The sequence below is a fragment of the Mesorhizobium sp. M1050 genome (genome assembly GCF_040318715.1).
Taxonomy (GTDB): Bacteria; Pseudomonadota; Alphaproteobacteria; order Rhizobiales; family Rhizobiaceae; genus Mesorhizobium.
In genome coordinates this window covers 1-56,750 of record NZ_JAMYMV010000022.1, presented here as the reverse complement: position 1 = coordinate 56,750, position 56,750 = coordinate 1, and the positions used below count along the sequence as shown (strand labels likewise).

The 56,750-nt window shown below is 62.6% G+C and carries 52 protein-coding genes (1 of these 52 running past the window's edge); 33 read left to right on the top strand and 19 right to left on the bottom strand.

Features of this window, described 5'->3' with window-relative positions:
* From NKH57_RS14815 to htpX, 3 genes are all read right to left on the bottom strand, one after another.
* A protein-coding gene (locus tag NKH57_RS14815) for a heparinase II/III family protein (RefSeq protein WP_352945072.1) crosses the window boundary here: on the bottom strand, positions 1-1,314 show its 5' portion. It extends 411 nt beyond the left edge of the window; only the first 1,314 of its 1,725 coding nucleotides appear in the window; the start codon lies at positions 1,312-1,314; its stop codon lies beyond the left edge, outside the window.
* A gap of 147 nt (positions 1,315-1,461) precedes the next feature.
* Positions 1,462-2,850, bottom strand: a complete 1,389-nt coding sequence (locus NKH57_RS14810; RefSeq protein WP_352945070.1) for an RsmB/NOP family class I SAM-dependent RNA methyltransferase — start codon at positions 2,848-2,850, stop codon at positions 1,462-1,464.
* Positions 2,847-3,863 (bottom strand): zinc metalloprotease HtpX, encoded by a 1,017-nt coding sequence (gene htpX, locus NKH57_RS14805; RefSeq protein ID WP_352732033.1) that lies wholly within the window; start codon positions 3,861-3,863, stop codon positions 2,847-2,849. Before htpX ends, NKH57_RS14810 begins: the two co-directional genes overlap by 4 nt.
* 105 nt (positions 3,864-3,968) lie before the next feature.
* On the opposite strand from htpX, the gene NKH57_RS14800 reads away from it, so the two are divergent.
* A complete protein-coding gene (locus NKH57_RS14800) occupies positions 3,969-4,190 on the top strand; it encodes a DUF1674 domain-containing protein (RefSeq protein ID WP_023762523.1) in 222 nt (73 codons plus the stop codon).
* A 141-nt stretch (positions 4,191-4,331) separates the two neighbouring features.
* Here the strand turns inward: NKH57_RS14800 and NKH57_RS14795 are convergent, their stop codons facing one another.
* Both NKH57_RS14795 and NKH57_RS14790 read right to left on the bottom strand, forming a co-directional pair.
* Positions 4,332-4,997 (bottom strand): HAD-IA family hydrolase, encoded by a 666-nt coding sequence (locus NKH57_RS14795; RefSeq protein WP_352732031.1) that lies wholly within the window; start codon positions 4,995-4,997, stop codon positions 4,332-4,334.
* Between the two features lie 1,072 nt (positions 4,998-6,069).
* Positions 6,070-8,019 (bottom strand): coiled-coil domain-containing protein, encoded by a 1,950-nt coding sequence (locus NKH57_RS14790; protein WP_352945067.1) that lies wholly within the window; start codon positions 8,017-8,019, stop codon positions 6,070-6,072.
* A gap of 527 nt (positions 8,020-8,546) precedes the next feature.
* On the opposite strand from NKH57_RS14790, the gene NKH57_RS14785 reads away from it, so the two are divergent.
* The 3 genes from NKH57_RS14785 (at position 8,547) to NKH57_RS14775 (ending at position 12,843) form a co-directional block, all read left to right on the top strand.
* Complete coding sequence (locus NKH57_RS14785) at positions 8,547-9,416, top strand: transglutaminase-like domain-containing protein (protein ID WP_352945065.1); 870 nt, start codon at positions 8,547-8,549, stop codon at positions 9,414-9,416.
* Between the two features lie 324 nt (positions 9,417-9,740).
* The gene (locus NKH57_RS14780) at positions 9,741-11,219 is read left to right on the top strand and encodes a pilus assembly protein TadG-related protein (protein ID WP_352732025.1); all 1,479 of its coding nucleotides are present in this window, start codon (positions 9,741-9,743) and stop codon (positions 11,217-11,219) included.
* 355 nt (positions 11,220-11,574) lie between these two features.
* A complete protein-coding gene (locus NKH57_RS14775) occupies positions 11,575-12,843 on the top strand; it encodes a class I SAM-dependent methyltransferase (RefSeq protein WP_352945063.1) in 1,269 nt (422 codons plus the stop codon).
* Positions 12,844-12,924: 81 nt separating this feature from the next.
* On the opposite strand, the gene acs is transcribed toward NKH57_RS14775, so the two are convergent.
* Positions 12,925-14,880, bottom strand: coding sequence for an acetate--CoA ligase (gene acs / locus NKH57_RS14770; RefSeq protein WP_352945061.1), 1,956 nt, complete (start codon positions 14,878-14,880; stop codon positions 12,925-12,927).
* Positions 14,881-15,195: 315 nt separating this feature from the next.
* On the opposite strand from acs, the gene NKH57_RS14765 reads away from it, so the two are divergent.
* Positions 15,196-15,468: an usg protein gene (locus tag NKH57_RS14765; protein WP_352732019.1), complete on the top strand. Its 273-nt coding sequence runs from the start codon at positions 15,196-15,198 to the stop codon at positions 15,466-15,468.
* A gap of 34 nt (positions 15,469-15,502) precedes the next feature.
* On the opposite strand, the gene NKH57_RS14760 is transcribed toward NKH57_RS14765, so the two are convergent.
* Positions 15,503-16,537 (bottom strand): aldo/keto reductase, encoded by a 1,035-nt coding sequence (locus NKH57_RS14760; protein ID WP_352732017.1) that lies wholly within the window; start codon positions 16,535-16,537, stop codon positions 15,503-15,505.
* Positions 16,538-16,593: 56 nt separating this feature from the next.
* Entirely contained in the window at positions 16,594-17,775 is a 1,182-nt protein-coding gene (locus tag NKH57_RS14755; RefSeq protein ID WP_352945058.1) for an MFS transporter, read from the bottom strand.
* A 119-nt stretch (positions 17,776-17,894) separates the two neighbouring features.
* Here NKH57_RS14755 and NKH57_RS14750 point away from each other — a divergent pair, with 119 nt between their 5' ends.
* Positions 17,895-18,803 (top strand): LysR family transcriptional regulator, encoded by a 909-nt coding sequence (locus NKH57_RS14750; RefSeq protein WP_352945056.1) that lies wholly within the window; start codon positions 17,895-17,897, stop codon positions 18,801-18,803.
* Between the two features lie 48 nt (positions 18,804-18,851).
* Here the strand turns inward: NKH57_RS14750 and NKH57_RS14745 are convergent, their stop codons facing one another.
* The 4 genes from NKH57_RS14745 to NKH57_RS14730 all read right to left on the bottom strand — a co-directional run bounded on the left by NKH57_RS14745 (position 18,852) and on the right by NKH57_RS14730 (position 21,977).
* On the bottom strand, positions 18,852-19,901 hold the full coding sequence (locus NKH57_RS14745; RefSeq protein WP_352945095.1) for an aldo/keto reductase: 1,050 nt from the start codon (positions 19,899-19,901) through the stop codon (positions 18,852-18,854).
* Between the two features lie 668 nt (positions 19,902-20,569).
* On the bottom strand, positions 20,570-20,971 hold the full coding sequence (locus NKH57_RS14740; RefSeq protein WP_352945054.1) for a type II toxin-antitoxin system VapC family toxin: 402 nt from the start codon (positions 20,969-20,971) through the stop codon (positions 20,570-20,572).
* Positions 20,971-21,225 (bottom strand): type II toxin-antitoxin system Phd/YefM family antitoxin, encoded by a 255-nt coding sequence (locus NKH57_RS14735; protein ID WP_023762507.1) that lies wholly within the window; start codon positions 21,223-21,225, stop codon positions 20,971-20,973. Before NKH57_RS14735 ends, NKH57_RS14740 begins: the two co-directional genes overlap by 1 nt.
* Before the next feature lie 89 nt (positions 21,226-21,314).
* Positions 21,315-21,977, bottom strand: a complete 663-nt coding sequence (locus NKH57_RS14730) for a YggS family pyridoxal phosphate-dependent enzyme (protein ID WP_023762506.1) — start codon at positions 21,975-21,977, stop codon at positions 21,315-21,317.
* 155 nt (positions 21,978-22,132) lie between these two features.
* Here NKH57_RS14730 and leuS point away from each other — a divergent pair, with 155 nt between their 5' ends.
* From leuS to NKH57_RS14715, 3 genes are all read left to right on the top strand, one after another.
* Positions 22,133-24,757, top strand: a complete 2,625-nt coding sequence (gene leuS, locus NKH57_RS14725) for a leucine--tRNA ligase (RefSeq protein WP_352945051.1) — start codon at positions 22,133-22,135, stop codon at positions 24,755-24,757.
* On the top strand, positions 24,744-25,322 hold the full coding sequence (lptE, locus tag NKH57_RS14720) for an LPS assembly lipoprotein LptE (protein ID WP_352945049.1): 579 nt from the start codon (positions 24,744-24,746) through the stop codon (positions 25,320-25,322). Before leuS ends, lptE begins: the two co-directional genes overlap by 14 nt.
* Before the next feature lie 287 nt (positions 25,323-25,609).
* On the top strand, positions 25,610-28,288 hold the full coding sequence (locus NKH57_RS14715) for a DNA translocase FtsK (RefSeq protein ID WP_352945047.1): 2,679 nt from the start codon (positions 25,610-25,612) through the stop codon (positions 28,286-28,288).
* 76 nt (positions 28,289-28,364) lie between these two features.
* Here the strand turns inward: NKH57_RS14715 and fsa are convergent, their stop codons facing one another.
* Entirely contained in the window at positions 28,365-29,021 is a 657-nt protein-coding gene (fsa, locus tag NKH57_RS14710; RefSeq protein WP_023762502.1) for a fructose-6-phosphate aldolase, read from the bottom strand.
* A gap of 90 nt (positions 29,022-29,111) precedes the next feature.
* Here fsa and NKH57_RS14705 point away from each other — a divergent pair, with 90 nt between their 5' ends.
* Positions 29,112-31,295, top strand: a complete 2,184-nt coding sequence (locus tag NKH57_RS14705; protein WP_352945045.1) for a primosomal protein N' — start codon at positions 29,112-29,114, stop codon at positions 31,293-31,295.
* 6 nt (positions 31,296-31,301) lie between these two features.
* On the opposite strand, the gene NKH57_RS14700 is transcribed toward NKH57_RS14705, so the two are convergent.
* Together NKH57_RS14700 and NKH57_RS14695 are read right to left on the bottom strand one after the other, a co-directional pair.
* The gene (locus NKH57_RS14700; protein WP_023762500.1) at positions 31,302-31,757 is read right to left on the bottom strand and encodes a type II toxin-antitoxin system VapC family toxin; all 456 of its coding nucleotides are present in this window, start codon (positions 31,755-31,757) and stop codon (positions 31,302-31,304) included.
* The gene (locus NKH57_RS14695; RefSeq protein ID WP_023762499.1) at positions 31,754-31,987 is read right to left on the bottom strand and encodes a type II toxin-antitoxin system Phd/YefM family antitoxin; all 234 of its coding nucleotides are present in this window, start codon (positions 31,985-31,987) and stop codon (positions 31,754-31,756) included. The genes NKH57_RS14700 and NKH57_RS14695 overlap by 4 nt, the downstream gene beginning before the upstream one ends.
* A 74-nt stretch (positions 31,988-32,061) precedes the next feature.
* Between NKH57_RS14695 and NKH57_RS14690 the strand changes: the two genes are divergently transcribed.
* From NKH57_RS14690 to NKH57_RS14660, 7 genes are all read left to right on the top strand, one after another.
* Positions 32,062-32,757: an aspartate/glutamate racemase family protein gene (locus tag NKH57_RS14690; protein ID WP_023762498.1), complete on the top strand. Its 696-nt coding sequence runs from the start codon at positions 32,062-32,064 to the stop codon at positions 32,755-32,757.
* Between the two features lie 96 nt (positions 32,758-32,853).
* The gene (locus NKH57_RS14685) at positions 32,854-33,249 is read left to right on the top strand and encodes an AGROH133_08824 family phage infection protein (RefSeq protein ID WP_023762497.1); all 396 of its coding nucleotides are present in this window, start codon (positions 32,854-32,856) and stop codon (positions 33,247-33,249) included.
* A gap of 246 nt (positions 33,250-33,495) precedes the next feature.
* Positions 33,496-34,056: a F0F1 ATP synthase subunit delta gene (locus tag NKH57_RS14680; RefSeq protein WP_352945042.1), complete on the top strand. Its 561-nt coding sequence runs from the start codon at positions 33,496-33,498 to the stop codon at positions 34,054-34,056.
* Positions 34,056-35,585, top strand: coding sequence for a F0F1 ATP synthase subunit alpha (atpA, locus tag NKH57_RS14675; protein WP_023762495.1), 1,530 nt, complete (start codon positions 34,056-34,058; stop codon positions 35,583-35,585). The genes NKH57_RS14680 and atpA overlap by 1 nt, the downstream gene beginning before the upstream one ends.
* A gap of 46 nt (positions 35,586-35,631) precedes the next feature.
* Complete coding sequence (locus tag NKH57_RS14670) at positions 35,632-36,516, top strand: F0F1 ATP synthase subunit gamma (RefSeq protein WP_352945040.1); 885 nt, start codon at positions 35,632-35,634, stop codon at positions 36,514-36,516.
* 69 nt (positions 36,517-36,585) lie between these two features.
* Positions 36,586-38,142 (top strand): F0F1 ATP synthase subunit beta, encoded by a 1,557-nt coding sequence (gene atpD, locus NKH57_RS14665; protein WP_352945038.1) that lies wholly within the window; start codon positions 36,586-36,588, stop codon positions 38,140-38,142.
* A gap of 98 nt (positions 38,143-38,240) precedes the next feature.
* Positions 38,241-38,648 carry a F0F1 ATP synthase subunit epsilon gene (locus NKH57_RS14660; protein ID WP_352731983.1) on the top strand — a complete coding sequence of 136 codons (408 nt, stop codon included), beginning with the start codon at positions 38,241-38,243 and terminating at the stop codon, positions 38,646-38,648.
* A gap of 53 nt (positions 38,649-38,701) precedes the next feature.
* Here NKH57_RS14660 and NKH57_RS14655 read toward each other — a convergent pair whose 3' ends face one another.
* Positions 38,702-40,222 (bottom strand): mannitol dehydrogenase family protein, encoded by a 1,521-nt coding sequence (locus NKH57_RS14655; protein WP_352945036.1) that lies wholly within the window; start codon positions 40,220-40,222, stop codon positions 38,702-38,704.
* A gap of 144 nt (positions 40,223-40,366) precedes the next feature.
* Here NKH57_RS14655 and uxaC point away from each other — a divergent pair, with 144 nt between their 5' ends.
* The 8 genes from uxaC (at position 40,367) to NKH57_RS14615 (ending at position 47,484) form a co-directional block, all read left to right on the top strand.
* Positions 40,367-41,779 (top strand): glucuronate isomerase, encoded by a 1,413-nt coding sequence (gene uxaC / locus NKH57_RS14650; protein WP_502907295.1) that lies wholly within the window; start codon positions 40,367-40,369, stop codon positions 41,777-41,779.
* 33 nt (positions 41,780-41,812) lie between these two features.
* A complete protein-coding gene (locus NKH57_RS14645; RefSeq protein WP_352945034.1) occupies positions 41,813-42,790 on the top strand; it encodes a TRAP transporter substrate-binding protein in 978 nt (325 codons plus the stop codon).
* Positions 42,791-42,849: 59 nt separating this feature from the next.
* The gene (locus tag NKH57_RS14640; RefSeq protein ID WP_352945032.1) at positions 42,850-43,377 is read left to right on the top strand and encodes a TRAP transporter small permease; all 528 of its coding nucleotides are present in this window, start codon (positions 42,850-42,852) and stop codon (positions 43,375-43,377) included.
* Positions 43,377-44,657 carry a TRAP transporter large permease gene (locus NKH57_RS14635; protein ID WP_352945030.1) on the top strand — a complete coding sequence of 427 codons (1,281 nt, stop codon included), beginning with the start codon at positions 43,377-43,379 and terminating at the stop codon, positions 44,655-44,657. Before NKH57_RS14640 ends, NKH57_RS14635 begins: the two co-directional genes overlap by 1 nt.
* 68 nt (positions 44,658-44,725) lie before the next feature.
* The gene (locus NKH57_RS14630; RefSeq protein WP_023762486.1) at positions 44,726-45,502 is read left to right on the top strand and encodes a FadR/GntR family transcriptional regulator; all 777 of its coding nucleotides are present in this window, start codon (positions 44,726-44,728) and stop codon (positions 45,500-45,502) included.
* A gap of 21 nt (positions 45,503-45,523) precedes the next feature.
* A complete protein-coding gene (gene kduI / locus NKH57_RS14625; RefSeq protein WP_352832559.1) occupies positions 45,524-46,375 on the top strand; it encodes a 5-dehydro-4-deoxy-D-glucuronate isomerase in 852 nt (283 codons plus the stop codon).
* A complete protein-coding gene (gene kduD, locus NKH57_RS14620; RefSeq protein ID WP_352945027.1) occupies positions 46,372-47,136 on the top strand; it encodes a 2-dehydro-3-deoxy-D-gluconate 5-dehydrogenase KduD in 765 nt (254 codons plus the stop codon). The genes kduI and kduD overlap by 4 nt, the downstream gene beginning before the upstream one ends.
* A 12-nt stretch (positions 47,137-47,148) precedes the next feature.
* Complete coding sequence (locus NKH57_RS14615) at positions 47,149-47,484, top strand: cupin domain-containing protein (RefSeq protein WP_352731972.1); 336 nt, start codon at positions 47,149-47,151, stop codon at positions 47,482-47,484.
* A 174-nt stretch (positions 47,485-47,658) separates the two neighbouring features.
* On the opposite strand, the gene NKH57_RS14610 is transcribed toward NKH57_RS14615, so the two are convergent.
* The gene (locus tag NKH57_RS14610; RefSeq protein ID WP_352945025.1) at positions 47,659-49,080 is read right to left on the bottom strand and encodes a coniferyl aldehyde dehydrogenase; all 1,422 of its coding nucleotides are present in this window, start codon (positions 49,078-49,080) and stop codon (positions 47,659-47,661) included.
* A gap of 356 nt (positions 49,081-49,436) precedes the next feature.
* Between NKH57_RS14610 and NKH57_RS14605 the strand changes: the two genes are divergently transcribed.
* Together NKH57_RS14605 and recQ are read left to right on the top strand one after the other, a co-directional pair.
* On the top strand, positions 49,437-50,198 hold the full coding sequence (locus NKH57_RS14605; protein ID WP_352832605.1) for a sulfotransferase family protein: 762 nt from the start codon (positions 49,437-49,439) through the stop codon (positions 50,196-50,198).
* Positions 50,198-52,033 (top strand): DNA helicase RecQ, encoded by a 1,836-nt coding sequence (recQ, locus tag NKH57_RS14600; RefSeq protein WP_352832566.1) that lies wholly within the window; start codon positions 50,198-50,200, stop codon positions 52,031-52,033. The genes NKH57_RS14605 and recQ overlap by 1 nt, the downstream gene beginning before the upstream one ends.
* Positions 52,034-52,401: 368 nt before the next feature.
* Here the strand turns inward: recQ and NKH57_RS14595 are convergent, their stop codons facing one another.
* The gene (locus NKH57_RS14595; RefSeq protein WP_352487311.1) at positions 52,402-52,614 is read right to left on the bottom strand and encodes a hypothetical protein; all 213 of its coding nucleotides are present in this window, start codon (positions 52,612-52,614) and stop codon (positions 52,402-52,404) included.
* Between the two features lie 278 nt (positions 52,615-52,892).
* On the opposite strand from NKH57_RS14595, the gene NKH57_RS14590 reads away from it, so the two are divergent.
* The 6 genes from NKH57_RS14590 (at position 52,893) to NKH57_RS14565 (ending at position 55,868) form a co-directional block, all read left to right on the top strand.
* On the top strand, positions 52,893-53,216 hold the full coding sequence (locus tag NKH57_RS14590) for a hypothetical protein (protein WP_084025720.1): 324 nt from the start codon (positions 52,893-52,895) through the stop codon (positions 53,214-53,216).
* Positions 53,217-53,473: 257 nt separating this feature from the next.
* The gene (locus tag NKH57_RS14585; RefSeq protein WP_023758552.1) at positions 53,474-53,752 is read left to right on the top strand and encodes a hypothetical protein; all 279 of its coding nucleotides are present in this window, start codon (positions 53,474-53,476) and stop codon (positions 53,750-53,752) included.
* A complete protein-coding gene (locus tag NKH57_RS14580; RefSeq protein ID WP_352945022.1) occupies positions 53,712-54,038 on the top strand; it encodes an NAD/NADP octopine/nopaline dehydrogenase family protein in 327 nt (108 codons plus the stop codon). The genes NKH57_RS14585 and NKH57_RS14580 overlap by 41 nt, the downstream gene beginning before the upstream one ends.
* Positions 54,035-54,169 (top strand): hypothetical protein, encoded by a 135-nt coding sequence (locus tag NKH57_RS14575; RefSeq protein WP_280948946.1) that lies wholly within the window; start codon positions 54,035-54,037, stop codon positions 54,167-54,169. Before NKH57_RS14580 ends, NKH57_RS14575 begins: the two co-directional genes overlap by 4 nt.
* A 71-nt stretch (positions 54,170-54,240) precedes the next feature.
* Entirely contained in the window at positions 54,241-54,522 is a 282-nt protein-coding gene (locus NKH57_RS14570; RefSeq protein ID WP_023758556.1) for a metal-sensing transcriptional repressor, read from the top strand.
* Positions 54,523-54,530: 8 nt separating this feature from the next.
* On the top strand, positions 54,531-55,868 hold the full coding sequence (locus NKH57_RS14565; RefSeq protein ID WP_352945019.1) for a cation diffusion facilitator family transporter: 1,338 nt from the start codon (positions 54,531-54,533) through the stop codon (positions 55,866-55,868).
* Between the two features lie 43 nt (positions 55,869-55,911).
* Here NKH57_RS14565 and NKH57_RS14560 read toward each other — a convergent pair.
* The coding region (locus NKH57_RS14560) for a sulfite exporter TauE/SafE family protein (RefSeq protein ID WP_352945017.1) at positions 55,912-56,750 on the bottom strand (839 nt) is incomplete at its 5' end.

Below are 56,750 nucleotides of genomic sequence, written 5' to 3'. Positions count from 1 at the left end.
GATGAACCCCTGAACACCCTTCTGGTCAATGCGCTTGCATTGCACATGCTGGGGGCCGCCGATCAGCGGCGAACCGAGCAGGTCGTTGACACGCAGCGAATGGCTGAAGCGTGCCGACGAGGTATCGTTGATGGTGGCGGTCGAGTGCGCGGCGGTGGCGCGCGCCAGCGGCCGGAATTCAGCCGCACCATAGGTGTCGATGCCGGCATTGACGATATAGTGCTGGCGCCCGGACGACAGTTCGAAGGCGAGGCAGCTGGCATGTGCGGCGTTGGACACGTCGATCGGCGGCGGCAGGCCGGTGTCGGCGATGACCGTCACCCCGCCCATCGACAGGCGCTCATAACCGGAATGCGGCGCATGCAGCAACGGCGCGCCGGCGGTGTCGTCGTGGCGCAGGATGGTGGCGATGCGGTCGTGGATGGTGGCGCCCATGCCGTTGAAGCGGGCGAGGCTGCCGTCCTGATGGCGAAAGAAGCGCAGCGCCGGCAGCATGCGGTCGATGGCGCCGATCAGCGCCTGCGGCGGTGTTTCCGCCTGATTGGCATAGGTTTGCCGCAGCGGCAGAAGGTCGGCGAGGATTTCCAGGACGACCATTGGATTGCGCGAAATATGCCCGCCGTCGGCCAGGATCTGGCGGTCGAGTTCCGTGGCAAGATTGCGGGTCGCGCCGCGCAGCGCCGATGCCGGCGCCGGCAGGGACAAGGCCGCGAAAGCGAGCGCGATGCGGGCACGCAGCCTGTCCTTGCCGTCCGGCATCTCGCGCGCCATCGACCTGAGGTAGCGGATCTGGACGGCGAGCGATTTCAGGAAGGCGCGGTAAAAGGGGAACTCGGCCCCCTGCAACACGACCGAGGAGTGCTGCAGCCAGGCGATGATGCGCTTGGCGGCGGTGCCGGGCTCCCAGGCGACGCCGGAAATATGGCTGCCATGAATAACGATCCAGTCGGAAACCAGGGCGCGGGCGTTGGCGGCGGCAAGCTCGGTCCCGGCGGCGCGCATGTGGCGCAGCCAGCGAAACCCGTGCAGCGTTTTCTGCCAGCCATGATTGGGCACGTTGATCTGGAAAGGCGACTTGCCGCCGGTCTCGACCAGATGCCCCGACAGGGGATAGCGCCCATAGTAGATCTCAAGTGCGATCTGCGGGTCGGCGAGGCGCAGGTCCGGCGGTGCGATCAGCACACGTTCCGGCGTGCGGCCAAAATAGCGCCAGCGGTAGACCGGCCCGGCACGCAGGCGCCGGCGCGTTTTGCGCCAAAACTCCTTCGCGACAAGCGTCCACAGACGCGTCGTGCTGCTGGCAGCAAGTGCCAAAACCCCTCCTGATCGTCCAATACCCCGACGTCGAGTTTACATGATTGCAAGACTCGTGCGAAGGCGAATTCCACGGCACGATGCCGGTTCACCCGGTTTTGACCCCGATCGTCGCCAAAATGCCGGTAACTCCGGGCAGTTAGATGCTTAGCCGGCTCGGCGGATACGAGCCGCGAAGAAGCCGTCGAGACCGGAGATCCCGGGCGAACCAAGATCGAGGTCGGCGGGCGTGGTGCGCAGCGTGCCGTGCGGCGTCAGGAATGGATCGATGCCGGCGATTTCGCCTTGCTGCACCGGATCGTTGGCTATTCCAGCCGTGCCGGCCAGAAAGGCGCGATAGAGGTCCTCGCCTTCGAGCGGGTCGATCGAACAGTTCGAAAAGACTATCCTGCCGCCGGGTTTCACCAGCGTGACGGCGCGGGCGAGCAGCCTGCGTTGCAGGTCCGCGAGTTTTTCCACATCGGCGGCCGTCTTGGTCCATGGCACGTCGGGATGCCGCCGCACCGTACCGGTCGACGAGCAGGGCGCGTCGAGGAGAACGGCGTCGAACAATTCCTTCGGCTCGTATTTGAGCAGGTCGGCCTGGACGATCTCGGCGGACAGACCGAGACGGTCGAGGTTTTGCGTTAGCCGCACCAGCCGGTTCTTCGAGGTATCGACGGCGGTAACCTTGGCGCCGGCAAGAATGAGCTGTGCGGTCTTGCCGCCGGGGGCCGCGCAGAGATCGGCAACATGAAGCCCGCTGACATCGCCGAACAATCGGGCCGGCAGACTGGCCGCGGCGTCCTGGACCCACCAGGCCCCGTCGGCGAAACCGGGCAGTTCGGTGACGGGCCCGGCAAGCCTTTCCACCCGGACCGTGCCGGTCGGCAGGACGATGCCGCCGAGCTTTTCGGCCCAAAGCTTGGGATCCGCCTTGACCGAAAAGTCGACCGGCGCCTCGACGCGGTGGGCTGCCAGGATCTGTCGGGTCTTGTCATTGCCGTAAGTTGCCTTCAGCCGGTCGGAAAACCATTTGGGCGCTTCGTCGGTAGCGGCGAGAGCGGCAGGAAGTTCCGTTTCCTTGGCACGCGCCAACGTGCGCAGCACGCCGTTGACCAGGCCGGAGAAGCGCACCGTGCGCGGATCGGACTTGGCATGGGTCACGGCCAGGTCGACTGCGGCGCTGTCGGGAATGTCGAGGAACAGGATCTGTGCAGCCGCGACATGCAATATGTGCGACAGCGCGGTCGCGTTGGGTGGCAGCGGCTTCTCCAGGCGCCGCGCCAGCAGCCCTGATATGGTCATGCGATAGCGCAGTGCTGTAACCAGAATGGCGCGCACGAGGCCGCGGTCGCGTAGGTCTAGCGCCTTGTATTGCGGATGGCCGTTCTCGTGGTCGGTCAACCCGTCCAGAGGTGTCCTTGCGTCGATGACGGCGGCAAGCAGTCGTGCGGCGGCTTTGCGGGCGGCAAGGCCGGCAACGATGTCGCCGCCGCCTCTGTGTTCCTGGTCACCTGAAACCGTGCGTCGCGGCCCTCGGTCCGCCACGCTCACGACCACCGGCCCTTGGGCCCGGTCGGGTTGCGACCCCATGGGTTGGATTTCGGCTTGGCGGGTTCCGCCGGCTGTTCGGGCTGCGCGGCTTGTCCCCATGGGCCCGATGGCCGCTGTTCGTCGGCTCGCGGCGTCTGGGCCCGGCGAGGAACTTGAGTGCCGCCGCCTTGCATCTGCTGCGCCATCGCCTGGAGAGCAGAGATGCGGTTTTCTGTGTTCGGGTGGGTGGAAAACAGACTGTCCATATGCTCGCCGGAAAGAGGATTGATGATGAAGAGATGCGCGGTCGCCGGATTGCGCTCGGCATCGGGGTTGCGGATGCGTTCGGCGCCGCGGGCGATCTTGTCAAGGGCCGATGCTAGCCAGAGGGGGTGTCCACAGATTTCGGCACCGCGCCGGTCGGCCTCGTATTCGCGGGTCCGGCTGACCGCCATCTGCACGATCATCGCGGCAAAGGGTGCCACGATCATCGCCGCCAGCACGCCGACAAAGCCGAACGGGTTGTTGTTGTCGCGACTGCCGCCAAAAAAGAAGGCGAAATTGCCGAGCATCGAGATGGCGCCGGCGAAGGTGGCGACGATCGTCATGGTCAGCGTGTCGCGGTGCTGCACGTGGGCGAGTTCGTGCGCCATGACAGCCGCGACCTCTTCATGCGTCAAAGCCTGCAACAGACCTGTGGACGCAGCGACCGCCGCGTTCTGCGGATTGCGGCCGGTGGCGAAGGCGTTCGGCTGCGGATTGTCGATCAGGTAGGTCTTCGGCATCGGCAGGCCGGCCTGTTTGGCCAGCGACTGGACGATGGCGTAATATTCGGGGGCGGTCCTTTCGTCGACCTCGACGGCGCGGTTCATCGACAGCACCATCTTGTCGGCGTTCCAGTAGCTGAACAGATTGGTGCCGGCGGCGATCAGCAGCGCGATCATCATGCCGCCGGTTCCGCCGATCAAAAAGCCGACGCCCATGAACAGTGCCGTCATCGCGGCAAGAAGCATGGCGGTGCGAAGTGTGTTCATCGTCTGCTCCTGTCCAGATGGGAGCGAAAAAGGGTCGATCGTTGTAGGTTCATCGCTATATGATGGGAAACGCCTGGTCCTGTTTCAATCCACTGGAAATATCGCATGAACGACGAGCCCAGCAAAACCGATGTCGACCCCGGCGATGACGTCGCGCCAAAGGCACTGACGCCGGAAGCCAGACGTGCGCTCGCGGAAGCCGAAGCAAGACGTATAGAATATCTGGAGAAGGAAGCAGCGGCGCCGAAGGAAATCGGCGGCCGCGGCGGCAAGGAGCCCGGTCGCTATGGCGATTGGGAGGTAAAGGGCCTGACCAGCGACTTCTAAGGGTATGTTGATATTCAGGTGATGCCGGTCTGCAAACGGCGGTTCCCTGCGCTTCCGGTGCTCACGTACTTTAGGTACGCTCCGCTCCGGTTCTCGGAAACCACCGCTTTCGACTCGGCCTGACCTGAATCTCAACACACCCTAAGCGGCGCTGCGCTGCGGCTCGAGCGCGATCCAGCCATCTTCGTCCAAGGTGATGCCGATCATGTCGTAGCCGGCGATTGCGGCATGCTGCGTTTGCAACGGATGCTGGTGCGTGGCATTGATGACCATGACCGCGGCTCCTGCTGCCTCGGCGGCGGCGATGCCAGCCGGAGCATCCTCGAACACAAGGCAGTCGCGCGCGTCGAAGCCGAGCCGCTCCGCGCCAAGCCGGAAGCAATCGGGCGCCGGCTTGCCGCGGGAAACATCTTCCGCCGCGACGATGACGGCCGGGACAGGGATGCTGGCAGCCTTCATGCGCAACAGCGCCAACTCGCGTGGCGCGGAGGTCACGATCGCCCAGCGCTCGGGCGGCAGCGCATCGAGAAACGCCACGGCGCCGGCGATCTGGAGAATGCCATCCAGATCGGCCGCCTCGGCCTTCAGCAGCAGATCAGCCTCGTGCGCCGGGTCGACGCCTGGGAGTGCCAGGCCGGTGATGGTCTCGATCGCGCGCACGCCATGGATCGTCGGCAAGAAGGCGGCGACGTCCAGACCCTGGCGGCGTGCCCAATCGCTCCACACTCGCTCCGCAGAGGCGATGGAATTGATGAGCGTGCCATCCATATCGAAGAGGAAGGCCGCGAATTTTCTGCCTGCGAACATGGTATTCCTTGAGTCACCGGAGTGCTTGTGGCGGTCGCCGAACCTAACGTCGCAGCATCCTTATGGGAAGGCGCGAGGGTCACCTTTTCGATGGTCCCTCCGCAAAGTTGGAATAGCTAACTCCTCCAGGTCGGCTCAACATTGCGCAACCGGGACCTTGCTACGCCGGACTCCTCCCCTAATTGCCCCCCTGGGCGCATTACTCGCGAGTTTGCCTTTTGGGGGCAGCGGCGGTTGTGCCGTTCTGACTGCATGCCTCGGAACGGTCAGACCGACACACCTATGGAGGTCGTCTTGCGTCAATACCGTGGATACAGCTGGGCATTTCTCGCAGTCGTTTGCTCCATCGCGATAGCTGGCGCAGGCGCTGCAGCCGGCGACCAGAACGGCCGAGGGCAAGGCGCTGGCGGCCATCATGCTGACAATGGTGGAGGCACTGATGGCGGAAGCCATGGCGCTGGCAGCCATCGCAGCGAAGGCCGCAACGGCGGCCCGCAGAAAGGGCTTGGCGGCGACCCCAGCCCCAGCGGCAGTTCACCGCCGGACGACGGCGAGACCGGTACCACTACAACGACCGTAGGAGCGCCAACTACGGCCAGTATCGTCCCGTCCGCAGACCGCGGACAGCCGCTCGGCCTCCCGCCCACCCTGCAGCCTTCCAGCGACAGCAACAATTCATCAACGGTCAGTCCAATCGTAGCGCGGCCGGGCGTCCCGAATAAAGTCGTTCGCGCCTGCCATGATGCAATCGAGTCGGCCGCCGCTCCGTTCGGTGCGACCAGCGTGCGCGTCAGCAGCGCAGGTTTCATACATCGCCTGAGCCCAGATACGATCTCGGCTCCCATTGAGGTCAGCATCGACTATGTACGGCAAAGCAACGTAGAGACGCGGCGGGCGCCGATCAAATGCGAATTGAATGCGACAGGCAGCGTGATCGGACTGACATAGCGCATGGCACAGAACTCCTCGCCGACGGGAGCAGGACGAATTCGAAAGAGATGATTCATCCTGGCCTACGGCGTAGCTATGACCTTCGGGGCCTCAAAGAGGGATCGCGCAGTCGTTTTGGAAATCACTCCAACGTCGCTTGTCTCGGCCTGAGCGAATAGGGAAGTGTGATGGAACGCACGCTGGTCATCCGCGATGGATTGCGAACCTTGCTGCGTGCAGTCTTCTGGCTGACAGCCTTCACTTGGCCGGTCGCGGCTGCTGCGCGGGCAGAACGCGTCCTCAGCGGCGGCTCGATCTGCGCGCTGGGACGCTCAGTCCTGAGCCTGTCATTGTCGGCGCGTGCGGCGGCCAAGTCGCGGGCAAGAGTAGCAGCGGCTTCACGTTGCTTGTCCAGAGCCGTCTTCAAGTCGGCGACCCCTGCCACGAGTGCTCGGGCGGCGTCGCGCTCGCGGCGAACTCTGTCGAGATCCTCATGGATCGAAACTGCTGCAGCGCGTTCTCGGTCCAGAGCCCGTGCCGTCTCGGCTGCAGTCTGTTCAGCACGCTCTCTCGCTGTGACTGCACCGGTCCGTCCCTGCTCAGCCGCGTCCGCGCGCTTCACGAGCGCGGCATTGGACAGTTTGACTTTGGCGAGATCGCCACGAAGATCCGCAGACTTCCGGCGCTCCTCATCGAGCATTCCGCTCGCTTGCGCCAGCGAAACCTTGGCCTTGGCACGATCCTTGGCGGTCTCGATCTCGAGCTGTTCAATTTGCGCCCGCGCTCGCGATAAATCGCGCGCCAGCCGCTCCGATCGCTGACGCTCCAGATGAGCAGCGGGCATCTCCACAAAAACATAGTTGGCGGTCTCGCGCAGCAGCGTACGGGCATCTCCCGCAATGCGTCGAAATGCGTCAAGGGTTCGAGCTGCCGCGAGTTCGTTGCGCATTCGTTCCTCGCGTGCATTGTCGGCGGCTGCCATGGTCGCCCTCAGCGCGTCGATCTGCTTGCTCGAATCGAGGAGCGCTTGCTGCAGAGCGGCGCTCCTGGCGCGCTCGCCTTCCGCCGCCCGCTGCTCCTGGCCGGCCAATTCCCTCGCAGCGGCTGCCTGAGCACGAGCTGCCCCGATTTGCGCCCGAGTAGCCTTAAGATCGGAATTGAGCAATTCGACACTCGTGCGCCCGTCTCCCTGGGCTGGTCCATGCATGCCTAGCGCAGCACTCGCCGGAAGCTCGAAGGATCGCGAAGGTTCCGGATTGGCGTGGCCTTGCGCCGGCGAAATGGCGGGGGCTCTTTCGATCCAGTTTTGTCTCGTCATCGCATAGCCAAGCGGCACGGCCAGACAGATTGCGGCGCCCAAACGGAGTACAAGACCGATCGGCCTGATAACGCGAGAGGGTGAAGCCGTCGCGATGGCCGGGTCGGGATCCAGGCTGGATCGTCCCGTTTGAGCTGTGGTCTTCAAACCGCGATGCGCCGGATTGACCGACTGAGCAGCCTTGCGACGCAATTGGTCCCATGCGGACCCTGACCCACTGATTCGCTTCCCGCGTTCCGCGAAGGCTAATTGTGTCGGCGCACGGCTCAGAATCCACAACACCGGTTCGCTTAGAGCGGCAAAATTGACCGCCGCCTGCCTATAAACATAGTCAGCGATTTCTCTGATGGATGTCGCAAGTCGACCGGATTGCGGGGTTGCGGAGGCAAAAGCTCTGGTCTGGGCCATTGACGAGCGCGCGCAAGCTTCGGAACTTGCGTCGAAATGTTCGACCCGCACCCCGAACTGCTGGTAATTGGCATTCGAGGGCCGAACATTCGGGTGTGCCGTGTCTGAGAGAGCTGCAAGCTGAGAAGAAGGTACACGCTCGGTCGCAGGGTCGACCGGGCATTGCCAGTCCCAAGGAGCCTGCCCGGGAGGATAGGATATGCCTTCGCTTAGGTCGGCATCTGGTTTTAGGCGACGTCGCCTTTGCACTCCGATGACGATGCGCCGAAGCACAAGATAGATGCCTATTGACGCAAGTAATGCTATCGCGCCCAGTACGGCAATCTCTGCGTCGTCTGCGTAAATCTCAGCAAGATAATTTGGCATTGGCTTGCCCGTGCGGTCTTGCGTGTATTCTTAAGCTCGTGAAGCGGTGTTTTGGCCCTCACCTTGGCGCTGGCCAAGCCTTGGATCGCTCGCGAACTTGTCACTTGCCTCGAGGTCCCTCCAGCCCAGTGCCTCCGCATCCCAACGTCCCGAGAAATCTTGCGTACCGTTCCATCATTTCCGGCCGTGGCCGGTCCATCCTGAGCTTTAAGCTAGGTCACAGAACTCCACGGTCAACCGTCACCATATTCATAACAGCGGCACCCAGCCGCGCCATCGCCGGCACTTTGTTCTTCGTCACCTCGACCGCTGGCGCGGTCCCGTCGGGCGGACCTCATTCCAACGTTGGTCAGTAGGTCTAAGTCTTGGTCAGTAGGTTCGCCACCGATAGCCTACGAGGGAAATGGCTGGGCGAACCATTCGCGAGCTGGCTGTTTTGTTGAAAAGGCGACGTCCCAATGGGAACCACAGGCCGTTCCGTCGCGTTCCAACAAACTGCTTTCCGCGATAATCGAAGGGGGACTGCGATGCTGATCCGGCTCGGCTACGAAATCGCCATCGAATGTACTGCGGCCACCCCGGTGATTTCGCTGCTCGAGATCCACAAGGACAGGCAGGCCGACATCAAGCGGCAGACGCGGCTGCTGACATCGCCTGCCGTGTCGACCAGGCTCTATCACGATCCGTACGGCAATGGCTGCCGCCGCTTCACCGCGCCCGCTGGCGGCTTTCGCATCCTCTACGACGCGGTCATCGAGGACAGCGGCGAGACGGACGAGGTCAACACAGTGGCCAGGGAAGTGCCGGTGGCGGACCTGCCGGACGAGGTGCTCGGTTATCTCCTGGGCAGCCGCTATTGCGAGACAGATCATCTGAGTGACCTGGCTTGGCAGCTCTTCGGCGACATCCCGCCTGGTTGGGCGCGCGTGCAAGCCATCGTCGATTATGTCCACAACCGGTTGTCGTTCGGCTACGGCTATGCGCGCTCGACCCGCACCGCGGCCCAGGCGCATGAGGAGCGCGTCGGCGTCTGCCGCGACTACGCTCATCTGGCGATCACGCTGTGCCGCTGCATGAACATTCCGGCGCGCTATGTGAACGGCTATCTCGGCGACATCGGCGTGCCGATCGATCCGGCGCCGATGGATTTCTCGGCATGGCTGGAAGCGTTCCTCGACGGCAAGTGGTACACGTTCGATCCCCGCCACAACATGCCGAGGATCGGTCGCGTCGTTATCGCGCGCGGCCGCGACGCCACCGACGTGCCGCTGCTGCACAGCTTCGGCCCGCACCGGCTCAGCCTGTTCAAGGTGTGGACCTACGAACAGGAAGGCAATCTGTTCAACCCGCCCTATCGCGGCATCGACAGGACCGTCAGCGCGCAGATGCTGGCCTAGTCGCGAGGCGTCGGACCGACCATTTCGCATGCTGCGGTTTCGGAACAGCTGGTCCGCTTCGGCACAGAGGCCCTGTGCCGCAACAGGACGTCGTTGAGCCTTCTTCGATTGGCTCGTCTCGAGGATGGTAACCAGCTCGTAAACGCAGCCGCAGCGCGCGTTGTTCTGTTTACCAGTCATTCACCTTCGCAAAGGACGAAATCAAGCAAAAACAACGTCTTGCTGAAGGGTGGGCGTGCTTTCGGGGCCAAGCGGCGTCGTCCGGCGGGAATCCTGCATTGCCTTGTCTGCGGCGACGAGGCCGAGGCAAGCGGGGGCTGTAGGATGCGGAATTACGGGGGTCTTGTTCAAGCGGTCGGCGGGTTCGCCGGGGATCGCGGTGGAAATTTCGCAGTCCTGTTCGGCCTTAGCGCCTCGGTCTTGGCGCTGGCTGCGGGCTTTTCGGTCAACATCTCGCAGCTCTACAATGCCAAATCGAGCCTCCAAGGCGTGGTCGACGCCGCGGTGACATCGACGGCACGCGACCTGACCACTGGGGTCATCAAGGAAGCCGATGCCAACAATTCGGTGAAGGCTTTTCTCGACGCCAACGATAGCGCCGGAATTCTACAAGCTGGCCAGGTCGTCCTTGACCGGCTGATCGTCGACAAGACCGCCAAGACGGTCCAAGTGGATGCCCATGTCGATGTTGCCTTGTTCTTCCCGATTTTCGGCATGAGCGATACGAGACGCGTCGCCGCTTCCACGACGGCGCTCTATTCGGACAAGACCATCGAAGTGGCGATGATGCTCGACATAACAGGATCGATGGCGAAGCGGGGCAACGTCGACAAGATCGGCGATCTGAAAGCAGCTGCGAAAAACGCCGTCCAGACCATGCTCCGGAACCAGGATCCGAAGAACCCCCGCGTTCGCGTCGCGATTGTGCCGTACGCATCTGGCGTGAATGCCGGCAAGCTGGCTGAAAACGTCTATGCCGAGAAGCAAGGGAGTTCCGAGCTACCGCCGGTCGCCGGCGGTTCGCTTCTCGTCGCCAAGACTGGCAAAAACTTGCTGCCGTCCTTCAACGACTACATCTCCATTGTTGGCGCGGCGATGCCGCACCCGGATAATTGCGCCACGGAGCGCAAGGACAAAAACGGCGATGCGGATTTGAGCGCCGACGGCCCGGACACGGTTCGGGCAGACGGGAACGGCAAGAAATATTACGCCCTGGTCAACCGGGATGATCATCTCGGTGGCGGGGGAATGAACAGGTGCCCTGATGCGAAAGTGATCCCGCTGACCGCCGAGTCCAGCGCATTGCTGGATTCGATCGACGCCTTCCGGGCCGATGGTTACACGGCCGGCGCAATCGCCATTCAGTGGACCTATTATATGCTGTCGCCGCAATGGCGCACTGCGATCAACAATGCCGGTCTGGGCAAAGGCGCCTCGGATGCCGATCCGAAGAAGATCGCCAAGGTAGCGATCCTGATGACCGATGGCCAATTCAACACCGCCTTCGCCGGCGTCGGGAGCAGCTACAACAGCCAAGGCAGCCTTGCGCGCGGCAACGCCGAGACGCTGTGCGGCAACATGAAAAGCGACGGCATCGAGATTTTCACCATCGGCTTCGATCTGAACGACAAGGACATGTCGGCAACCGAGCGCGACCAGGCCAAGGCGGTGCTGAAGGACTGTTCATCGAAGGACGTCTCCGCCGCCAAGAGACATTTCTTCGAAGTTTCCACCGGAGCAGAATTGGACTCCGCCTTTCAGGAAATCATCCGCAACACCGAAAAGGTCATGTTGACCCAGTAATCCGCAAAAAGGAAAAGGCCGCCGCTTCTTGCGAAGCTGGCGGCCTTCCGTGTTTCCGTCCGTGGCGCGGCCCTATGGCGATGACACAGGTCACCCGCCGCGCATCTCGCGCCTTAACGGGAAGACTGCTTCCCGAAAGTGCAATCCGCTGAGGCCACGTTCTGGAAAACGAAATCACTCGACATCGGATCACCTCCTTTCGATTTGTTGAACACTCCGAGATGATGGGGTCTCATTTGGGAAATGGCAAGGCGTCGTGTTGAAAAAGGCGCCAGCGGGTTTTCCGCGGGATTGCGACCGACCGGTCTGACGGGCAAACTCAACCTGACCAAGCTAGAAGGGAGGGAGGATTGTCATGGAGGCAGCCGACAAGGCAGCTCGGATCGTTCGAACGATCATCGAGACGCTGAAGCCAGGCTTCGCGGTCAGATTGTGGACCGGCGAACGGATCGGCCCGGTCACCGGCCCGGTGCTCACCATCAACGACCAGGACATCGTCTGGCAGATGGTCCGCCACCCCACCTTCTCGACGCTGATCGAAATGTGGATATCCAAGACCGTCGACATCGAAGAGGGATCGCTGTTCGATTTCTACGCCTTGCCCTCGCAAGGCAAACTCAGGACGAAGTTGAAGACATTGCCGAAGCTGGCGATCCTGCGGGACCTGCCGGCAGTGCTGTTTTCAAGGAAACAGATGACGGCGCGGACCGATCTTTCAGGACGCAATCCCTTCGTCAGCGGTTCAAGCCAGGAAGCGATCCAGCATCACTATGACATTTCGAACGCTTTCTATCGGCTCTTCCTCGACGAGCGCATGGTCTACAGCTGCGGCTACTTCAAAGATTTCGCCAACAGCATCGATCAAGCGCAGATCGACAAGCTCGACCACATCTGTCGCAAGCTCCGGCTGAAGCCCGGAGAAAGACTGCTCGACATCGGCTGTGGCTGGGGAGCGATGCTCATCCATGCCGCGAAGAACTATGGCGTCATCGGCCATGGTGTCTCGCTGTCGGAGGCGCAGACCAGTCTTGCCCGTGAGCGCATCCGCGCCGAGGGGCTGGAGGACCGCATCACCATCGAGATAAAATCCTATACGGAACTCTCCGGCTCGTTCGACAAGATATCGTCAATCGGCATGTTCGAGCATCTCGGCCTTGCCAACCATGCCGCTTATTTCTCGACCGTTCATCGCCTGCTCAATCCGGGCGGCATCTACCTGCATCACGCCATCACCAGGCGCAGCAAGGGCGACATGAAAAAGACCCTGCGCAAGGGGCCGGAATACAAGGCCCTGATCAAATACATCTTCCCCGGCGGTGAACTCGACACAATCGGCATGACGCTCGGCAATCTCGAAGCGCATGGTTTTCTTGTCTACGATGTCGAGAACCTGCGCGAGCACTATGCCCGCTCCTGCAGGTTGTGGGCCGAGCGATTGCGTGCACGTTTCGCAGAGGCAATCGCCGAGGTGGGCGAGCCGAAGGCACGCCTGTGGCTGCTCTACCTGACCGGCTGTTCGATCACTTTCGAGCGCGCCTCGGCGCAGATTTTCCAGACCGTCGTGACCAAGCGCGCGCGTGGTCCAAGCGGGCTGCCGCCGACGCGGGCGGATTTGTACCGGTAGCTTACAGGACTCTCATCGTGTCGCCGACCTCGATGCTGGCCGGACGATCGACCGACCGTGCAAGTGCAGTCCTGGTTTGGATCAAGCCTTCTTGTTCTGCCGGTTGGCGATCAGATCGTCGACGACGGCCGGGTCGGCCAGCGTCGAGGTGTCGCCGAGTGCCGAAAAATCATCCTCGGCGATCTTGCGCAGGATGCGGCGCATGATCTTGCCCGAGCGCGTCTTGGGCAGGCCGGGCGCGAACTGGATCTTGTCGGGCGAAGCGATGGCACCGATCTCCTTGCGGACATGGGCGATGAGCTCCTTGCGCAATTCCTCGCTCGGCTGCTCGCCGGCCATCAGCGTGACGTAGCAATAAATGCCCTGGCCCTTGATGTCGTGCGGATAGCCAACGACGGCGGCTTCCGAAACCTTGTCGTGACTGACAAGCGCGGATTCGACTTCTGCCGTGCCCATGCGATGGCCGGAGACGTTGATGACGTCGTCGACGCGGCCGGTGATCCAATAATAGCCGTCGGCGTCGCGGCGGCAGCCGTCGCCGGTGAAGTACTTGCCCTTATAGGTCGAGAAATAGGTCTGGATGAAGCGGTCGTGATCGCCATAGACGGTGCGCATCTGGCCGGGCCAGGAATCGGTGATGCACAGATTGCCGTCGGCGGCACCCTCCAGCACCTTGCCTTCGCCGTCGAGCAGTTGCGGCTTGACGCCGAAGAACGGCCGCGTCGCCGAACCTGCCTTGAGATCGGTGGCGCCAGGCAGCGGCGTGATCAGGATGCCGCCGGTCTCGGTCTGCCACCAGGTGTCGACGATCGGCACCTTGCCGTTGCCGACGACGTTGAAATACCACTCCCAGGCTTCCGGGTTGATCGGCTCGCCGACCGAACCCAGCACGCGCAGCGATTTGCGCGACGTCTTGGTGACGTGCGCATCGCCGGCGCCCATCAGCGCGCGCAGCGCCGTCGGCGCGGTGTAGAAGATGTTGACCTTGTGCTTGTCGATGACGTCCCAGAAGCGCGACTGCGACGGATAGTTCGGCACGCCTTCGAACATCAGCGTGGTGGCGCCGTTGGCGAGCGGGCCGTAGACGATGTAGCTGTGGCCGGTCACCCAGCCGACATCGGCGGTGCACCAGTAGATATCGCCGTCATGGTAGTCGAAGACATATTGGTGCGTCATCGAGACGTAGACGAGGTAGCCGGCGGTGGTGTGCAGCACGCCCTTCGGCTTGCCGGTCGAGCCCGACGTGTAGAGGATGAACAGCGGATCCTCGGCCTTCATCTTCTCCGGCTTGCACTCAGGCCTGGCCGTCGCGACCTCGTCATGGTACCAGACGTCGCGTCCGGCCACCCAGCCGGTCTTGCCGCCGGTGCGGCGCACGACCACCACCTTTTCAACTTTCGTTCCGGCTTTCGCGGCGATGTCGATCGCCTTGTCGGTGTTGTCCTTCAACGGGATCGGCTTGCCGCCACGCAGGCCCTCATCCGCGGTGATGACGAAGGTCGACTTGCAATCGTCGATGCGCCCGGCCAGCGCATCCGGCGAAAAGCCGCCGAAGACGATCGAGTGGATGGCACCTAGCCGAGTGCAGGCCAGCATCGCATAGGCGGCTTCCGGGATCATCGGCATGTAGATGGTGACGCGGTCGCCCTTCTTGACGCCGTGCTTCCTCATCACATTGGCAAGCCGGCAGACATGCTCGTAGAGCTCGTTGTAGGTGATCTTCTTATCGTCGTAGGGATTGTCGCCTTCCCAGATGATGGCGGTCTGGTTGCCCCGCTTCTTCAGGTGCCGGTCGATGCAGTTGACCGAGACGTTGGTCATCCCGTCCTCGAACCATTTTATCGAGACCTTGCCATCGAAGGAGGTGTTCTTGACCTTGCTGTAGGGCTTGAACCAGTCGATGCGCTTGCCGTGCTTGCCCCAGAACTTGTCCGGGTTCTTGACGCTGTCGGCATACCATTTCAGGTAGGTGTCATTGTCGATCAGCGCGTTTTTCTTCCACGCCGGCTGGACGCGATGGACATGAACCTCGGACATTCCGGACTTCCCTCCCAAACCGATCCGCCGGCTTGAAACGCCGGCGGGATCGCAGCAAAGCTGCCGCGAATTCGGCGGCATTATTACCAGTTCGTCCGTCATCGCAATATTAGACGTTGGATTCGCGCGGCGGGATGCCGCAGGGGGCCTATCCAAGGCTGTCAGCACTCAGATCAGCTCGCTGCTAACTGCATGTTTTCGCGCGGAAAACCCGTTCTCGATCAGGAAAAATCAATAGACAGTTAAGCAACGGCGCGCACACTCTGACCTTGGGAGGAAAGGAGACTCAACCAGAGACCACCCAAGAGGACTGCCATGCGCGACCATTCCGAAATGGACCTGATGTTCAAAGGCTATGGCCTGACCACGGCCAAGATTCTCTATCATTTCCCCGACCATCCGCATCTGTTGCAGAGCTTCATCTGGCAGGATTACGATCTGGCGCCGAACTTTCCGGTGCTGATCAAGTTCATCGAATTCTGGAAGGCCAAGCTCGACGGGCCGCTGCATTCGATCAGCTACACACACCAGAAGCTGATCGCGCCGAATGAATGGCGCAAGGTGGACGGCGAGTTCGTCTTGCACTGAACGGCGGCAGGGCCGCCGTTCAGGGGTTGCCAACTCAAACCGCCGGCGGGTTCAGCCGGGCGAAGCCTTCCTGGCGGCGATAGGGGAAATACGGGTAAGGCGCGGTGACTTCGCTTGCCGCGTCGAGCTTTTTCATCTGCTCCGGCGTCAAATTCCAACCGACAGCGCCGAGGTTCTGGCGCAGCTGTTCCTCGTTGCGTGCGCCGATGATGACCGACGATACGGTCGGGCGCTGCAGCAGCCAGTTGATGGCGATCTGCGGCACGGTCTTGCCGGTTTCCCCGGCCACCGCGTCCAGCGCATCCATGACCCGGTAGAGATGCTCGTCCTCGACCGGCGGCCCGAAGCTTGCCGTGTCGTGCAGCCGGCTCTTTTCCGGCAACGCCTGACCACGGCGGATCTTGCCGGTCAGGCGACCCCAGCCGAGCGGGCTCCACACCAAAGCGCCGACGCCCTGGTCGAGGCCGAGCGGCATCAGCTCCCATTCATAGTCGCGGCCGACCAGCGAATAGTAGACCTGATGCGCGACATAGCGCGAGTAGCCGTGCTTGCCGGCTTCCCCCAGCGACTTCATCACTTGCCAGCCGGAAAAGTTGGAGACGCCGACATAACGCAGCTTGCCGGCGCGTACGAGATCGTCCAGCGTCGACAGCACCTCTTCGACCGGCGTGCCGGCATCGAAGGCGTGTAGCTGCAAAAGGTCGATGTAGTCGGTGCCGAGACGTTTCAACGCGGCGTCCACCGACTTGATTAGCCGCGAACGCGACGAGCCGTAATCGGCCGGCCCGTCGCCCATCGGCAGCGAGGTCTTGGTCGAGATCAGCACGGCATCGCGACGGCCTTCTATCGCTTCGCCAAGCACCTCTTCCGAGGCACCGTTCGAATAGACGTCGGCAGTGTCGAACAAAGTGACGCCGGCCTCCAGGCAGATGTCGATCAGCCGCCGCGCTTCCCTGGCGTCGCTGTTGCCCCAGGCGCCGAACAGTGGGCCGGAGCCGCCAAAGGTTCCCGCGCCAAACGAGAGTGCGGGCACTCTCAGGCCTGATGCACCGAGACGTCGATAGTCCATTTTCTTGCTCCTGGTGGTGTGGAAGAAGGGTGTCGAAATCAATCCGGTTCAGATATTCACGACCGGACGGAGGCAGGCGCGCCGAGCGCCTGGGGACGATCGAGACGCATCGCCAGTCCCGCCACGGCGAGTGCCGCGAGCGGCAGCAGGGCGGCGACCCAGGTGAGCGCACCAAGGCCGAGGCCATCGGTAATCACCGCGCCACCGAGCCAGGCACCTGCCGCGTTGCCGAGATTGAAGGCGGCGATGTTGAAGGACGAGGCAAGGCTCTGGCCGGCACCTTGCGCCTTGTCCAGCATCCACATCTGCAGCGGCGCCACGGTGCCGAAGGCGGCGGCACCGAGCAGGCCGACATAAATCACGGCCATCACCTGGCTGTGGATGGCGAAGGTCATGGTGGCGAGCACCACGGCCAGCACCACGAGACTGCCCAGCACTGCCGGCACCAGCCAGCGGTCGGCGACTTTGCCGCCGGCGAGATTGCCGGCGATGAGACCGCCACCGAAGACGAGCAGGATCGGCGATACCGCCGCTTCCTTGAAGCCGCTTATCTCGGTCAGCAACGGGGCGACGTAGGTGAAGACGGCGAAGACACCGGCATAGCCGAGCACGGTGGTGGCGAGGCCGAGCAGGACGGGCGTGCGGCGCAAGACGGCTAGATCGGCGCGCAGGTCGCTCTTTTCGGGCGCCGTCTGGCTGCGTGGCACCAGAGCCAGGATGACGGCGAAGGCCGCCAGGCCGACCACGGTCACCGCCCAGAAGGTCGACCTCCAGCCCAAGGCCTGGCCGAGCCAGGTGCCGAAGGGAACGCCGAGGATGTTGGCGATGGTCAGGCCGGTGAACATCAGCGCAATCGCCGAGGCCTTCCTGTTGGGTGCGACCAGTCCGGTGGCGACAACAGAGCCGACGCCGAAGAAGGTGCCATGGGCAAAGGCGGTGATGATGCGGGCGCCCATCAAGGTCCAGTAGCCTGGCGCCAGCGCACAGGCGAGATTGCCAAGCGTGAAGATCGCCATCAGCGCCAGAAGCACCGTCTTGCGCGGCCAGTTGCCGGTGGCGATGGTCAACAACGGCGCGCCGATGACGACGCCAAGCGCATAGCCGGAAATGAGCTGGCCGGCGGCCGAGATCGAGACGCCGAGATCCTTGCTGACATCGAGCAGCAGGCCCATGATGACGAATTCGGTGACACCGATGCCGAAGGCACCGGCGGCGAGGGCGTAGAGAGCAAGAGGCATGGCGGTTTCCACTTCGATGGCGAGGAGCGCCGTCCCGCGCTCCGACCTGCAAGATCGTGTCGCCATGCATTGTGAACCAGACTTGCGCTGGGCATATTTTCTGTGAAATAGATTCACAGATGGCTAGACCCGACATCAATCGCTCCGGCGAGATCGAAGTCTTCGTGCGTGTTGTCGAGGACGGTAGTTTTTCCGCCGCGGCACGCGCATTGCGGATGACGCCGTCGGCGGTCAGCAAGCTGATCGCGCGGCTGGAGGCGCGGCTCGGCGCGCGGCTGGTCAGCCGTTCGACGCGAAAACTGCAACTGACGCCGGAAGGCACCGCGTTCTACGAAAGCGGCCTGCGCATCCTCGCCGACATGGCGGCGGCCGAGCAGGAGGCCGCGGCGGGTGCGGCACCGCGCGGACGGCTGCGCGTCAACACCTACGTTCCCTTCGGAGTGCACCGGCTGATGCCGCTGCTGCCGCGCTTCCTCGAGCGCTATCCCGAGATTTCGGTCGATCTGGTGCTGAGCGACAGCGTCATCGACCTGATGGCGGAACGTGCTGACGTCGCCATTCGTGCCGGGCCGCTCAGCGAATCACGGCTGATGGCGCGAAAGCTTGGGCAAAGCCCAGTGGTGGTCGTCGCGGCGCCCTCATACGTCGAAACGCACGGAACGCCGCTGACACCGACCGATCTCGACAGGCAAAACCGCATGGGTTTCGGTTTCATGCGGCACCTCGACGGCTGGCCTTTTCTCGATGCGGCCGGCAACTCCATCATGGTTCCAATCATCGGCAATACGCTGGTCAGCGATGGCGAGGCAATGCGGCTGATGGCGCTGGCGGGCGCGGGCATCGCCCGGCTGGCCCGCTGGCATGTGGCGGCCGATATCGCTGCCGGCCGGCTGGTGCCGCTGCTCGAGGATTTCAATCCAGGCGACGAGGAGGCCACCTACGCCGTCTATGTCGGCCAAGGCCGGCATCTGCCGGCGCGGGTGCGCGCCTTTCTCGATTTTCTCGTGGAGAGCGTTCGGCTGAGCTGACTGGCGCTCGGGAGCCCACAGGCTCCCGAGATGTCGGCATTGGCCGCGTTATGCTTTCGGCGTGAACGGCGCTGGGCGCCGGCCGGCAGCCTGACGCTCCAGCATCCAGCCGGGATATTCGGCCGGCAAGGCGCTGACATCATCGAGGCGGACAAGATCGTCGGCGTCGAGCCTCAGCTGCGTCGCCGCAATATTCTGCTCCAGCTGCTCCATGCGGCTCGCGCCGATGATGACGCTCATCACGAAGGGTTTGGCCAGAACATAGCCCAGCGCGACTGTCGCGACACTCACGTCATGCTTTTTGGCGATCTCGCGCATGACGGCCACAGCCGCCCAGGCGCGGTCCTCGTTGACCGGTGGGAAGTTGAAGGAAGCGCGGCGCCCTTCGCCATTGCCCGGTGCGCCGGGCCCGTATTTACCCGACAGCAGTCCGCCGGCCATCGGCGACCACACCATCAGGCCGAGCTTCTCCTCATTGAGCAGCGGCACGATCTCGCGTTCAAGGTCGCGACCGGCTATCGAGTAATACGACTGGACGGTCTCGAAGCGAGCAAAACCCTTGCGGTCGGCGATGCCGAGCGCCTTGGCGATGCGCCAGGCCTGCCAGTTAGAGACACCGACATAGCGGACCTTGCCGCTTGCAACGAGATCGTCCAGCGCCCGCAGCGTCTCGTCGATCGGCGTCACGGTGTCGGTGCCGTGCAGCTGATAGAGATCGATATGGTCGAGTTGCAGCCGCTCGAGACTGGCGTCGACCGAATCCATGATGTGTCCGCGTGACGAGCCACGCTGGTTGGGGCCTTCGCCCATGGCGCCGTGCACCTTGGTGGCGATGACCACATTCTGTCTGTTGACGCCGAGATCCCTGAGCGACTGGCCGAGCAGCCGTTCGGACGCGCCGAAGGAGTAGACGTCGGCGGTATCGAAGAAATTGACCCCGGCGGCGAGCGAGCGGGCAATGATCTCGTTGACGCCCTTCTGATCGAGGCTGGCGATCAGGCCCCATTGGGCATTTTCGCCGGCAGCACCGAAGGTCATGGTGCCGAGGCAGAGTTCGGAGACGAACATCCCCGTATTTCCAAGCTGGTTATAACGCATGGTGGAGGCTCCAGAGAGTTTGTGATGACACAAAACAAATAGGAACGGTACGTTTCGTTTCCAGTGTTGGCCCAAAGAATTTCTCATCTGGCCGACGCGTGGACGTGCCGCCAGTAGCGCCACGATCGCGAAGGCTGTCATGCCGAAGGCGACGGCGGCAAGCGGCAGCAGAATTTCGAGCAGCGCTCTCTTGGAGGCAACGCGGTTGCCCTGGCCGAGATCGAATTCGCCGGCGATCCAATCCTCGAAGCTGCCGATGCTCGCGGGTGTCCACGGGCGGTGCCGATGCCAGACATGCCCGGCGACGGCCGGCAACGCCACCGCGATAACAAGGAAGCCGGTCATGACGACGAGAAGATAATCGGCGTAGCTGCTGCCGCCGAAGCCTGCCCAGGCGGACAGTGCGTACCATCCGGCAAGTCCAGCCATCGCACATAGATGTCTGGATGCAGCCCGTCGGAGACATGCCGGTTGTGAAGCCGGTCACCGGGTTGTTTGTGGGAAAGGTGTTCGTTGTTCATGATGCCCTCCTTCGACATTGCAAAGGAACGGCCATGACGGTCGCTCAAGGTCCTTGACGGAAGTAGAGAGGGAGCCGGGCATCGCAATGCGATGCTATGACGCGGTTGCCGCATCCAACCTCCAGGCTTTGTGGCAATGTGGGAAGGTCAGATCACCCAGGGATTGAAGACCGTCACGCCGGTATCATCAAAGTCGGCAACATTGCGGGTCACAAGAATGAGGTCATGGACAAGCGCGGTTGCCGCGATGAGCGTGTCGGCGCTGCCCCGTGTACGACCAGCAGCGATGCGCCCCCATGCCAACGCGACATCTTCCGTGACGGCAAGAATGCGGTCGGCGTTGTCCCGCCGCAGCTCCCGTAGCCACAAATCGAGGCGCATTGCCTTTTCGAAGTCGACCTTGCGTAGCTTGACGATCCCACGCTCGATCTCGCCAAGGGTAATGACGCTGAGGCTCACCGATGTCGGATCCACCGAAGTAAGCCATCCAGTCGGCCTGGGTAGCCGCCTCTGCACGTCCGAAACGATGTTCGTGTCGAGCAGGTACATCAGAGGTCGACATCCCGAATCATCGTATCCGAGCGACGGTTGACCTCCTCGGCGAAATCATCGTCCCAGACCGGGCCAGTCAAAAGATACTCAGCAAGGCTTTTCTTCTTTCCGGCCAAGCGGTCGTAGTCTTCCGCAGAGAGCACCACTGCGGCGCGCTCGCCGCGCAGGGTCACCGTCTGCGGTCCCTCGCTGCGCGCGCGTTGAACCACCTTGGAAAAATTGTTCTTTGCGTCCTGAAGATGCCAGTTCATGCGAATGCTTCCTAGCTAGCTTGGCTAGATATAGCATTGTTGCGGTGAGGCAGCAAGAAATGCCGCGCTCGAACTGCAACTATCAATGGCTATCGAATGCCGAAGATCGCGGAACCGACCCTGACGCTGGTGGCGCCGAAGGCGACTGCAGTCTCGTAGTCGCCGGACATGCCCATCGACAGCTTGGCGACGCCGGCCTCACGGCCAAGCTTCTCCAGCAGGGCAAAGTGCGGACCCGGATTTTCATCAGCTGGCGGGATGCACATCAGGCCCTCGATGGCGAGGCCGTGCACATCGCGGCAGCGGGCGACGAAGGCGACGGCCTGGCGCGGCTCGATGCCGGCCTTCTGCGGCTCGGAGCCGGTGTTGACCTGGACATAAAGCCTTGGCGCATGGCCTTGCCTGGCGATCTCCTTGGCAAGTTCGGCGGCGATCTTCTCGCGATCGACCGTCTCGATGACATCGAACAACGTCACCGCCTCTTTCGCCTTGTTCGACTGCAGCGGGCCGATCAGATGCAGTTCGATATCCGCAAATGCCTCCTTCAGCGCCGGCCATTTGCCTTGCGCTTCCTGCACCCGGTTTTCGCCGAAGACGCGCTGGCCGGCCTCGATGACCGGGCGTATGTCGGCGGCGTCAAAAGTCTTGGAAACCGCGACCAGCGTCACCGCTCCAGCCTGGCGGCCAGCCTCGTGTTCCGCCGCAGCAATCCTGGCCTTGACCGTGAAAAACTGCTGAACGGCGTCGCCCATATGCAAATCCTGCTGTTTTGGCCCGCGTTTTTGTCAGACGCGATACCCATATGGTTGACGGGTTTGCCAAACCATGGTGAACACCCGGACCACATTCCCTGAACTGCCGAGCCGTTGCCCGCAGTTCGCGCATGCTTTTAAGTGAAAATAATCCCATGGCAACCGAACGATACAATCCGCGCGCGTCAGAGCCCAAATGGCAGAAGGCCTGGGACGCCAAGAAGCTGTTCGAAGCGCACAATGACGATCCGCGCCCGAAATACTTCGTGCTGGAGATGTTCCCCTATCCGTCGGGGCGGATCCATATCGGCCACACCCGCAACTACACGATGGGTGACGTCGTGGCACGCTACAAGCGGGCCAAGGGTTTCAACGTGCTGCACCCGATGGGCTGGGACGCGTTCGGCATGCCGGCCGAGAACGCGGCGATGCAGAACAAGGTCCATCCCAAGGAATGGACCTATCAAAACATCGCCACCATGCGCGAGCAGCTCAAGGTTATGGGCCTGTCGCTGGACTGGGCGCGCGAATTCGCCACCTGCGACGTCGACTACTACCATCGCCAGCAGATGCTGTTCCTCGATTTCGTCGAGAAGGGGCTGGTGACGCGCAAGTCCTCCAAGGTCAACTGGGATCCGGAGGACATGACCGTGCTCGCCAACGAGCAGGTCATCGACGGGCGCGGCTGGCGCTCGGGCGCGCTGGTGGAACAGCGCGAACTGACGCAGTGGTTCTTCAAGATCACCGACTTTGCGCAGGATCTGCTGGATTCGCTCGACGGCCTCGAGGAATGGCCGGAAAAAGTGAAGCTGATGCAGCAGAACTGGATCGGCCGCTCGGAAGGCCTCCTGATCCGTTGGCCGCTGGCAGATGCTGTCGGTGGCGAGCATGAGCTGGAAGTCTATACGACACGGCCCGACACCATCTTCGGCGCTTCCTTCATGGCTGTCGCCGCCGATCATCCGCTGGCCAAGAAGGCTGCGGAAGGCAATCCGGCGCTGGCGAGGTTCATCGAGGATATCAGCCATATGGGCACCTCGGTGGCGGCGCTTGAGACGGCTGAGAAGAAGGGCTTTGACACCGGTATCCGCGTCGTCCATCCGTTTGACGACAGCTGGACGCTGCCTGTCTATGTCGCCAATTTCGTGCTGATGGAATACGGCACCGGCGCCATCTTCGGCTGTCCGTCCGGCGACCAGCGCGACCTCGACTTCGCCACCAAATACGGCCTGCCGGTTATCCCGGTGGTGATGCCGGAAGGCGAGAATCCGGCAAGCTTCCAGATCATCGATCAAGCCTTTGTCGACGATGGCGTGATGATCAACTCGCGCTTCCTCGACGGCATGAAGCCGGATCAGGCTTTCGACGAGGTGGCGAAGCTGCTGGAACAGAAGACCATCGGCAACCGGCCGATGGCGGAGCGCAAGGTGAATTTCCGCCTGCGCGACTGGGGCATTTCGCGCCAGCGCTACTGGGGCTGCCCGATCCCGATGATCCATTGCGAGGATTGCGGCGTGGTGCCGGTGCCGAAAGCCGACCTGCCGGTCAAGTTGCCCGACGATGTCGATTTCGACCGGCCGGGCAATCCGCTCGACCGGCATCCGACATGGCGGCATGTGAAATGCCCGCAATGCGGTAGAGATGCGCGGCGCGAAACCGACACGATGGACACCTTCGTCGATTCGTCCTGGTATTTCGCGCGCTTCACAGCGCCCTGGGCGCATGAACCGACTGATCCCATGGCGGCCAATGAATGGCTGCCTGTCGACCAGTATATTGGCGGCATCGAGCACGCGATCCTGCACTTGCTCTATTCCCGCTACTTCACCCGTGCCATGCGCGAGGCCGGTCATGTCGATCTGGCCGAGCCGTTCAAAGGGCTGTTCACGCAAGGCATGGTGGTGCACGAGACCTATCGCGTCGGCTCGGCATCGAATGGCCGCTGGCTGGCGCCCACCGAGATTCGGCTGGAAGACGTTGACGGCAAGCGCCGCGCCATCGAGATCTCTACGGGCGAGACGGCGACGATCGGCCCTCTCGAAAAGATGTCGAAGTCGAAGAAGAACACGGTCAGTCCGGAAGACATCACCGATGGCTATGGCGCCGACACGGCGCGCTGGTTCATGCTGTCGGATTCGCCGCCAGAGCGCGACGTTGAATGGACCGACGATGGCGCCGCCGGCGCGCATCGCTTCATCCAGCGTATCTGGCGCCTGGTGTCGACGGCGGCCGAAACGTTGGCCGGCATCGAGCCCGCGGCGGCTGGCAGCGGCGAGGCCGCTGTGGTTTCCAAGGCCGCGCACAAGATCCTGAAGGCGGTCGGTGAGGATATCGAGAAGCTGGCTTTCAACCGCGCCATCGCCCGCATGTACGAACTGGCCAACGCGCTGACCTCGCCGCTCAACGAGGTGGCCGAAGGCAAGGCTGATGCAGCACTCAAGGGTGCCTGCCGGCAGGCCGTGGAGATTCTCGTGCATCTGATCGCACCGGTCATGCCGCATCTGGCAGAGGAGTGCTGGGAAACGCTCAGCGGCACCGATCTGGTTGCCGAACGGCCGTGGCCGGCGTTCGATCCGGCGCTGGTCGTCGACAACGAAGTCACCTATCCGGTGCAGGTCAACGGCAAGAAGCGAGGAGATTTGACAATTGCCCGCGACGCGGACCAAGGTGCGGTCGAAAAAGCGGTATTGGCTCTCGACTTCGTGCAGAAAGCGCTCGAAGGAAAGGCTCCGCGCAAGGTGATCATCGTGCCGCAGAGGATCGTCAATGTCGTTGCCTGATCGGGAAAAGACAGGGTTGAGCCGTGTGCTGCGCCATATCGCGTTCGCCGGTCTGGTCGGCTCGCTCGCGCTTGTCTCGGCCTGCACGGTGCGGCCGCTCTATTCGAGCGCGTCGCTGTCGGGTTCGCCGGCGAGCGCCAGTGCCGAACTGGCTTCGATCGCCATCAAGCCGGTCAACTCGCGTTATGCCCAGCAGGTGCGCAACGATCTGATTTTCGGGTTTGGACGAGGTGCCGGCGAGCCGGCCTCACCGGCCTATTCGCTCAATCTCGGCGTGACCGAAGCCGTCGAATCCGCGGCACTTGTGCAGGTTGGGACCAACGAGGACGAACCGACCGCCGGTTCCGTGACGCTGACCGGCAACTATACGCTGTCCGATGTGAAGACCGGTGTGGTGATCGCATCCGGCAAGCGTTCGATCACCTCGTCCTTCGACAGGCCGCGTCAGGAGTTCGCCGCGTACCGGGCGCAGATCGACGCCGAGAATCGCGCCGCGCGCGAACTGGCCGAAGCACTGCAATTGTCCATCGCCCAGGATCTGGTCAGGCACGCCAAGGCCAGCTAGCGCGGCCATCGGCCTAGCGGCCCGTGCATGGTGGGATGATCGTGAGATCACGATCAGGTTCCCGGATAGAGACGTCCTGCATCGCCGCGAAGAGACGCCATCGGCCGACCAGCACAGCGGGCAGATCACGCCACGGCGTGCGCTGTGGATGACGATTCGGCTGCGTCGTTCGCAGAAGCCGTCACGACGATTTTGCTGTCCAAGGATCGTCGGCGATCCATTCGGGAAGCAACTGTTAACCACTCGCTCCCTATTGCTCGGCAGGCAATTCAGAGTGAGTCTTGAGAATGGAAGCCAGTCGTTTTTCCCGGGTCAATTTGTTGAAGGCAGCATCGCCTGATGATCCCGAGGTGAAGTGCGACAAGGGCGGGCAGCGAACGTCTTCAGCCGCGACAGGCGATCTTGATCGTCCGGCCCACAAGGGACTGGATGGCCGGCAGCCCGGCACACACCAGGTCGGCTATTCCGCGCCGATTGTCGATCTCGGCGGCAACAGGCGGTCTTATATGGAGCCAAGGGGCGCGGAGGCGAGCAACGCGTCCTTGAAAAACGGCGATATCGAAAGTCCTGCCTGGCAGGAATACTTCTTCCTCGCGCCCAACGTGCGTTTCACCCGCACACCAGACTATGAAGCCAAGAAGCAACGCCCGCAGCACGAGCGTGTTGCCGAGCAAGGCGATGCAGACGCGCTCCCCACGCCGCAAACAGTCGCGCAAGCCGTGGTCGATCAGGCATCCTCCGTGCCCTCGCTGCTGGCGTTGCCGGCCTCGGTGAAAACCCCAGCTTCCCAGCCGCTGGCCGGTCGTGGAGCCGCCACGCAAAGGCCGTCACCGCCGGCTGCGGCTCTCGCTCTTCCGGGGCGGGCCAAAGAGAAGGAGAGTGTCGTAGCTTCGGTAACGGCAGCAACGGGACGAGCTTCCGCGCGCGCGGCTGCCGCTCCGGGCGCGCCGATCAAACCGGCCACTGCCGAAAAACTGCGCTGGCCCTATCTTTCGGACCACGCCTTCTTCGAGGCTATGGCGCCCTACCTGGTCGATGTTTCGTCACAGGCCCGGCAGCCCAGCCCAACCTCTTCTGCACCGGTTGTCGCCGTGCCTGTCATCGCCCGTGAGCGGCTCGACAACCGCTCGCCGATGGCGACCGATGCCACCTCGCTGTTTCGCGTCATCGAATGGCTTCCAGGCCAGGCCCCGAAGCCGTTGCCGGACGTTTTGCCGGCTAACTCGAATCAGAGTGTCGTCCAGCCTGACGTATCTGCGGGCATTCCGCTCCGGGCCGACGCTGCCGCAATCCTCGCTGCTAAAAGCGATGCCGTTCCTGCGCCGGCAGGCGTGGACGTCACTGTCAGGGTCGCCAGCGCTCGCTCTCCGCGCTTGCCAAGGGCCGGGAATATTGTGCTGTCAACGGCGGGCGAACTTTATGAGCTTCCTTCGGAAGAGCTGTTGCAGCAGCCCCCGGAGGGGCAAGGCTTCTACATGTCGCAGGAGCGGCTCGAGCAGAACGCTGATCTGTTGGAAAGCGTGCTCGAGGATTTCGGTGTGCGCGGCGAAATCATTCACGTTCGCCCAGGCCCTGTCGTCACGCTCTATGAGTTCGAACCGGCACCGGGTGTCAAATCCTCGCGTGTCATCGGGCTTGCCGATGATATCGCCCGCTCCATGTCGGCGATTTCGGCGCGCGTCGCCGTCGTGCCTGGCCGCAACGTCATCGGCATCGAGCTTCCGAACGAGACGCGCGAAACCGTCTATTTCCGCGAGTTGATCGAATCGGAGGGCTTCCGCAGGACCAGCTGCAAGCTGGCGCTTTGCCTGGGCAAGACGATCGGCGGTGAGCCGGTCATCGCCGAACTGGCGAAGATGCCTCATTTGCTCGTGGCCGGAACCACCGGATCCGGCAAGTCGGTTGCCATCAACACCATGATCCTGTCGTTACTCTACCGGCTGAAGCCGGAGGAATGCCGGCTGATCATGGTCGATCCCAAGATGCTCGAACTCTCCGTTTATGACGGCATTCCGCATCTTCTGACGCCCGTCGTCACGGACCCCAAGAAAGCCGTCACCGCGCTCAAATGGGCCGTGCGCGAAATGGAGGACCGCTATCGCAAGATGGCTCGGCTCGGTGTGCGCAACATCGATGGCTACAATGAGCGCGCGGCCGCTGCCCGCGACAAGGGCGAGACCGTCGTCATGACGGTGCAGACCGGTTTCGAAAAGGGCACCGGCGAGCCGCTTTTCGAACAGCAGGAAATCGATCTTGCGCCGATGCCCTACATCGTCGTCATCGTCGACGAGATGGCCGACCTGATGATGGTCGCCGGCAAGGAGATCGAAGGCGCCATCCAGCGTCTGGCGCAGATGGCGCGCGCTGCCGGCATTCACCTGATCATGGCAACGCAGCGCCCTTCCGTCGATGTCATCACGGGCACCATCAAGGCCAATTTCCCAACCCGGATTTCCTTCCAGGTGACGTCCAAGATCGACAGCCGCACCATCCTTGGCGAGCAGGGCGCCGAACAGCTGCTCGGCCAGGGCGACATGCTGCACATGATGGGTGGGGGTCGCATTTCCCGCGTGCATGGTCCCTTCGTTTCAGATGCGGAGGTCGAGCACGTCGTGGCGCATCTGAAGGCGCAGGGCCGGCCTGAATATCTGGAAACCGTGACAGCCGACGAGGATGAGGAAGAAGCCGAAGGCGATCAAGACGCGGTCTTCGACAAGGGATCGATTGCAGCCGAAGACAGTGATTCCATCTACGACGAGGCGGTCAAGGTGGTGGTGCGCGACAAGAAGTGTTCGACGTCGTACATCCAGCGCCGCCTGGGCGTCGGTTACAACCGCGCCGCATCCCTGGTCGAACGCATGGAAAAGGAGGGGTTGGTCGGCGCACCCAACCATGTCGGCAAACGCGAAATCATCATGGGGCGGCGCCCCCCGGCAACCGCGCCTGACGATGCCGGCTCGGATTGATCGGCCGTCTCTTCAATCTGCGGCGCATAAAAAAGGCCGGTTGCGCGGCCCTTTTTCGTATCGGATATCGGATCGCTCAGCCGATCTTCTGGCCGGTCTTGGCCCAGTCGGCGAGGAAGGCGGCGAGGCCCTTGTCGGTCAACGGATGGTTGACCAGCGCCTTCAGCGTCGCCGGCGGCGCGGTAACAACGTCGGCGCCGATCAGGGCTGCCTGCTTGACATGGTTCACCGTGCGGACCGAAGCGACGAGGATCTCGGTCTGGAAATCGTAATTTTCGTAGATCTGCCGGATCTCCTGGATCAGCTCCATGCCGTCCGCGCCGGTGTCGTCGACACGGCCGACGAAGGGCGAAATGAAGGAAGCGCCGGCCTTGGCCGCCAGCAGTGCCTGGTTGGCCGAGAAGCACAGCGTGACGTTGACCATACGGTTCATCTGGGTGCGGATCGTCTTGCAGGCCTTCAGCCCGTCGAGCGTCAGCGGCACCTTGATGCAGACATTGGGCGCGATCTTGGCCAACGTCTCGGCCTCCGCCATCATGGCCTTGAATTCGGTGGCCACCACTTCCGCCGACACCGGCCCTTCGACGATGTCGCAGATCTGCTTGGTGACCTCGGAGATCTTGCCGCCGGATTTCAGGATCAGCGACGGGTTGGTGGTAACGCCATCGAGCAGTCCCAGATCGTTCAGCTCACGGATATCCTTGATATCGGCGGTGTCGACAAAAAATTTCATGGCAGGTCTCCTGAAGATTTTTATGTGCATGCCATGCACATTCGGGGTCGGCCTTTGATCTAGACCAAAGTCAGGGCAAGGTCACGCCTCATGATCGAAGATTCGCCCTTTGTCGCAGCCGCACCGGTGCTGGTGCCGATGCCCGCCGAACGCCCCTACACCTATGCCGTGCCCGCCGGCATGCGCGTGGTGCCGGGCTCGATCGTACGCGTGCCGCTCGGCCCGCGCCAGGTCGCCGGCATCGTCTGGGACGGTGCGGTCGAGAAGGTCGACGCGAAGAAGCTGCGCCCCATCGAGCAGGTCTTCGACTGTCCGCCGATCGACCGCGCGATGCGCCGTTTCGTCGATTGGGTGGCGCAGTACACGCTGTCGCCACCGGGCATGGTGGCGCGCATGTTGCTCAGGGCACCGGAAGCATTCGATCCCGAACCATGGATCGAGGGGCTGCAGCGCACGCTTCTGGTGCCCGACCGGATGACGGCCGCCAGGGAGCGGGTGCTGGAGACGGCCGAAGGCGGCCTTGCCTGGACGCGGTCCGGGTTGGCTCATGCCGCGGGCGTGTCGTCGACGGTGATCGACGGCCTGAGGGCGCAAGGCGTCTTCGAGACGGTGATGATCCCGCCGCGCCCGGTGGTGGCCGCGCCCGATTCCATCTACGCCACACCGGAACTGATGCCGGACCAGAGCGACGCGGCGCTGATGCTGCGCGCCAATGTCGCAGCCGGCGTGTTCAATGTCGCACTGCTCGACGGCGTTACCGGATCGGGCAAGACGGAGGTCTATTTCGAGGCGGTGGCGGCCGCGCTCGACCAGGGCAAGCAGGTGTTGATCCTGCTACCGGAAATCGCGCTGACGCATGCCTTTCTCGAGCGCTTCCAGCAGCGCTTCGGTGCAAAGCCGGGCGAATGGCATTCCGACCTGCCGCCGCGGATGCGCGAAAAAGTGTGGCGGCAAGTGGCGGAAGGCGGTGTGCGGGTCGTCGCCGGCGCGCGCTCGGCGCTGTTCCTGCCGTTCAAGGAACTCGGCCTGATCGTCGTCGACGAGGAGCACGACCCCGCCTACAAGCAGGAGGACCGCGTCTTCTACAATGCGCGCGACATGGCGGTGGTGCGCGGCCATATCGGCAGCTTTCCGGTGGTGCTGGCGTCGGCGACGCCATCGGTGGAAAGCCGGGTCAATGCGAGCCAAGGCAAATACAACAGAGCCGTTCTTTCTGCCCGTTTCGCCGAGGCGGCGCTCCCCCATCTCAAGGCAGTCGACATGCGGCGGGCGCCGCCGGCGCGCGGCGGCTTCCTGTCACCAGTGCTGCTCGACCAGATGCGCCAGACGCTGGAGAGGCAGGAGCAGTCGCTGCTGTTCCTCAACCGGCGCGGATATGCGCCGCTGACGTTGTGCCGAGTCTGCGGCCATCGCTTCGGCTGCCCGGTCTGCTCGGCTTGGCTGGTCGAGCACCGGTTTCGCGGCCAGTTGGTCTGCCATCATTGCGGGCACAATGAGCGCCGTCCCGAAGCCTGCCCGGAATGTGGCACACTCGATCATCTGGTCGCCTGCGGGCCAGGTGTCGAGCGTATCGCCGAAGAGGTCGTCGCGCATTTTCCCGACGCGCGCACCATCGTTTTGTCGTCCGACCTGATGGGCGGCGTGCGGCGGCTGCGATTGGAGCTGGAGGCGATCGCCAATGGCGAGGCCGACATCGTCATCGGCACGCAGCTCGTCGCCAAGGGCCACAATTTCCCCAACATGACGCTGGTCGGCGTCGTCGATGCCGATCTCGGCCTTGCTAATGGCGATCCGCGCGCCGCCGAGCGCACGTTCCAGCTGCTCAGCCAGGTAACCGGCCGCGCCGGCCGTACCGGCAAAAAGAGCCTCGGCCTGCTACAGACCTTCCAGCCCGACCATCCGGTGATGCGGGCGATCGTCTCCGGCGACGCCGAGGCCTTTTACGAGCGCGAGATCGCCGAGCGCGAGCGGGCGGCCCTGCCGCCCTTCGGCCGGCTGGCCGGTGTCATCGTCAGTGCGATGACGCGGGCGGAAGCCGAGGGCCATGCACGCGGCCTGCGCCGCGCCGCGCCGGAGGCCACCGATCTGTTCGTACTGGGGCCAGCCGAGGCGCCGTTGTCACTGCTCGGCGGCCGCCATCGCTTCCGCCTGCTGATCCAGGGCGAACGGCGTGCCGACATGCAAGGTTTTATCAGGGCCATGCTGGCGAACGGGCCGAAGCAGCGCGGCTCGGTCCGGGTGCAGGTGGATATCGACCCGCAGAGCTTTTTGTAAAAATGATTAGTCGAGGCTCGGCGGGTCTTGCAGTATATTCCAGCACCAAACGTCAAGCGCTTCAAAATGCCTGACGTTTGCTGTAACTACGGTGAGCCCGTTAGCTACCGCCGTAGCAGCGATCAGTATGTCCGCCAAGCCCGGATTCTTCCCTTTCGCAGAGACTGCTTCCTCCATTCGGCCCGCTCTTCGCGCTATATCGGCATTGACCGCTAGAATCTGATCTGCAAATCCCTCAATGGTGTCGTTGAGCCAGACGGTGAGGCTGTCCGCGCGGTTTTTGGCCCCAGCGCGATCGAGCTTGCGTATGCCTTTCTCGATTTCGGTGATCGCAATAACCGGTATGAAGAGCGTTTGCTTTTCACCTTGCGCTACAATCCAATTGGCGACGTCTTTCGCAAGCGCCGGCCTGCCGGGAGCGAACGCGGATAAGATGGAAGTGTCGAGAAGATAACCGCTCAAAGGTCGATATCCCGCGACGGTGACTCGTTCCTTTCAAGCTCGATCCCTCCCGGATAGGTCAGGAGAAACTCCCCGAAGTTTCGACGCTTGGCTGGATAAAGCTTTTGTAAGTCCTCGACCGAGACAACGGCCGCTGCCGGCTTGCCGTGCTTTGTGATAATGGTGGGCTCTCCGCTCTCTGCGGCCTCGACGAGCGCCGAGAACCCCGCCTTGGCCTCCCGAACCTGCATCGTTCTCACGGCAAATCTCCTTGTGGTCTCATGTGGTCATAATATAGGAATTATACGGCAAAGGAACAGCCCTTATGAAAACCCTTGGCCTTCTGGGCGGCATGAGCTGGGAATCGACGGCCATCTACTATCGCCTGCTCAACGAGATCGTGCGCGAGCGGCTGGGCGGGCTGCATTCGGCCAAATTGCTGCTGTGGTCGTTCGACTTCGCTGAGATCGCCGAGCGGCAGCACCACGGCGACTGGGAGGGCGCCGGCGTGCTTCTTGTCGAAGCGGCGCGCAAGCTCGAGGCCGGCGGCGCGGATGGCTTGCTTCTGTGCACCAACACCATGCACAAACTGGCCGACCAGGTGCAGGCGTCGGTGTCGATCCCGCTGATCCACATCGCCGACGCCACGGCCGTCGCGGTCAAGCGCGCCGGCATGCAGCGCCCGGCACTGCTGGCGACGCGGTTCACCATGGAGCAGGATTTCTACAAGGGCCGGCTCGCGGACAAATTTGGCTTGAGCTCCGTCGTGCCCGATGCGGCCGGGCGAGACATGATCCATCGCGTCATCTACGACGAACTGTGCCAGGGCATCGTCACGGAAATCTCGAAGGCGGCCTATCTCGCCGAGACCGAACGCCTGCGCCGCGAAGAGGCGGCCGACAGCGTCATCATGGGCTGCACCGAGATTACCATGCTCATCGGCCAGCAGGATTTCGACATTCCGGTCTTCGACACGACGCGCATCCATGCCGAGGCGGCAGTGGAATTCGCGCTCGGTTGATGCGCCTCTCCTAAAGTTCCCGGCGCCATCTGGCGCGGGGTTTTTCCTCCGCTAGAATGCGCGGAATTTCAAGAAAGGCATTTTCGAGGGGACGAGATGGATTATGCGCTTCCGTGGCCGACGAGTCAGGGCGAATGGCTGGCGTGGTCGAGCGCCGTCGTCACCGTGCTGCTCGGGCTTTTGTTTTTTCTGGCACCCAGTCTAGCCTTCCGGATCCTGCGCTTGCAGGCCAAGCCCGAGAAGGCGGCTGCGATCGCCGAGGGGCGTGGCAGGATGTCGGGCTTCTATCTCGGCGTCGGCCTGTGCTGCATCCTCTTGGCGCAGCCGCTGATCTACATGACGCTTGGCTTCTCCTGGCTGTTCACCGCCTTTGGTCGGCTGCTGTCGATGATGTCGGATGGCGCCAACACGCCATTCAATTGGGTTTCCATCGTGGTGGAATTGGCGCTGGCGGCGCTGCCGCTTGCCTTCGCCTTTGGCTTTCTGCCTTGAATCGTTAGGGATTCCGCGATGGAAGGGCGGCGACTTTCGCCGGATGCGACAATAGTGCCTGAAAACCATGCGGAACGACGCATTGCGGTCTTAAAATGCCTGTGCTAGACGGCAATCGACTTTCGGCAGGGGATAGCGGAAGCCGCGCCTCCGTGCTCGAAAAAATGCAGTAAGGTCAAAGATTTAGCCAGAGTTTTTGCTCGCGCCAACAATCTACGGCCTGTCAGACAAGAGAAAAGACGGTCCGTGGCTCAATCGTCATCGCCAATCTCAGGTGTCGCAGAACGCTATGCGGGTTCGCTGTTCGAACTCGCCCTGCAGGCAAATTCCGTCGCCAAGGTCGAAGCCGACCTCAACAGCTTCGAAGCCATGCTGGCAGGCAGCGCCGATCTTACCAGGCTGATCAACAGCCCGGTGTTTTCCAGCGAGGATCAGGCCAAGGCCATCGCGGCGATCGCCGACAAGGCCGGGATTGCCGGCCTCACCGGCAATTTCCTGCGTGTCGTCGCCCGCAACCGCCGGCTGTTCGCCATTCCCGGCATGATCAGGGCGTTCCGCCAGATATCAGCCGAACATCGTGGCGAGACTGCTGCCGAAGTGACTTCAGCACATGAGCTGACGGCAGCCCAGCAGACCGAACTCAAGGCCGCGCTGAAGAGCGTTGCCGGCAAGGACGTGGCCATCTCCGTCACCGTCGATCCGTCGCTGCTTGGCGGGCTGGTGATCAAGATGGGCTCGCGCCAGATCGATACGTCGCTCAAAACCAAACTCAATTCGCTCAAGCTTGCACTGAAAGAGGTCGGCTGATGGACATCCGCGCCGCGGAAATTTCCGCAATTCTGAAAGACCAGATCAAGAATTTCGGCAAGGAGGCCGAGGTCTCCGAAGTTGGACAGGTGCTGTCCGTCGGTGACGGTATCGCCCGTGTCTACGGCCTCGACAATGTCCAGGCCGGCGAGATGGTCGAATTCCCGGGCGGTATCCGCGGCATGGCGCTCAACCTCGAGGCCGATAATGTCGGCGTCGTCATCTTCGGCGCCGACCGCGACATCAAGGAAGGCGACATCGTCAAGCGCACCGGTGCCATCGTCGACGTTCCCGTCGGCCCCGGCCTGCTCGGCCGCGTCGTCGACGCGCTCGGCAATCCGATCGACGGCAAGGGCCCGATCAAGGCAGTCGAGCGCAAGCGCGTCGACGTCAAGGCGCCCGGCATCATCCCGCGCAAATCGGTGAACGAGCCGATGTCGACCGGCCTCAAGGCCATCGATGCGCTGATCCCGGTCGGCCGCGGCCAGCGCGAGCTGGTCATCGGCGACCGCCAGACCGGCAAGACCGCTATCATCCTCGACACCATGCTCAACCAGAAGTCGGTGCACGACAACGGCCCCGAGAAGGAAAAGCTCTACTGCGTCTACGTCGCCGTCGGCCAGAAGCGATCGACCGTCGCGCAGTTCGTCAAGGTGCTGGAAGAGCGCGGCGCGCTCGAATATTCGATCATCATCGCCGCTACCGCTTCCGATCCGGCGCCGATGCAGTTCCTGGCGCCATTCGCCGGCGCCACCATGGGCGAGTACTTCCGCGACAACGGCATGCATGCGCTGATCAGCTATGACGATCTGTCGAAGCAGGCCGTCGCCTATCGCCAGATGTCGCTGCTGCTGCGCCGCCCGCCGGGCCGCGAAGCCTATCCCGGCGACGTCTTCTACCTGCATTCGCGCCTGCTCGAGCGGGCCGCCAAGCTCAACGACGATCTGGGCGGCGGTTCGCTGACCGCATTGCCGATTATCGAAACGCAGGCCAACGACGTGTCGGCCTACATCCCGACCAACGTGATCTCGATCACCGACGGCCAGATCTTCCTCGAAACCAACCTGTTCTTCCAGGGCATCCGTCCTGCCGTGAACGTCGGCCTGTCGGTCAGCCGCGTCGGCTCGGCCGCGCAGATCAAGGCGATGAAGCAGGTTGCCGGGTCGATCAAGGGCGAGCTTGCGCAGTATCGCGAAATGGCGGCCTTCGCGCAGTTCGGCTCGGATCTCGATGCCGCCACGCAACGCCTGCTCAACCGTGGGTCGCGCCTGACCGAACTCCTCAAGCAGCCGCAGTTTTCGCCGCTGAAGACGGAAGAGCAGGTCGCGGTGATCTTCGCCGGCGTCAATGGTTATCTCGACAAACTGCCGGTCAATCAGGTCGGCAAGTTCGAGCATGGCCTGCTCAGCCACATGCGTGCAGCCGGCAAGGACATTCTCGACGCCATCCGCAAGGAAAAGGCGCTGTCGGACGATCTGCGCGCCAAGCTGAAGGCCGAGATCGACGCTTTCGCCAAGACCTTCGCCTGAGCGAAGCGCCAGTCGGGATGAGACAAGACGGGATCAGGTTTGAAGCATGCCTTCATTAAAAGACCTTCGTAACCGCATCGCCTCGGTCAAGGCGACGCAGAAGATCACCAAGGCGATGCAGATGGTCGCCGCGGCGAAGCTGCGCCGCGCGCAAGAGGCCGCGGAAGCGGCGCGCCCCTATTCGGAGCGCATGGGTTCCGTGCTGGCCAACATCACCCAGGCAATCGGCGGCGGCGGCGATGCCCCGGCGCTGATGACCGGCACTGGCAAGGATGACGTGCATCTGCTCGTCGTCTGCACTGCTGAGCGCGGCCTGTGCGGCGGCTTCAATTCGCAGATCGCCCGTCACGCGCGAGACCATATCCGCAAGCTGCTGGCCGACGGCAAGCACGTCAAGATCATCTGCGTCGGCAAGAAAGGTTTCGACATCCTGCGCCGCGACTATGCGTCGCTGATCATCGACCGCGTCGATCTGCGCGAGGTCAAGACGCTTGGTTTCGTCAACGCCGATGCTATCGCCAAGAAGGTCATCCAGCTCTTCAACGAGGGCAGCTTCGACATCTGCACGCTGTTCTATTCGCAGTTCAAGTCGGTGATCAGCCAGATTCCGACAGCGCAGCAGATCATTCCGGCGGGCGTTGCTTCGGCTCAGGCGGAAGTGACGGATGGCGGAAACGCCGTCTATGAATACGAACCGGAGCCGAGCGAAATTCTCTCCGACCTAATTCCGCGCAACATCTCGGTGCAGGTTTTCCGGGCGCTGCTCGAAAACGCGGCCGGCGAAATGGGCGCCAAGATGAGCGCCATGGACAATGCGACGCGCAACGCCGGCGAGATGATCAACAAGCTGTCGATCACCTACAACCGCCAGCGGCAGGCGCAGATCACCAAGGAACTGATCGAAATCATTTCGGGCGCCGAGGCGCTCTAGGCGCGGTTCGCGGGTTTTCGCCCGCGACCGGACCGCGTGAGAAACAAAGGACGAAAAAGGGTAAAGACGATGGCGAAAGCAGCGACCCCCCAGAAGGCAGCTCCGAAGGCAGCAGCCGCGAAGACCGCAGCCCCCGCGAAGGCGGCGGCCAAGGCTCCAGCAGCGAAGGCAACTCCGGCCAACACGGCCGCCGTGGCGAGCAAGGCAACCGGCGTTGTAGGCAAGGTTCGCCAGGTCATCGGCGCCGTTGTCGACGTGCAGTTCGGCGATCACCTGCCGGCGATCCTGAACGCGCTCGAGACGACCAATGTCGGCAACCGCCTCGTGCTCGAAGTTGCCCAGCATCTGGGTGAAAACACCGTGCGCTGCATTGCCATGGACTCGACCGAAGGTCTGGTTCGCGGCCAGGACGTGCGTGACACCGGCGCGCCGATCACCGTGCCGGTCGGCCCGGGCATGCTCGGCCGCATCATCAATGTCATCGGCGAGCCGGTCGACGAAGAAGGCCCGGTCGACGCGATCGAAATGCGCTCCATCCACCAGCCGGCTCCGACCTATGTCGAGCAGTCGACGGAAGCACAGATCCTGATCACCGGGATCAAGGTGCTCGACCTGCTGGCTCCCTACGCTAAGGGCGGCAAGATTGGCCTGTTCGGCGGCGCCGGCGTCGGCAAGACCGTGCTGATCCAGGAACTGATCAACAACATCGCCAAGGCGCATGGCGGCTACTCGGTGTTCGCCGGCGTCGGCGAGCGCACCCGCGAAGGCAACGATCTCTATCACGAGTTCATCGAATCCGGCGTCAACAAGAAGGGCGGCGGCGAAGGCTCCAAGGCCGCACTCGTCTACGGCCAGATGAACGAGCCGCCGGGCGCGCGTGCCCGCGTCGGCCTGACCGGCCTGACTGTTGCCGAATATTTCCGTGACCAGGGCCAGGACGTGCTGTTCTTCGTCGACAACATCTTCCGCTTTACGCAGGCGGGTTCGGAAGTGTCGGCTCTGCTCGGCCGTATCCCGTCGGCGGTCGGCTATCAGCCGACGCTCGCCACCGACATGGGCGCGCTGCAGGAACGCATCACCACCACCACCAAGGGTTCGATCACCTCGGTGCAGGCCATCTACGTGCCCGCCGACGACTTGACCGATCCGGCGCCAGCGACCTCGTTCGCTCACCTTGATGCGACGACGACGCTGAACCGCGCCATCGCCGAAAAGGGCATCTACCCGGCCGTCGATCCGCTCGATTCGACCTCGCGCATGCTCGACCCGCTGGTCGTCGGAGAAGAGCACTATGGCGTCGCGCGCCAGGTGCAGTCGATCCTCCAGCGCTACAAGTCGCTGCAGGACATCATCGCCATCCTGGGCATGGATGAGCTGTCGGAAGAGGACAAGCAGACCGTGGCTCGCGCCCGAAAGATCGAGCGCTTCCTGTCGCAGCCCTTCTTCGTCGCCGAAGTGTTCACCGGCGCGCCGGGCAAGCTGGTCGACCTCGCCGACACCATCAAGGGCTTCAAGGGCCTCTGCAACGGCGACTACGATCACCTCCCGGAAGCTGCTTTCTACATGGTAGGCGGCATCGAGGAAGCGGTCGAGAAGGCACAGCGCCTGGCGGCTGAAGCGGCGTAATCAAGCGAATAGCGAATAGGGAGTAGCGAATAGGGAATATGGGCCGGCGAATTCTTCTGACTACTCGCTACTCGCTATTCGCTATTCGCTAAATTGACATGGCTGAAGCTTTCAAGTTCGAACTGGTCTCGCCGGAGCGTCTGCTTGTTTCCGCCGAGGTTGAATCCGTCGTCATTCCGGGCGCCGAAGGCGAGATGACCGTGATGGCGCATCACGCTCCGGTCATGACCACGATCAAGCCGGGTGTCGTCACTGTGAAGACCGCGGCGGGCGGCGAAGAACGCTATGTGGTGTTCGGCGGCTTCGCCGACATCGTTCCGGCCGGCTGCACGCTGCTGGCGGAATCGGCTGTCGCGGTGAAGGATGTCGACCGCGCCGATCTCGCGCGCCGCATCCAGGAAGCCAGGGAAGACGCCGCCGACGCCAAGGACGACCAGGTGCGAAGCAAGGCTGAACAGTTCCTTAGCCAGCTCACCACGCTGGAAGCTGCCATCTTGCCAGCCTAAAGTCTGCTTCAGACGATTGATCGAAAAGCGGGGCCTTGCCTCGCTTTTTTTTGTTAGATGCCCAATGCAGCGAAAGCAGCAGCCGGTCCGCCACGGCGTAACTGTTCGAGATGGGCGGTCGTGAGATCCATCACATTTGCGTGCCCGGACTCCTCCTTGGCAAAGCCAGCCAGATCAAAAACCGACACGACGGTTTCCGCGGCCGACAGGCGCTTGTCGCCGATTGCCGTCAACGCCGCGTCAAGCGGATCGGTGAAATGGCTCTCCGGCAAGGTCTTGCCGCGTGCTTCGCAGGCCGCGATCCAGGCGGCGATCGCCAGTGTCAGGTGTTCGGGCACAGCGCCGGCTTCGATGCTCTCCAGGGCGGAAGCGACGATGCGCTGCGGCAATTTCTGGCTGCCGTCATTGGCGATCTGCGCCGTGCGATGGGCAAGAGCGGTGTTCGAAAACCGCTCGGTCAGTTCAGCCGTATAACTCGCCGTGTCGAGCCCGGCATTTCTAGGCAATGTCGGCACGGCCTCGGCCCAGAGCGCATCGACAAAGGCTCGGATCGCCGGATCGGCGAAGGCGCGATCGACGGTGGCATGGCCGTTGAGCAGGCCGAGGTAGGCGATCGCCGAATGCGATCCGTTGAGCAGGCGTAGCTTCATGTCTTCGAACGGCCTGACGTCGTCGACCATGGTGACGCCGAACTGTTGCCAGGCCGGCCGGCCGCCTGGGAAATTGTCTTCGATCACCCATTGGCAGAAAGGCTCGGTCATGACGGGCCATGCATCTTCGACGCCAAGCTCGACAGCGATTCGCGCCCGGTCGGCATCGGTGGTCGCGGGTACGATGCGGTCGACCATGCTCGACGGAAAGGCGACCGCATCGGCGATGTGTTTGGCGAGTGTGGCATCGCCCTTCGCGCCGAGCCTGGCATCTCGCATTTCGGCGAATTCAATCAGCAGCCGGTGCAGCGTGGCCCCGTTGGCCGGCAGGTTGTCGCAGCACAGCACGGTGAAGGGCGGCGTGCCGGCGGCGCGTCGCCGGGCAAGCGCCTTGGCCAGAAAACCATGCGCCGTCTTCGGCATGCTCGGATTTGCCAGGTCGTTGACGATATCGGGATGAGCGGCGTCCAATCCACCGCCAGCCGCCCGCAGATAGGCCTTTTCGGTGATCGTCAGCGTGACGATGCGCGTGCGCGGATCGGTCAGCGCGGCCAGCACCGCGCTTGGGTCTTCCGGCGCCACCAGCATCGAGGCGATCGAGCCGATGACCTGAAGCTTTTCGGTTCCACTGCTTCTGATTGCCAGCGTATAGAGCCCATCCTGCGGCATGAGCGCGTCGCGCGTGTCGGCGCTGCGCAGCGACACGCCGACGATGCCCCAGCCTGTCTCGCCGGCCGCCAGGCAATCATCGACATAAGCCGCCTGATGGGCGCGATGGAAGGCGCCGACACCGAGATGCACGATGCCCGGGACGACGTGGCTGCGATCATACGAAGGTGTCACGACCGAAGCCGGCAATGTCCCCGCCGTTATCGATGAAAGGCGTTTTGGCGTCGTGGCGCGGCTGGTCTGTTCGGATGGCATGAATCGCCCTCGGGGAGTGGTCGGCAAGCGGCGTAACATCCAGACTTCTGCCACACAATGGGACCGAAAGTCATCATACAACAAGCGAGTTTTTGTATGTTGACATTATTTCTTGTCGACCCTACCAAATAGCCGCCTGGGAGGATGATCGTGGCACTGACCAATGCGGATTTGCTGTTTCCCGCCGAGGCGCATTCACGCTCGATCGCCCGCGATCTCTATGCCGGGATCAAGGATCTGCCCCTGGTCAGCCCGCATGGTCATACCGATCCGCGCTGGTACGCGCTGAACGAGCCGTTCCCGGATCCGGCGCAATTGCTCATCGTGCCGGACCACTACATCTTCCGCATGCTGTTCAGCCAGGGGGTTCGCCTCGAGGATCTCGGCGTGGCGACGCTCGACGGCGCGCCGGTGGAGACCGACGGCCGGACGATCTGGCGGCGCTTTGCCAAGCACTGTTATCTGTTTCGCGGCACGCCGACCCGGCTGTGGCTCGATCATGTGCTCGCCGATCTGTTCGGCATCGGCGAACCGCTGAACGCGGCGACCGCCGACAGCCACTACGACACCATCGCAACGCTGCTGCAGTGGGAGAATTTCCGCCCGCGCGCGCTGTTCGAGCGCTTCAACATCGAGGTCATCGCGACGACTGAGGGTGCGCTCGACGATCTCAAATGGCACCAGATGATCCGCGACAGTGGCTGGCAGGGCCGCGTCGTGACGGCTTACCGGCCCGATGCCGTCGTCGATCCAGATTTCGAGGGGTTTTCAACCAATCTCGACCGGCTCGGCGAAATCACCGGCTGCGACACCGGCAACTGGACCGGCTATCTCGATGCGCACCGCCAGCGGCGCGCCTTCTTCAAGAGTTTTGGCGCGACCTCGTCCGATCACGGCCATCCAACGGCGGAGACCGCCAATCTCTCCGAAGCGGCGGCCGAGGAGCTGTTCAATCGGATTCGCCGCGGTTCCGACGACGAGCGCGAGCGGAAACTGTTCCGCGCCCAGATGCTGACCGAGATGGCCAAGATAAGCCTCGACGACGGGCTTGTGCTGCAGATCCATCCCGGTTCCTGGCGCAACCATTCGACGGCCGTTTTCCAAAGATTCGGTCGCGACAAGGGTTTCGATATCCCGACCCGGACCGACTATGTGACGGCGCTGAAACCGTTGCTCGACTGCGTCGGGCTGGAACGCGACCTCACGATCATCCTCTTCACGCTCGACGAGACCAGCTACGCGCGCGAACTGGCGCCGCTTGCCGGCGTCTATCCGGCGCTGAAGCTAGGGCCGGCCTGGTGGTTTCACGACAGCCCGGAAGGCATGCGGCGCTTCCGCGAGATGACCACCGAGACGGCCGGCTTCTACAACACCGTCGGCTTCAACGACGACACCCGCGCCTTCCCATCCATTCCGGCGCGTCACGATGTGGCGCGCCGGGTCGACTGCGCGTTCCTCGCGCGTCTCGTCGCCGAGCACAGGCTGCGCGAGGACGAGGCGCATGAGCTGGCGCGGGAGCTTGCCTACACGCTTGCGAAGAAGGCGTACCGGCTCTGAGCCGGGCGCTACGATCTTAAAAGGGAGGAAGTCATGTTGCATTTTTCGAAATTGACGGCGGCCACATTTGCCTTCGGCTCGCTGCTGGTCGGCATTGCCAATGCCGACACCGTGCTGAGGTCATCGGATACCCATCCCGACGGCTATCCGACCGTCGAGGCGGTCAAATACATGGGCGACCTGATCAAGCAGCGCACCAATGGCCGCTATTCGGTCGAGGTCTACCATTCGGCGCAACTCGGAGAGGAAAAAGACACGATCGAGCAGACCCAGGCCGGCGTCATCGACCTCAACCGCGTCTCGATGGGACCGTTCAACGGCGTCGTGCCGGAAACGGCGGTTCCGTCCCTGCCGTACATGTTCCGGTCGGTCGACCATATGCGTCATGTGATGGATGGGCCGATCGGGGATGAGATCCTGAAGGCTTTCGAGGCGCATGACCTCGTCGGCCTCGCCTTCTACGATTCCGGCGCCCGCTCCTTCTACAACACCAAGAAGGACATCACTTCGATGGCCGACATGAAGGGCATGAAATTCCGTGTCATCCAGTCCGATGTGTTCGTCGACATGGTCAACGCGTTGGGCGCCAATGCCACGCCGATGGCCTATGGCGAGGTCTATTCGGCTCTGCAGACCGGTGTCATCGACGGCGCCGAGAACAACTGGCCGAGCTTCGAATCCGCCAAGCACTATGAGGTTGCCAAGCATTACACCATGGACCAGCACCAGATCGTTCCGGAAGTGCTGGTGATGTCGAAGGCGAGCTGGGACAAACTCGCGCCGGAAGACCAGGCGATCGTCCGGCAAGCGGCAAAAGACAGCGTCGTCAAGATGCGCGAATTGTGGGACGCGCAGGAGAAGAAGTCGCACGACATCGTCGAGAAGGCCGGCGTCAAGGTCAGCGAGATCGACAAACAGCCGCTGATCGATGCGATGAAGCCGGTCTACGACAAGTATCTGTCGACGCCCGAGTTGAAAGACCTCGCGTCGCGTATCCAGGCAACCAAGTAAATTCGTTCGTGGCTAATGATGGCGCGTTGTCCGCGCCATCATTAGGGGGAGGCGCGCATATGAAACCATTTTGGCTCGCAATAGAGCGGCTGCTGTCAGGATTGGCGAGGCTTGCGCTGTGGGTCAGCGGCATCGGGCTGACCCTGATGACGGTGATCATCTTCTGGCAGGTATTTTCGCGCTATATCCTCAACAGTTCGCCAAGCTGGACGGAACCCTTCTCGGTGCTTTTGATGGGTTGGTTCATCTTCCTGGGTGCAGCGGTCGGTGTTCGCGAGCGCACCCATCTGGGTTTCGATGTGTTGCTCTATTTCCTGCCGACCGCCGCCAAGGCGGTGCTGCGCAGCATTTCGGATATCGTCGTGCTCGCCTTCGGCGCCGGCATGATCGTCTACGGCGTCCAGCTTGCCAGGCTGACCTGGAACACGGTGATGCCGTCTCTCGCTTTCCCGGGCGGCGTCGGTTTCCTGCCGGTCGTCCTGGGCGGCGCGCTTGTCTGCCTGTTTTCGCTTGAGCGGCTGGCCGGGCGGTTTGCAGGACTGCCGGTCGATGCCGATCAGTACGCCACGGGCGAGGAGGGTCTGTGATGGCACTGACGGTTCTGTTCGGCACCTTCGTCTTCCTGCTGGTCATCGGCACACCGATCGCGTTCTGCCTCGGCGTCGCCAGCTTCGCGACGGTGCTGGTGCTGGACCTGCCGCCGCTCGTGGTGTTTCAGCGTCTGAACTCCGGCGTCAGCGTTTTTTCGCTGATGGCCATCCCGTTCTTCATCTTCGCCGGCGACCTGATGGTGCGTGGCGGTATCGCAGCCAGGCTGGTGGCGCTGGCCGGTTCCCTGGTCGGTCACCTGCGTGGCGGGCTGGGGCAGGTCAACATCGCTGCCTCGACCATGTTCGGCGGCATTTCCGGCTCGGCCGTGGCCGATGCTTCGGCGGTCGGCGGGCTGATGATCCCGCAGATGAAGGCGCGCGGCTATGGCATCGACTATGCCGTCAACATCACCTCCGTCGGCGCCATCATTGCGCTGCTGATCCCGCCCTCGCACAACATGATCATCTATTCAATCTCTGCCGGCGGGCGCATCTCGATCGCCGACCTGTTCACCGCGGGCGTCATACCCGGCCTGCTGCTGGCGCTGTCTCTGATGATCACCGCCTATTGGGTCGCCAGCCGTCGCGGCTATCCGACCGAGCCGTTCGCGGGTTTCGGCCGCGCATTGCAACTGCTTGTCGCCGCGATTCCAGGCCTGGTCCTGATCGGCATTATCTTCGGCGGCGTCCGCTCCGGCATCTTCACGGCCACTGAAAGCTCGTGCATCGCCATCGTCTACGCTTTCCTGGTGACGCTTGTCATTTACCGCTCGATGAGCTGGAACGACTTCGTCGCCGCCACAACGGCGGCCGTGCGCACGACGGCAATGGTGCTGATGATCATCGGCTGTGCTGCCGCCTTCGGCTGGTTGCTGGCCTATCTCAGGGTCCCCGCTGCGCTCGTCGCCTTCCTGCAGTCCGTGTCCGACAACAAGCTGGTCATCCTGCTGATGATCAATGTGGTGCTGCTTATCCTCGGCACGTTCATGGATATGTCGCCACTGATCATCATCACCACGCCGATCTTCCTGCCCGTGGTGATGGCCTATGGCGTAGACCCCGTGCATTTCGGCGTCATCCTGATCCTCAATCTCGGCATCGGCCTGTGCACGCCACCAGTGGGGGCGGTGCTGTTCGTCAGTTGCGCCATCGGACGGATCCCGATCTGGACGGCGATGCGCTCGATCTGGCCGTTCTACGGCGCGGCCTTCGTCGTGTTGATGCTTGTCACCTACATACCGGAGATCTCATTGTGGCTGCCGAGCCTGTTCCACTAGAGTTTTGACGCAATTCCGGACGGAAGACCGTTTCACGCTTTTCCGGGATTGCTTAAGGAGACCACCACGTGTCCGCTGCCGCAACCGACCTCAAGGTCGAGAGAAAACCCAAACTGTCGGAAACCGTCGTCGCGGCGATCCGCAGGCAGCTGCAGGCGGGCGAGATTCAGCCTGGCCACAAATTGCCGACCGAGGGCCAGCTGACCGAGACCTTCGGCGTCAGCCGCACCGTTATCCGCGAAGCCCTGGCCAAGCTTGCCGCCGATGGGCTGGTCGAGCCGCGCCAGGGCGCCGGCGTCTTCGTCACCGAGCACATCTCAACGATGTTCGGCGCGCTGGCCGCCGACATGGGCAGCAAGGATTCGATCGCGCTCAACGTGCTCGAAGTGCGGCTTGCGATCGAGATCGAATCGGCCGGGATCGCCGCCATCCGCCGCAACGCCGCGCAGGAGGCGGCGATCCAGGAAGCGTTCTTCGAGTTCGAGCGGCTGCTGCTCGCCAGCGAGCCGACCGGCCCGGCCGACCTCGCCTTCCACCGCGCGATCGCCAGCGCCACCAACAACCCGTTCTATGTCGAGATGCTCGACGTGCTCGGCCGGCGTGCCATTCCGTGCGACGTGACTTCTCCCTGGTCGACCGAGCTTGTGCAGTCCGACAGCTACCAGCGCGGGCTGCAGCGCGAGCATCTGGTGATCCTCAACGCCATTACATCGGGCGATGCCGAGGCCGCGCGTGAGGCCATGCGGAAACACCTCACCGCCAGCCAGCAGCGCTATCGTGAGCGCCTGCATGCGCGTCAGGCTTTCTACACCGACTCGGTCAAAGCCGCCGCTAGCGGCGAATAATCATCTCAAATCAGGACTATAATGAGCCAGAGCCATACCGACTTCACCTCACGATTTGCCATCGATCCGGTCGCCGCCGCGGCGATGGGGACCGATGAGCTGCGTCACAATTTCCACATTGACGGCCTGTTCCAGCCCGGCCGCATCAGCCTGACCTACACCCATTACGACCGCATGATCGTCGGCGGCGCCGTGCCGACCGGCTTGCCGCTTCAACTGGAAGCGATCAAGCCGACTGGCACCAAGAACTTCCTCGACCGCCGCGAGCTGATCGCCGTCAACATCGGTGGGGCAGGCGTCATCGAGGCCGGCGGCCAGTCCTTTGAATTGCAGGCGCGCGACATGCTCTATCTCGGCATGGGAACAGCCGACGTGTCGTTCGCGTCGGCGGACAAGGGTGTGCCGGCAAAATTCTATCTGCTCAGCGCGCCGGCGCATCACGCCTGGCCCAGCCGGCTGATCCGCATCGGCGATGCCAAGCGCCTCGATCTCGGCAGCAAGGATGCCTGCAACGAACGCTCGATCTTCCAGTTCATCCATGCCGAGGGTGCAAAGACCTGCCAGCTGGTGGTCGGCATGACGCAGCTGGCGCCGGGCTCGGTGTGGAACACCATGCCGTGCCATGTGCATGACCGGCGCATGGAGGCCTATCTCTATTTCGACCTGGCCGAGACGGCGCGCGTCTTCCACTTTATGGGCGAGCCGGACGAGACACGCCATCTGGTGATGCGCAACGAGGAAGCGGTGCTGTCGCCGGGCTGGTCGATCCATTCGGGCGCGGGCACCTCCAATTACGCTTTCATCTGGGCGATGGCCGGGGACAATGTCGACTATACCGATGTCGATCCGGTAAGCTTGGACGATCTGCGGTGAGCGACCTCTCCGCCTTCAGCCTTGCCGGAAAGCGCATCCTGGTGACCGGCGCCAACACCGGCATCGGCCAGGGCATCGCGGTGTCGATCGCACGCGCCGGCGGCGTGGTGATCGGCGTCGGCCGCTCGTCGATGGACGATACGGCAAGCAGGGTCGCCGCGATGGGCGGGCAATTCGAGGCGGTGAGTGCTGACCTTGCCGATACGTCGGCAGCGGGTCCGTTGCTCGACCGTATCTGGGAGGAAAGCGGTCCGCTCGACGGATTGGTCAACAATGCCGGCATCATCCGCCGCGCCGATGCCGTCGATCTCAGCGAGACCGATTGGGACGACGTCATGGACGTCAATCTGAAGACGGCTTTCTTGCTCTGCCAGTCCTTTGCCAGGCGTGTCCTGGCCGGCAGGCGCCAGGGAAAGATCGTCAACATTGCCTCGGTGCTGAGTTTCCAGGGTGGCATCCGGGTCGCGTCCTATACCGCCTCGAAGCATGGCGTGCTCGGTATTACCCGGCTGCTCGCCTGCGAATGGGCGCGAAAGGGCATCAACGTCAACGCCATCGCGCCGGGCTATATCGAGACCAACAACACGCAGGCGCTGCGCGCCGATCCCGACCGCAGCGCCGCCATCCTGGCGCGCATACCGGCCGGCCGCTGGGGCGAAGCGGCAGACATTGGCGATGCCGCCGTGTTCCTGCTGGCGCCGGCGTCGAACTACATGCATGGCGCGGTGGTGCCGGTGGATGGCGGCTGGCTGGCGCGATGAGGAGAGAAGAAGATGACCGCAAAGATTTTCGCGCATGCCGGCGAGGGCGCGTGGACGGCGACGCCGGACGGCAACAGGCGGCGCGTTCTCCTGCACACCGATGAATTGATGATGGTCGAATTCGGCTTCGACAAGGGTGGCGTCGGCGCCCTGCATTCGCACCCGCATGTGCAGGCAAGCTACGTCGCCGAGGGTCGCTTCGAGGTGACCATCGACGGCCGGACCGAAACCATTGCGGCCGGCGGCAGTTTCATCGTGCCCTCCGGTCTGGTGCACGGCGTCAAGGCGCTCGAAGCGGGGCGGCTGGTCGACAGCTTTACGCCGCATCGGGCCGATTTCCTCGCTTAACGGTGGGAGATCGAGGAGGGAAGACCCGCGCCCCTGAAGAGGCGCGGGTTGTTGCCTGGGCGCTTGTGGCGCCGCGGTACTCAAGACATGACCGCAGGATGCGGAAGCTGCCGCATGATGGTGAAGATAGTCTTAATGCGCGGATGGTCGTGATGGCTGGGCGGCTGCATTCGGTCAGGTGATGTGCCGGAGCAGGCTGAAAAGCCGCTCGAACGTCTTGCCGTAGGGCGGGCGCAGCAAGGCCCCGGCGCTCAGGCGGGATTGATGGAAAACCGGCTTCTCCTTGCTGAAGGTGCGGAAGCCCCATTCGCCGTGATAGGCGCCCATGCCGCTGGCGCCGACGCCGCCGAAAGGCTGGTTCTCCTGCACCAGATGCAGCATGCAGTCGTTGATGGTGACGCCGCCGGCGACCGTCTCATGCAGGATGCGTCGACGATTGCCGCTGTCGCGGCCGAACCAGTAAAGCGCAAGCGGCCGGTCCGCCCGGTTCACATGGCCGATCGCCTCGTCGATCCCGTCATATTCGACGATCGGCAGCACCGGCCCGAAAATCTCTTCGCGCATCAACCGCAGGTTTGCACCGGCGTTGCGGACCAGGGTTGGCTGCAATTTCCGGCTTGTGGCACCAAGTTCCTCTCCGGCCGGGTTGATCTCGGTGACTTCGGCGCCGGCATCGCGCGCCTCGACGATCATGTCGCGCAGGCGCTTGTGGTGCCGGTCGCTGATAATGGCGGTATAATCGGGGTTGTCGCGCAAGGTCGGGTAGAGCTTCGCGATCGCCATTGCGAGCTTGGCAGCGATCGTTTCTGCCTGTCCCTTCGGCACCAGCAGATAGTCGGGTGCGATGCAGGTCTGCCCGGCATTCAATAGCTTGCCATAGGCGACGCTGGATACCGCCGCGTCGAGATAGCATGACGGATCGAAGATCGCCGGCGACTTGCCGCCGAGTTCGAGCGTAACCGGGGTCAGGTTGGCGGCCGCCGCGATCGCGACCTGGCGTCCGACCGATGTCGAGCCGGTGAACAGCAAATGATCGAAAGGCATCGATACGAACGCCTTTCCCATCTCGGCATCGCCGGTGATGACGCTGAGCTCATCGGGCGCGAAATGCTCTGCAACGAGTTCGGCCAGCAGCGCCGAAAATGCCGGCGTCAGTTCGGAAGGTTTTATGAGCACGCGGTTACCGGCGGCAAGGGCGCCGGTCACCGGCGCAACAGCGAGCTGGAAGGGGTAGTTCCAGGGCGATACGATGCCGACGACACCGAGCGGCTGCGCGATGAGGCGATTTCGGCCCGGGAGGAACGGCATGGTGGTGGCAACGCGACGTTCGCGCATCCAGCCGCTGAGATGGGAAAGCGCGTGGCGGATGCCGGCGCGCACGACAAACAATTCCGCAAGCCGCGTCTCGTGAGCGGAACGGCCGCCGAAGTCGGCGTCGATCGCCGCGCAGACCTCGGCCTCATGCCGCGCGGTCAGCGCCAGCAGGCGCTTCAGGCGATCCTTGCGGACGCCAATTTCGGGAAAGGGCTGCGTCTCGAAGGCGGCTCGCTGCAACCGGAATCGCTCGCCGAGAACATCCTGTCTGGTCTGCAGCATCGCGCCCTCCCTGGCTTGCCGGGCCGAGCTTACATCGCAGTGCGTGAGGGAACCAGCGGGGTGCGGGTGCCCTTGGGGAAGGCCCGCCCTTGCTCGATGCCGCCGATCGGTTGGCCTGTTATACTGACCTGTTCCTGTTGTGGTCCGATGCCTGCTGGGCTAAGGCAAGGTGCCCATGCGGAGAGTCGTTTTGACCGGTTTCCACATCCTCTCCAATTCACGAAATGTCGGCTCGGTGTCTGCCTGATGCAAGCGCGGGCGACGAGCATCTTGGCCGTGGACCCCAAGCGGCAGGTTTTGCACTGGGTGGCGCTGATGCAAGATCGGGTCGCCGTATTGTGCAAGCGGAATTGCGGATGAAGGGCGCTCACAGGCTTGAGGTTGCGTTCGGTGCGGCCACGCGGAGGGTCGTGCGGGAGTTTCAGCGGCTGGTACCGCTGTCCCTGAAACGGCGCATGCAAACACGCACATACGCACGCGCGACGCCGGCCAACAGAATTTTCATCTCGGGCTGTGCGCGCAGCGGGACGACACTGACACAGCGGCTGATGAGGTGTTTCGAGGACACTTTCGTCCATCCGCCTGAAGCGCGATACACAATCCTGGACATGCTGGACCGGCCGGAATCCAACCTCGTCGTCAAGCGCGATGCGCGCAGCTTTGCGCATTTGGCGAAGTTGCCTGCGTCCATTGGCTTGATTTACTGCGTGCGCCACCCATTCGACACGCTGACAAGTTCGCATCCGCAAACACGCAACGAGCGTCGGTTCCACGTCACGCCGCATCGCTGGCTGGCCGAATACGATGCGCTGATAAAGCTGAAGAAGGCACAGCCGCACAGGCAGATACTTTTTGTCCGCTACGAAGACATGGTCGGCGCGCCCGATGCCATGCAGGAGAGGATCGCGCAGTCGTTCGGGCTGACGCCGCGGGTTCGCTTCAGCGAGGATCTGGACAATCCGATTCGGGTGACATCATTGAGAAAATGGGAAAGCAGTGAAGAATTGCGGACCTATCTCAGGGGCCTGTCGCCGGCATTTCTCGCCCGCGTCGGGCGCTTCTGTGCCGAGTTCGGGTACGACATGGCGGTAAGCGCGCCGACCACGGACGCTCCGTGATGCAGGCGGCTGTCATCGCGACAGAAGAGCAGGATCCCAAGCGGCGCGTCCTGAAGGACGTGTTCGGCTTCGATGATTTTCGCCCCGGCCAGGCCGATGTCATGGATGCGCTGCTGGCCGGGCGGCATGTGATGGCTGTCATGCCGACGGGCGCCGGAAAATCGCTCTGCTACCAGGTGCCGGCGCTGGTTCTGGGCGGGCTCACCATTGTCGTCTCGCCGCTGGTGGCGTTGATGCAGGATCAGGTCGCCGCCTTGCGCCTTGCCGGCGTGGCGGCGGACACGATCAACTCCTCGATCGACCGCGACGCCAATATCGCCGCCTGGCGACGCGTCGCTTCGGGCCAGACGCGCCTGCTCTACCTCGCGCCGGAGCGGCTGATGACCGAGCGGATGCTCGACGCGCTGGCCAGGCTCGATATCAGCCTGATCGCCGTCGACGAGGCGCACTGCATCTCGCAATGGGGCCCGGCGTTCCGGCGCGAGTATGAGGACCTGTCGCGGCTGCGCGGCATTTTCCCCAATGTGCCGATCATCGCGCTGACCGCGACCGCCGACGAGAGCACGCGCACCGACATCGAAGCCCGGCTGTTCGCCGAGCGTGTCGAAACCCTGGTGCTGGGCTTCGACCGGCCGAATATCAAGCTTGCCATCGAGGCCAAGCAGGATAGCAAGCGCCAGTTGCTGCGCTTCGTCGAGCGTCATCCCGGCCGCAGCGGCATCGTCTACTGCCTGTCGCGCAAGAAGACAGAAGAGATGGCAGCCTTCCTCGAAAAGAACGGCGTCACCGCGCTCGCCTATCATGCCGGCATGAGCAAGGAGGCGCGTGATGCGAATCAAAACGCTTTCATGACTTTGTCCGGTGTCGTCATGGTGGCGACCATCGCCTTCGGCATGGGCATCGACAAGCCTGACGTCGCCTATGTCTTCCACACAGATATGCCGGGCAGCCTGGAGGCCTACTACCAGGAGATCGGCCGCGCCGGCCGCGACGGGCGGGATGCGGAAGCGCATATGCTGTTCGGCCTTGGCGACATCCGTATGCGGCGGCTGTTCATCGACGACGAGGATGCCGCCGTCGAGCACAAAAGGCGTTCGCATCGCCGGCTCGACACGCTGATCGGCTATTGCGAGACGGCGCAGTGCCGCCGCCAGGTGCTGCTGGGCTATTTCGGGGAGGAAGCGCAGCCTTGCGGCAATTGCGACACCTGTCTCGACCAGGCGCCGCGCGCCGATGGCGGAGCGGAAGCACGGACCATCCTGGCGGCCATCGCACAGAGCGGCGAACGTTTCGGTGCCGGCCATGTCATCGACATTCTGCTCGGTCATGAAACCGAGAAGGTGCTGGCCAGGAACCACCAGAGGCTCGCCAGCTTCGGCAGCGGGCTGGCGCACAAGAAGGATTTCTGGCTGTCGCTGATCCGGCAGCTCGCCGCGGGCGGTTTCCTGGAGCCGGATCCGAGCGGCCATGGTGGTCTCGCCATCGCCGAAAAGGGCCATGCACTCGGTCGTGGCGAGATGCCGTTCCACTATCGTGTAGAGGTGCGCAGCCGCGCCTTGCGCAAGATGCGAGCGGCCGAGGGTATGAACGCGGAAGGCGTGGATGCATCTCTGCTGGCCACGCTCAAATCCTTGCGCCTGCGCCTGGCCAAAGAGCGCCAGGTGCCTGCCTATGTCGTATTTTCCGATCGCACGCTGATCGACATGGCCGAGCGCCGCCCGCGCGATCTCGACGCTTTCGCCGAAGTGAATGGCGTGGGCGCGGCAAAGCTGAAGGAGTTCGGGCAGGTTTTCTTGAGCGTGATTGCGGGGCATCAATTCGATGGCTCGGCCTGAGGATTGCGAGACTGGTCTGCTCGACGACAGGACGGTCGCCACGCAGCAGATGGGGCGCCCGTCATTGCGCCACCCTAGTAGCGGGCGCTCATCATTGGATGCCTCGTGAGATGATCGCGAACACGTTTGCGACGCTTCTCCTGATCTGCTTTGTTGCCGTTGTGCTCTTCCTTTCGGAAAACCACTGTGGCCCGAACAACAGGTCCGGATGGTGATAATCGTGGCGGTTGATAGGATGACCACGACGGCGATCTGAGCAAAGCGACGCCGAAACCAGAGCCGCGTCTTGGTTTCGCAGATCGCAGATCGTTAGACTCGTCGCAACGCGCGGACGCATTGCCGATCACAGCGGCGGGCGCTTCTGGCCGTTAGGTCCGGTTGGCATAGGCGCGTTGCGCCTGTGCGCTCTTGCAGAGCTGATCCAATTTGTCGCGGATCCGATCGTTATCAAGCAATAGCTTGGCGCGTGGGAACCCTCTTTTGCGAAGCTCCCATTCGATGACCTGCCACCCTTCGTAGTCGCCGGATTCCACAAGTTTCCCGGCCTCGCGCCACATACGCGCGTCACGCTCTCGGGACACGGCTTTTCTCCCATGCTCTTGCGCCGAGCATACAGGAGGTCGGACTGATACGCGAAATGCCTATCGCGTTCCGTCAAATTACGGGCTCGCGCCCACTCTTTGACGAGCTCTCGGTAGTGCGCAATTTGAATTTAAGTCAGCATTTTGGTTTCGGCATGCGCGTCCCACTAACGTTTCCATTCCCTACTGATCAAGACTTGAAACCCGCTATCCTAAGCCTTTTGGAGCAATGTTATTTTTTGCAATGCAAGACTAGGGTAGCTTAAAGGAGTGCTGAAATGGCAACCGAAAGCACAGGGCAAAACAAGCAGGTTCCGGAGGCCAAAGCGCGCCGCGACTTTCTGAAGAAGGCTGGCCGTTTCGCGGCCGTGACGCCGCCAGCCATAACACTTCTGCTCGGCACAAGTTTGAACTCTGAGGCGGTGGCCAAATCAAGTGGATCACGTCCCGGTAAAGGATCAGGTGACAAGAATCACGTTCACGTAGGCTCCTCCAATAGCGGCTATAAGTTCGGGCGAGGTCAGTCCGACAACCAGCGCGGCGGATCCGACAATGCCGGTGGCGGTGCCCACGGGGGCTCAAGGTCCGGCGATCCCAACTAAACGCGCCGGGATAGCGAACCACACTGCGATCATGTCTGCTTTCCTTTCCCATCTGGGGCATCATTCCTAGGCGGCTGTGTTACAGTGCCGCCATAGCAAGGCCCGTCGCTCACCCTCAACAGCGGCGGGCTTTTTTGTAGGCACGATCTACAAATTCATCATGCAGGGGTTGGGCTAATGGAACGCGCTGGGAACCGAGTTCAGTGATCCACGTTTCCCCAAAGGTCATGCTGAATGACCTAACGACGGAGGAAACAATGAACATGAAAATGCTCACAATGGGCGCGATGGCGCTTGCGATGATGGCGGGCGCCGCAGCTGCTGGCAACACATCCGCACTCGACGATCCGGCAAAGATGTCACCGTTCTTCACGGACGCCGGGATGAAAACGTTGAGGACTGAAAAGGATTTCAAGACCGCATGGATGGCCATGAAGCCCGATGAACAGAAGGCGGTGTTGAAAGACTGCGGCGATACCACGCTTAACAAGTCGCATGCAGAATTCTGCGCGATGGCGAAGAAGATGGGCAGCTAGGCCGACCGTCGAAGGCGGGCACCGGGTCCGCCTTCGAGTTGACAGCGGAACGAAAACCGCATCCGGGGCCATATCAATGCGGCTTTACATTCCCAAGATAGGAATATCGTTTCACGTCCCTATGGGCAACGTTTCGGAAATGAACCAGGAGATGGATCGCCAAGGCCGCGGCGGCTTGGGCCCGTCAACTATCGAAAGTCGCTATGTTCTGGAGGACGTTCCTTTCGGGCTGCTGCCGACGGAACTCTTGGGGAAGATCAGCGGAAACCAAGCAAATCCTTCATGAGGCTGGAAATCAACATATTCTCGGCCGCTTATGGTCGCGATCTCAAAGGAGACAATAATATCCTTCCAGCACTCGGCATCGAAGGACTGGCAAAAGCTGATATTGAAAACCTTTGCCGTAAAGGATTTTGACGAGACAAAGGGCTGCGATCAAGGCCTTCTGAGGCTTGTTACATCCCCTCCAGGAGGATAGTATCCGTCGCATGAGCGGCCAATCCCACATCCACGAAACCCATCCCGATATCGTCAAGCGCCTGAAAAGGGCCGATGGACATCTCAAGGGCGTCATCGACATGATCGAAGCGGGCCGGCCCTGCCTCGACCTCGCCCAGCAGCTTCATGCTGTCGAGAAGGCCATCTCGCAAGCCAAGAAGACCCTGATCCAGGATCATCTCAACCATTGCCTTGAAGACGTCGTCGGGCCCTTGGCGCGCGAGCAGCGCCGCTCGATCGACGAGTTCAAGGATATTACCAAGTACCTGTGAGTAACGTCATGCTTGGTAGAGTGCGGGACTGGTTCGGCTTCGGCCCTATGACAGAGGGCTTCAGCGGCCACGGACATGACCACGGTGATGGTCGCCATGGCCACACCCATGGCGTCATCGACCCGACGATCGCCACGACGACGCGCGGCATCTGGGCGATCAAATGGTCATTCGTCGTTCTGGCCATCACGGCAGCGCTCCAGCTTGTGGTCGTGTTCCTCTCCGGCAGCGTGGCGCTGCTGGCCGACATGATCCACAATGTCGGCGACGCGGTTACTGCCATTCCGCTGTGGATCGCCTTCGTGCTGGCCCGCCGCAAACCGAGCAAGACGTTCACCTACGGACTGGGCCGGGTCGAGGATCTGGCTGGGATCGTCATCGTTCTCATCATCCTGTTCAGCGCCATCGTCGCCGGCTACGAGGCGATCGACAGGCTGATCAAGCCGCGTCCCATCGCATTTCTCGGATGGGTCGCCATCGCCGGCCTCATAGGGTTCATCGGCAATGAAGCGGTCGCCGTATTTCGTATCCGCGTCGGGCGAGAGATCAACAGCGCAGCCCTGATCGCGGACGGCTATCATGCCCGCACCGACGGCTTCACCAGCCTGGCGGTCGTGCTCGGCGCTATCGGCGTCTGGCTGGGCTTTCCGCTTGCCGATCCGATCATCGGGCTGCTGATCACCGTGGCGATTTTCGCCATCGTCTGGCAGTCGTCGAAAGCCGTGTTGACGCGCATGCTCGACGGAGTCGAACCCGGCGTCATCGACGAAATCCATCATGCCGCCGAACACGTGTCGGGCATCGGGCGCGTTGAAGGCGTGCAGGCACGCTGGATCGGACATCGCCTGCACGCCGACGTCGCCATCAGTATTCCGCATGGGGCGACGGCCAATGACGTGCTGGGCGTAACCGAAGCCCTCAAGGAGGAGTTGTTCGCCCACTTGCCGGCGTTGGCGGAAGCCAATGTCGGCCTGGTGAGCCCAGCCGGGCTGGCGGCCACTGGCGCGGAAACCTCTGGTGCTCACCATCATGCGCCGGAGCCCTTCAAGGTCGCCTGCGATCTGGCTGCTGGCACGTTAGAGATCGTCGATACACCGGCTGGCGAGCGGATGCGGCTGACGATCGACCGGCATGCCGACGATCTGACGGCGACGGTATTCATCGACCGGTCCGGCGGGCCAGAAACGATTCGCCTCGAACCTGTCGGCGACAACCATCACCGCCTTGAGAGCACCGTAGCTCCTGCCGAGCCGCATGAGTTCCAGGCAAGTCTGGTGCTGATTGCGAAAGATCGCGAACAGGTGCTGCGGTTCAAGATGGTCGAGCCCGAAGGTCACCATCATTAGGTCGACTGGCGGAACCGGGCGAAGCTTCTCCAACCTGAGCCGGTTAGGGCGCGGCCGCGCGCCAGGCCTGCACAACGAAGCTGTGCTGGTTCCAGATCATCAGCGCTCCACTCACAGCCATGAGCGCGACCACCAGGCGGCGGAACTGTTGTCCACTCAGGTGTTCGAGCCAGGGCTTGGCCAGCAGATTGGCAAGCGCGGCGCCCAAACCCGCGGCTATGCCGTATATAGCCGCCTGACCACCGAGCGCGCCGAGTCCGGTGAATACCGCGATCTTCACGACATCGGTCACAAACGAGTTCACGGATTTCGTGGCGACCAACGTCTCCTTCTCCGAACCGTAGTTCAGATAAAGCGAATTCAGGACGGGTCCCACAGTGCCCATCAGCGCCGACAACAGGGCGACGATCAGGCCGGCCGGGAGAAACCACCAGCGGCGGGCGCGGTAGCTCCGCTCGCGCGCGCCGCCGCGAAATTCCCAGACTGCACTGATCAGATAGATGCCTATGAGTATCTGGAGCCATTCCGCCCGACTGTTGGCGAAGAGCCAGGAGCCCGCCGCGGCACCGGCGATGGCGCCGGGCAGGTACCAACGGACCAGGCTCCAATCGATGTCGCGCCGAAAGGCCAGGGCGCGGACGGGATTGCCGATGAGCTCTGTCAAGGTGATGACCGGCGCAACCGCCGCGCTGCCTGTGATGAAAGCCACTGCGGGGATCAGCAACAGACCCCCGCCTCCGGCCGAGAGGGTGTTCAGTGTCCAGGTGAGGAACCCCGCCAACGCCAGGAGGCTTAGTCTAGTGCCCGTCCATAAACGGTAAGCTGCTGAAATTACTGGAGGAATCACCAAATTTCCGCAGGAAAGGCCCGACGGTTTCAGGT

Bases quoted from the DNA above. Each gene is read 5' to 3' on its own strand.
- NKH57_RS14765 (WP_352732019.1), top strand. From the start codon at position 15,196: ATGCGCGACCATTCCGAAATGGACCTGATGTTCAAAGGCTATGGCCTG.
- lptE (WP_352945049.1), top strand. From the start codon at position 24,744: ATGTCGTTGCCTGATCGGGAAAAGACAGGGTTGAGCCGTGTGCTGCGC.
- NKH57_RS14735 (WP_023762507.1), bottom strand. From the start codon at position 21,225: ATGAACTGGCATCTTCAGGACGCAAAGAACAATTTTTCCAAGGTGGTT.
- NKH57_RS14790 (WP_352945067.1), bottom strand. From the start codon at position 8,019: ATGCCAAATTATCTTGCTGAGATTTACGCAGACGACGCAGAGATTGCC.
- kduI (WP_352832559.1), top strand. From the start codon at position 45,524: ATGAGCCAGAGCCATACCGACTTCACCTCACGATTTGCCATCGATCCG.
- NKH57_RS14605 (WP_352832605.1), top strand. From the start codon at position 49,437: ATGAAGGGCGCTCACAGGCTTGAGGTTGCGTTCGGTGCGGCCACGCGG.
- atpD (WP_352945038.1), top strand. From the start codon at position 36,586: ATGGCGAAAGCAGCGACCCCCCAGAAGGCAGCTCCGAAGGCAGCAGCC.
- NKH57_RS14750 (WP_352945056.1), top strand. From the start codon at position 17,895: ATGGCTAGACCCGACATCAATCGCTCCGGCGAGATCGAAGTCTTCGTG.
- NKH57_RS14745 (WP_352945095.1), bottom strand. From the start codon at position 19,901: ATGCGTTATAACCAGCTTGGAAATACGGGGATGTTCGTCTCCGAACTC.
- NKH57_RS14780 (WP_352732025.1), top strand. From the start codon at position 9,741: ATGCGGAATTACGGGGGTCTTGTTCAAGCGGTCGGCGGGTTCGCCGGG.
- NKH57_RS14705 (WP_352945045.1), top strand. From the start codon at position 29,112: ATGATCGAAGATTCGCCCTTTGTCGCAGCCGCACCGGTGCTGGTGCCG.
- NKH57_RS14730 (WP_023762506.1), bottom strand. From the start codon at position 21,977: ATGGGCGACGCCGTTCAGCAGTTTTTCACGGTCAAGGCCAGGATTGCT.
- NKH57_RS14695 (WP_023762499.1), bottom strand. From the start codon at position 31,987: ATGCAGGTTCGGGAGGCCAAGGCGGGGTTCTCGGCGCTCGTCGAGGCC.
- NKH57_RS14795 (WP_352732031.1), bottom strand. From the start codon at position 4,997: ATGTTCGCAGGCAGAAAATTCGCGGCCTTCCTCTTCGATATGGATGGC.
- NKH57_RS14645 (WP_352945034.1), top strand. From the start codon at position 41,813: ATGTTGCATTTTTCGAAATTGACGGCGGCCACATTTGCCTTCGGCTCG.
- NKH57_RS14580 (WP_352945022.1), top strand. From the start codon at position 53,712: ATGCAGAATTCTGCGCGATGGCGAAGAAGATGGGCAGCTAGGCCGACC.
- NKH57_RS14670 (WP_352945040.1), top strand. From the start codon at position 35,632: ATGCCTTCATTAAAAGACCTTCGTAACCGCATCGCCTCGGTCAAGGCG.
- recQ (WP_352832566.1), top strand. From the start codon at position 50,198: ATGCAGGCGGCTGTCATCGCGACAGAAGAGCAGGATCCCAAGCGGCGC.
- NKH57_RS14760 (WP_352732017.1), bottom strand. From the start codon at position 16,537: ATGGACTATCGACGTCTCGGTGCATCAGGCCTGAGAGTGCCCGCACTC.
- NKH57_RS14690 (WP_023762498.1), top strand. From the start codon at position 32,062: ATGAAAACCCTTGGCCTTCTGGGCGGCATGAGCTGGGAATCGACGGCC.
- htpX (WP_352732033.1), bottom strand. From the start codon at position 3,863: ATGAACACACTTCGCACCGCCATGCTTCTTGCCGCGATGACGGCACTG.
- leuS (WP_352945051.1), top strand. From the start codon at position 22,133: ATGGCAACCGAACGATACAATCCGCGCGCGTCAGAGCCCAAATGGCAG.
- NKH57_RS14635 (WP_352945030.1), top strand. From the start codon at position 43,377: ATGGCACTGACGGTTCTGTTCGGCACCTTCGTCTTCCTGCTGGTCATC.
- NKH57_RS14775 (WP_352945063.1), top strand. From the start codon at position 11,575: ATGGAGGCAGCCGACAAGGCAGCTCGGATCGTTCGAACGATCATCGAG.
- atpA (WP_023762495.1), top strand. From the start codon at position 34,056: ATGGACATCCGCGCCGCGGAAATTTCCGCAATTCTGAAAGACCAGATC.
- NKH57_RS14715 (WP_352945047.1), top strand. From the start codon at position 25,610: ATGGAAGCCAGTCGTTTTTCCCGGGTCAATTTGTTGAAGGCAGCATCG.
- NKH57_RS14565 (WP_352945019.1), top strand. From the start codon at position 54,531: ATGCTTGGTAGAGTGCGGGACTGGTTCGGCTTCGGCCCTATGACAGAG.
- NKH57_RS14610 (WP_352945025.1), bottom strand. From the start codon at position 49,080: ATGCTGCAGACCAGACAGGATGTTCTCGGCGAGCGATTCCGGTTGCAG.
- NKH57_RS14640 (WP_352945032.1), top strand. From the start codon at position 42,850: ATGAAACCATTTTGGCTCGCAATAGAGCGGCTGCTGTCAGGATTGGCG.
- NKH57_RS14570 (WP_023758556.1), top strand. From the start codon at position 54,241: ATGAGCGGCCAATCCCACATCCACGAAACCCATCCCGATATCGTCAAG.
- NKH57_RS14755 (WP_352945058.1), bottom strand. From the start codon at position 17,775: ATGCCTCTTGCTCTCTACGCCCTCGCCGCCGGTGCCTTCGGCATCGGT.
- NKH57_RS14785 (WP_352945065.1), top strand. From the start codon at position 8,547: ATGCTGATCCGGCTCGGCTACGAAATCGCCATCGAATGTACTGCGGCC.
- NKH57_RS14800 (WP_023762523.1), top strand. From the start codon at position 3,969: ATGAACGACGAGCCCAGCAAAACCGATGTCGACCCCGGCGATGACGTC.
- acs (WP_352945061.1), bottom strand. From the start codon at position 14,880: ATGTCCGAGGTTCATGTCCATCGCGTCCAGCCGGCGTGGAAGAAAAAC.
- uxaC (WP_502907295.1), top strand. From the start codon at position 40,367: ATGATCGTGGCACTGACCAATGCGGATTTGCTGTTTCCCGCCGAGGCG.
- NKH57_RS14575 (WP_280948946.1), top strand. From the start codon at position 54,035: ATGAGGCTGGAAATCAACATATTCTCGGCCGCTTATGGTCGCGATCTC.
- NKH57_RS14660 (WP_352731983.1), top strand. From the start codon at position 38,241: ATGGCTGAAGCTTTCAAGTTCGAACTGGTCTCGCCGGAGCGTCTGCTT.
- NKH57_RS14590 (WP_084025720.1), top strand. From the start codon at position 52,893: ATGGCAACCGAAAGCACAGGGCAAAACAAGCAGGTTCCGGAGGCCAAA.
- NKH57_RS14585 (WP_023758552.1), top strand. From the start codon at position 53,474: ATGAACATGAAAATGCTCACAATGGGCGCGATGGCGCTTGCGATGATG.
- NKH57_RS14740 (WP_352945054.1), bottom strand. From the start codon at position 20,971: ATGTACCTGCTCGACACGAACATCGTTTCGGACGTGCAGAGGCGGCTA.
- fsa (WP_023762502.1), bottom strand. From the start codon at position 29,021: ATGAAATTTTTTGTCGACACCGCCGATATCAAGGATATCCGTGAGCTG.
- NKH57_RS14615 (WP_352731972.1), top strand. From the start codon at position 47,149: ATGACCGCAAAGATTTTCGCGCATGCCGGCGAGGGCGCGTGGACGGCG.
- NKH57_RS14685 (WP_023762497.1), top strand. From the start codon at position 32,854: ATGGATTATGCGCTTCCGTGGCCGACGAGTCAGGGCGAATGGCTGGCG.
- NKH57_RS14655 (WP_352945036.1), bottom strand. From the start codon at position 40,222: ATGCCATCCGAACAGACCAGCCGCGCCACGACGCCAAAACGCCTTTCA.